Below are 57671 nucleotides of genomic sequence, written 5' to 3'. Positions count from 1 at the left end.
ACGAACTCCTTCGTACCGGCGACCTTGAAGTCCATGTCACCGAAGGCGTCCTCGGCACCGAGGATGTCCGTCAGCGTCACATAGTGCGTCTCGCCCTCGATCTCCTGGGAGATGAGGCCCATGGCGATACCGGCGACGGGGGCCTTCAGCGGCACACCGGCGTTCAGCAGCGACATGGTGGAGGCGCAGACCGAGCCCATCGACGTCGAGCCGTTGGAGCTGAGGGCCTCGGACACCTGACGGATCGCGTACGGGAACTCCTCGCGTGTCGGCAGCACCGGCACGAGCGCGCGCTCGGCGAGGGCGCCGTGGCCGATCTCGCGGCGCTTCGGGGAGCCGACGCGGCCGGTCTCACCGGTGGAGTACGGCGGGAAGTTGTAGTTGTGCATGTAGCGCTTGCGGGTCACCGGGGAGAGGGTGTCCAGCTGCTGCTCCATGCGGAGCATGTTGAGGGTGGTGACGCCCAGGATCTGCGTCTCGCCACGCTCGAACAGCGCGCTGCCGTGCACGCGCGGGATCGCCTCGACCTCGGCGGCGAGCGTGCGGATGTCCGTGACGCCGCGGCCGTCGATGCGCTTCTTCTCCTTGATGACGCGCTCACGGACCAGGGACTTGGTCAGCGAGCGGTACGCGGCGGAGATCTCCTTCTCGCGGCCCTCGAACTGCGGAAGCAGCTTCTCGGCGGCGAGCGCCTTCACGCGGTCCAGCTCGGTCTCGCGCTCCTGCTTGCCCCCGATGGTGAGGGCCTGCGAGAGCTCGTCCTTGACGGCGGCGGTGAGCGCCTCCAGGACGTCGTCCTGGTAGTCGAGGAAGATCGGGAACTCGCCGGTCGGCTTGGCGGCCTTCGCGGCGAGGTCGGCCTGGGCCTTGCAGAGCACCTTGATGAAGGGCTTCGCGGCGTCCAGACCGGCGGCGACGATCTCCTCGGTCGGCGCCTCGGCACCGCCCTTGACCAGCTGGATGGTCTTTTCGGTGGCCTCGGCCTCGACCATCATGATCGCGACGTCGCCGTCCTCCAGGGTGCGGCCAGCGACGACCATGTCGAAGACGGCGTCCTCGAGCTCGGTGTGCGTCGGGAAGGCCACCCACTGACCGCGGATCAGCGCGACGCGGACGCCGCCGATCGGGCCGGAGAAGGGCAGACCGGCCAACTGCGTGGACGCGGACGCGGCGTTGATCGCCACGACGTCGTACAGATGGTCGGGGTTGAGCGCCATGATCGTGGCGACGACCTGGATCTCGTTGCGCAGGCCCTTCTTGAAGGACGGGCGCAGCGGGCGGTCGATGAGACGGCAGGTGAGGATCGCGTCCTCGGAGGGGCGGCCCTCACGGCGGAAGAAGCTGCCGGGGATCTTGCCGGCGGCGTACATCCGCTCCTCGACGTCCACCGTCAGGGGGAAGAAGTCGAGCTGGTCCTTGGGGTTCTTGGAGGCCGTGGTGGCCGACAGAACCATGGTGTCGTCGTCGAGATAGGCCACGGCGGAGCCGGCGGCCTGGCGGGCCAGACGGCCCGTCTCGAAACGAATGGTGCGGGTGCCGAAGGAACCGTTGTCGATCACGGCTTCGGCGTAGTGGGTCTCGTTCTCCACTAGCGATTTCTCCGATACTTTTCGTCTTTCGTCCCGTCCCGCCCGTGTGGCGGGTGGACGTCGGAGAAGCGCTCCGTCTGGTGCGGGCCGGTCTTCGATCGAAGCACCCGGGGTTCGCATTCCCCCGGGGGCCACTACCGAGGACCGGCGGCGGCGAGGTGCGCTTCTCCTCGTTCAGTTGTGGTGTCCGCGCCGTCGCTGTGCGCTGTCGCGGGACCACGTCGTGTCGTACGTCTTGCGTTGTGCTACCCACACTACAAAGGGGCAGTGACACTCCGCACGTACAGCAAAGGGAGCGGCCCCCTCAGTGTGGGAACCGCTCCCTTCACGGCGTCTTACCGGGCGCCCGCCGCGCCACGGCGGATGCCGAGGCGGTCGACCAGCGCACGGAAGCGCTGGATGTCCTTCTTCGCCAGGTACTGCAGCAGGCGGCGACGCTGACCGACGAGGATCAGCAGACCACGGCGGGAGTGGTGGTCGTGCTTGTGCGTCTTGAGGTGCTCGGTCAGGTCCGAGATACGGCGGGACAGCAGAGCGACCTGGACCTCGGGGGAGCCGGTGTCGCCCTCCTTGGTACCGAACTCGGACATGATCTGCTTCTTCGTAGCGGCGTCGAGCGACACGCGTACTCCTCGTAGTCTTCTGTGAGAGCCACCGAGTGCCCCTGGTCCACTTCTCAGGGGAGCTTCCGTTACTCGGGAGGCGGGGATCCGCTGGGCGCGTCCTCCAGGGCCCTGAGGGGGCGGTCCGGGGGCGCGTACACATACGGCCGTTACACAGGGTACCAGGAGGTTGCGGGCCTCCTGACCGGGGTTCCGGGAGTCCTGAGAGGCCGGGTCCCGTCCCAGTAAGGTGACGCGACAGGTCGCTCGTAAGTCGGGAATCGTAGGTCGGGAAGGGGTCGCTTCGCCATGGCCGAGGCAGAGGACAAGGACGTCAAGGCGCGCAAGGAGCGGGAGAAGAACGAGCTCTACGCCCTCGACATCTCCGGGGTCGAATGGCACAGCGCACCGGGTACGGAGGAGCACGAGGAGCGGGTCGAGATCGCCTATCTTCCCAACGGCGCGGTGGCCATGAGGTCGTCTCTCGACCCGGACACGGTTCTGCGTTACACGGAGGCGGAATGGCAGGCGTTCGTACTGGGCGCCCGGGACGGGGAGTTCGACCTGGAGCCGGCTCCGCACAACGGAGGGCTCGCGGCGGAGTAACGCCCGGGATACGACGAGAACTCGCGGCCGCGGTGGCCGCTCGGGGCTGACGGGACTCGCGTCTCGTCGGCCCCGCGTAGGGCACTCACGGCGAGGTCAGCTCGTCATCGACCGAGCCGTCGAGTACACGTCGAAGACGGCCAGTGCCAGCGGCACCAGGGTCAGCAGCACGAAGCCCTCGGCGATCTCCAGGAAGCGTCCCCAGAACGGGGTGAGGCCGCCGCGCGAGACGATCAGGCCGATCGCCGTGACGAGCGCGGCCACCGCCGCGATCGCCGCGACGAGCCAGATCGTCCGGATGTCGAGGTCGGCACGGTCACCGGTGAGGGCCTCGCGGATCACCGCGTGGGGCGGGTTGAGCGCCAGGCCCAGGCCGAGCAGCATGAGCGAGGCGAGGCCGCCGGCCAGGACGGGGGCGACCTGGGCGGTGTAGCGGAAGAGGTGGGCGCGCATCAGCAGGGCCACGCCGGTGGCGAGGGCGAGGAGTTGGGCCCACACGTTCGAGGAGAAGCCGAGGACGGCCGAGGAACCGACGGCGATCAGTGCGCAGCCGCCCACCAGGCCGACCAGGAGTTCGTGTCCGCGTCGCGCCTTGGCGGCCACCCGCTCGGCGTCGACCGGCTCGCGAGGGATGGGGTCGGTGTCGTACGCGCTGCGCGGGGCGGTGTCCGGGGTGTCGAAGCCGATCGGGAGCCGGGCGAAGCGCATCGACAGGCCGGGCAGGAACGCCAGGCCTCCGACGGCGACCGGGGCGCACAGGGCGCCGATCTCGGAGGGCGTCCAGTCTGCGAGGGTCGCCGCGAACATGGCCAGCAGGCCGACGGCGGAGGCGAAGACGAAGGCGACGAACGGGCCGTCCCCACTCGGCGAGCACAGGGTGAGCAGGACCGAAGCCAGCAGCACCGCCGCGCAGGCGAGGAGGAACTGGAGCTTGCCGATGCCCTGTCCGTCGGCGAGCGGCAGGAGACCCGAGCCGCCCACGCCGACGTTGGGAAGGGCGCCGAGTCCCAGGGCGATGGCCGAGGCCCGGTCGTCGTAGACCCGGGCGCGTACGCACGCGAGGACGACCAGGAGGACACCGGCGACCCCGGCGAGAATGCCGGGCAGGCTGTGCATGTCGTGGAGCGGATGGCCCATCCAGGCCACGAAGGCGAGCAGGACCGCGAGTACGCCTCCTCCGACGAGGCCCGCGGCACGCGTCAAGTCGCCGTTCCACAAGGTGCGTTCGCTGGTCACGGCGGAGGCGACCGCTTCGGAGACGTCGTCGAAGACGGCGGGGGGCAGCGACTCGGAGAAGGGGCGCAGCGTGAGGAGTTCGCCGTCGAGGATGCGCTGGGCGGCGAAGGAACGGGCACTGTCGAGGACGGTGCCGTCCCGGCGGACCAGGTGGTAGCCGACGGGTGCACTCTGGGCCGGGCTCTGCTGGGAGAGCCTGAGGATCTCCGGATAGATGTCGGCGACCGGGATGTCGTCGGGCAGTGCCACGTCGATCCGGCTGTCGGGCGCGACGATGGTGACCCGGCAGAAGCCGAGACCCGTGCCCGCCCCGGCAGGAGTTCCCGTACCGGGTCCTCCTCCGGTGGCTGCCGCGGAGGCCGTCATGCTCACCTGCTGCTCCCCCTCAGTGATGATTCTGTATCTGCGGTCTGGATGTCCTGGGCGAATTTCCCCGCCCCTTTGTGACCGACGATGCGGCGGGGCGGCAGGAACGGTGCTTTCGTGCCGTCACCGGGCTCGGGCATCTCCCCGGATCGCACGTGAATGCCCCAACTGCTCAAGCCCAACTCCCGTGTGCTGACGCGAACATGCGGCACCCTACCGTCCCTCGGTCTCCACTGAAGTCAGTAGGATCGCGCGGCGGCCTGCGTCCGCCCGACACGGGGAGGCGGACGGACTCCCGGCCGACAAGAGAATGGGTGACAGTGAGCCACATCGTCGTGAAGCGCCCGCCTCGGGCGCTGCCGTCCGAAGTGTCCACGCGGGAGATCGTCCTGCAGCCTCCGCCCGAACTGCCGCGGGGGCAGCAGGAAGGCGTGCTGATGCAACTGCTGCCGATGCTGGGCATGGGCGGCTCCGTGGTGTTCTTCTTCATGCCCAACGCACATCCCTTCATGAGGATCATGGGCATGATCATGATCGCTTCGACGATCGCCATGGGCGTCGCGATGGCGATCCGCTTCCGCCGCGGCAACCAGGGGCAGCTGGCGGACATGCGCCGCGACTACCTGAGCTACCTGGCGCAGACCCGGCGCGCGGCTGTCGACACGGCGAAGGCACAGCGCGACGCGCAGTACTTCCTCCACCCCTCCCCCGAGCAGCTGTGGGCCCTGGTCGCCGAGGGCAGCCGCATCTGGGAACGCCGCCCCGGCGACGAGGACTTCGCCCAGGTCCGCATCGGCCTCGGCTCGCAGTCACTCGCCAGCACCCTGGTCGCCCCCGAGACCGCCCCCGTCGAGCAGCTGGAGCCGCTGACCGCGGGCGCGATGCAGCGCTTCCTCGCCGTGCACAGCACCCTGGACGACCTGCCGATGGCGGTCTCGCTGCGCGCGTTCTACCACGTGACGATCAGCGGCGAGCCACAGTCCGTACGGTCCTCCGCGCGGGCCATGGTCGGTTCGCTGGCCGCGCTGCACTCCCCCGAGGACCTGCTCATCGTGGTCGCGGCGGGCCGCGAGGACCTGCCCCATTGGGAGTGGGCCAAGTGGCTGCCGCACGTCCAGGCCCCCGGTGCCGTGGACGGCGCGGGCAGCCGCAGGCTGATAGACAGCGACATCCGCGAGCTGGAGAACCTGCTCTCCACCCGGCTGACCGGCCGTCCGCGCTTCCACCCGAACGCGGCGCCCCTGCCGGAGGAGCCCCACATCGTCGTCGTACTCGACGGTCGCTCCCTGCCCCCCGACTCGGTCCTGGCCAACCCCGAAGGACTGCAGGGCGTCACCGTCCTCGAGGTCATTCCCGGCGAACTGACCACGGGCGGCGGCGAACTCTCCATCGTCGTACGGCCCGAGGCACTGCACCTGGAGTCGGTGCACGGTGTCGCCTATGAAGGGACTCCCGACGCCCTCTCGTACGAATCCGCCGAGGCCCTCGCCCGGCAACTGGCCCCGCTGCGGATGGCCTCCGGCGGCGACGACGACGAACCGCTGCTCGCCAACCTGGAGTTCACCGACCTGCTGAACCTCGGTGACGCGGCGTCCGTCGACACCCAGCGCACCTGGCGGCCGCGTTCGCTGGCCGAGCGGCTGCGCGTGCCGATCGGTGTCGGCGAGGACGGACGCCCCGTGATGCTGGACCTCAAGGAGGCCGCGCAGGAGGGCATGGGCCCGCACGGCCTGTGCGTGGGCGCCACCGGTTCCGGCAAGTCGGAGCTGCTGCGCACGCTGGTGCTGGGCCTGGCGGTCACCCATTCGTCCGAGACGCTGAACTTCGTCCTGGCGGACTTCAAGGGCGGCGCGACCTTCGCCGGTATGGCGCAGATGCCGCACGTGGCGGCCGTCATCACCAACCTCGCGGACGACCTCACCCTGGTCGACCGCATGGGCGACTCCATCCGCGGCGAACTCAACCGCCGCCAGGAGATGCTGCGCGACGCGGGCAACTACGCCAACATCCACGACTACGAGAAGGCGCGCGCGGCGGGTGCGGCGCTGCAGCCCATTCCGTCTTTGGTGCTGGTGATCGACGAGTTCAGTGAGCTGTTGACGGCGAAGCCGGACTTCATCGAGATGTTCGTGCAGATCGGCCGCATCGGCCGTTCGCTGGGCGTGCACCTGCTGCTGGCGTCGCAGCGCCTGGAGGAGGGCCGTCTGCGCGGCCTGGAGACCTACCTGTCATACCGGGTCGGTCTGCGGACGTTCTCCGCCGCGGAGTCCCGGGCGGCGATCGGCGTACCGGACGCCTATGAGCTGCCGAACGTCCCCGGCTCCGGCCTCCTGAAGTTCGGCACGGGCGAGATGGTGCGCTTCAAGGCGGCGTACGTCTCCGGGGTCTACCGCTCGGGCACGCAGCGGGCGTCGCTGGGCGGCGGCCCGCTGCCGGTGGACCGGCGGCCGGTGCTGTTCACGGCGGCCGAGGTGCCGGTGCAGTACGTGCCGGTGCCGCAGCAGCGCCCTTCGGCTTCGGACGGACCGGAAGTCGACGAAGCGCTCGCCGACACTGTGCTGGACGTGATCGTGCGCCGGCTGGAGGCGCAGGGCCCGGCGGCCCACCAGGTGTGGCTGCCGCCGCTGGACAGCCCGCCGTCGCTGGACGGGCTCCTGCCCGGCCTCACTGCGGTGCAGGACCGCGGGCTCACCCAGCCGGGATACGAGGGCGCCGGCCGCCTGGTCGTACCGGCGGGCCTGGTGGACAAGCCGTACGAGCAGCGCCGCGACCCGCTCTGGGTCGACTTCTCCGGCGCGGCAGGCCATATGCAGATCCTCGGCGGCCCGCAGTCCGGCAAGTCGACTCTTGTACGCACCCTGATCTCGGCGTTCGCGCTCACGCACACGCCGCACGAAGTCCAGTTCTACGGCCTCGACTTCGGCGGTGGCGGGATGGCGGCCGTGGCCGGACTCCCGCACGTGGGCGGAGTCGCCTCGCGTCTGGATCCGGAGCGGGTGCGGCGGACGGTGGCCGAGGTGTACGGCGTGCTGACCCGCCGCGAGGAGTACTTCCGTTCGTCGGGCATCACGTCGATCGCGGAGTTCCGGGCGCGGCGGGCCCGAGGCGACATCTCGGTCACGGATCAGCCGTGGGGCGACGTCTTCCTGGTCATCGACGGCTGGGGCAACTTCCGTGCGGACTACGAGGCGATGGACCAGGTGATCCTCGACATCGCGTCGCGTGGTCTCGGTTACGGCGTCCACCTGATCCTGACCGCCTCACGCTCGATGGAAGTCAGGGCCAACCTCAAGGACCACCTGATGAACCGCCTGGAGCTACGGCTCGGCGACACGATGGACTCCGAGCTGGACCGCAAGGTGGCCGCCAATGTGCCGGCGGGCGTACCCGGCCGCGGACAGGCCCCGCAGAAGCTGCACTTCATGGCGGCGGTGCCGCGCATCGACGGTCTGACGTCCGACACGGATCTGGCGGACGCCACGGCGGCGCTGGCCACCGAGGTCTCACGGCACTGGCAGGCGCCCGGCGCGCCCGAAGTCCGGTTGCTGCCCCGCGAGTTCCCTGCCGAGCAACTGCCTCCCGGCGACCGCTTCCCGCGCCGCGGCGTCGCCTTCGCCCTCGACGAGGACAACCTCGAACCGGTCTTCGTCGACTTCGAACAGGACCCGTTCTTCCTCGTCTTCGGCGAGAGCGAGTCGGGCAAGTCGAACCTGCTGCGCCTGCTGATCAAGCAGGTGACGGAACGGTACTCGGGCGACGAGGCCAAGCTGTTCGTCATCGACAACCGCCGCGCCCTGCTGGACGTGACCCCGTCCTCCCACCTGGCCGAGTACATCCCCATGTCCAACGCCATGGACCACCACGTGGCCGCCCTGGCCGGCCTGATGAAGCGCCGCACACCGACGGCCGACGTGACGGCACAGCAGCTACGGGACCGGAGTTGGTGGAGCGGGCCGACGGTTTATGTCGTTGTCGATGACTACGACCTGGTGGCGACGTCGAGCGGGAATCCGCTGGCCGGATTGACGGAGCTGTTGCCGTTCGCCCGGGATGTGGGAGTGCGATTCATCATCGCGCGGTCGACTGCGGGCGCCGGGCGCGCGTCGTACGAAGCGTTCATGCAGCGAGTCAAGGAGCTGGGGGCGCAGGGGGTCGTCCTGGCGGGTGATCCGGGCGAGGGTGACCTGCTGGGTGGGGTTCGGCCGCGGCCTATGCCTGCGGGGCGGGGGGTCTTTGTGTCTCGGCGGCGGGGGAAGCCGTTGGTGCAGACGGGTTTGGTGCAGGTGGACTACTGAGTCTGGGGCGGCGGGGATGGTCCCTGTCACCCATAGGAGGTGGGCAAGTTGCTAGCCTGGCGGGTGCACGCCAATCGAGCGCACGGGGGCAAGGAATCATGACGGAACCTGTCGCAGAGCAGTACGGCGTCGGCCGCGCAGCTGCACATGGCGTCGGCATGCGACTGAACCAGTACCCTGCTGATTCGGGCCCCTCGATGGGTTCCTGGGGCGGTCAGAAGGACCTGGCGTCAAGTCCCTCGGAGAAGAAGGCCGCTGCACGGGCCATCGAGGAGAACATCGAGCCCGACACCCGGAAATCAGGTGACTGGGCGGATGACGAGACCAACGCTGCCGTCAAGGCGTTCGCCGCGAAGGACGGTCATGGATGGGTCACGTCGGGAGCCTTCAAGAAGGCACACAAGACATGGGGCGAGCAGGTTCAGAATCTGATGAAGCGTCTCGCATCGGAAAAGGAAGCTCTGCGGAGCACCAACATCGTGCTGCAGAACACTGACCTGGGAGTCGGTGCCGGAGTGCGTAAGTCGTCGAGCCTTGACGGGTACTGACCCGCCTTGCCGCCCGCTCTCGCCACCGATCGCTTCACTCACGTGCACAACGGGGACCCATGCCGACGTACCACGAGATCATGACGACCGATCTGTCCACGCTCACCACGGCTGCCGACAGCTGGGACAAAATGGCGGGGGAATTTCACAAACAGGAGAAGGCCTACAAACGCGATGTGCACGGCATCTCCATGGGCCAGACCTGGATGGGTTTGAGCGCGGAAGCCGCCAACCGCCGCTTCGACATCACGCTGAAAGAACTCCAGAACGCCCAGACCGAGGCCAAGGCGGTCGCCTCACTCCTGCGCGACGCGCACACCCAGTTCGTGGACTTGCGCGGCAAGCTCAGGACGGCCCGTCAGGAGGCCACCGACGCCGGCATGAGGGTGTCGGACCAGGGAGTGGTCTCCTTCGACACCGAAAGACTCAGCCAGGGCACGCGCACCGCCTACCACCACGACCCCGACTATCAGGACAGCGTGCGCAAGGCCGTCAGGTCCTGGCAGGACCGCATCGACCAGCTCGTGAAGGACATGGGCGACGCCGACAAGGGCGTCGAGATCGCCTTCGAGGCCGTCGTGATCGACTCGGACACCATGGACGGCACGACCAGCGGCTTCAACGGCAAAGCCCAGGGCGACATCGAGAAGTACGAGGCGCAAAACGCCGACGACATCGCGAACCGCGTCGCCAACGGCGAAAAGGTGTCCGCTGCTGAGCTGGCCGAGCTGCGACGCGCCTTCCGGGACAACTCCGACGACAAGGCGTTCAGCCGGACCTTCCTGAACGGGCTGGGCCCCGACGGCACGATCAAGTTCACCAACGAGCTGAACCACCTCGCCTACGACTCCGACAAAAGCCATAAGGCTGTGTACATGGACCTCCAGGGCGGGCTGGCCGACACCGTCGCGAAGGCCACCCAGGTGCCCGGCTCGGTAGCCGACGCGCCTCCGGGGTCCCAGAAGTTCAAGGACTGGCTCGCGAGCGACGACGGCAGGTTCTACCGGCAGTGGACGGAGAGCCTCGACAAGTACGGCACCAAGAACTACGGGTCGAACACCCAGCCGCTCTACGGCTATCAGTCCTTCGTCAGCCTGATGCAGCACAGCGACGCCAAGTACGACGACCAGTTCCTCTACGAGCTGGGCGACGACCTGATAGCGGCTGAGAAAAACAAGCCCGGCATCTTCACCGAGTGGGGAGCCGGCCACGACGGGATCCGGGCGGACGCCCTCGACGGGCTCCTCGGCGTCATGAGCAAGAACCCCGACGCGTCCACCGCCTTCTTCGACCCCGCGGGCAACGGCTCAGGGCCCGACCATGTCGGCAACGACCACCTGAAGTACTTGCTCAACGAGCGTGAGTGGCCACAGCACAGCACGGTCGCCGGTACGACGATCGTCACCATGGACGACCCCCTCAACCGCACCGGACTCGGCGCGGCGCTGGAGGCGGCAACCACCGGGCGGGAGCCCAACTCCGCCGGGGCGGCCTTCGATCACCACACGGAGGCCCAGGCGCGGGTGATGCAGGAGACCATCACCCAGCTGGACAAGGACGGCAAGGGCGACACGATCCCGGAGAACCTGAAGGTCCCCCTCGGACGTGCCCTCGCCGACTACACGGTCGACACCCACGCGATCCTCAGCGGTACCGAGCCGAGCAGCCCCGGGGGGCTCTCCAGCATCAATGCGAACGGCGACGAGTCGAGCATCACCAACAGCAAGCACGGCCTGCTCCGTGTGATGCGCGGGGTGTCCGACGCGGCGTACGGGACGACTCCCGATGGCGAGCCCGTCCTCGTCTACGATCTCCTGTACGAGAACGAGAAGCTCTACTCGGCCGAGTACTTGGACACGACCAGGGACGCCTCTGGCGGCCAGCAGAACAACGTCGTCGGCGACTGGGACAACAAGGCCCGCCATGTCGGCGAGGTGTACGGCTCAATGACCGCCATCGGGTCCGACATGATCCTCGATGACCGGGACACCAAGATCGGTAATCTCAACGACGACATGCGCTACGCGTACCACGGGGTGGGCGGCCTCTTCACCCAGATTCCCGTGGTGGGCGACCCGATTCAGCGCATGGTCGACGCGACCACCTACGAGTACTCCAAGGACGTGGCGGCCGCTGCCGAGGATGTGGCCAGGTCCGAGGACAGCACCACCACGTCCGCGGGCATCGGCGGCACGAACGCGCTCCTTGACTCTTGGGGGAGCGAGCACGGCATCAGCGGTACCGAGGCGCACGACCATGCCAAGGGTGAGGCCAAGCAGAGCTTCATTACTGGGCGCGAGGATGCTTACTCGGCTCTGCGTACGAGGAAGTGAGATGACGGATACGAGCGGCTGGGCAAGTCTCGGACGAAAGATCATTGCTCCCGTCCTAGCGGTCGCTGTGCTGGTGGTGGGTGCGCATCTGTGGTTGAACACCAACCTTTTCGGCGGCAAGGACGTGTGCGGAGGGCTGGTGTCAACCGACTCAGTCGACGCCGTCTTCTCCAAGTCCGGACGCGTCTCCGACCGGGACGGTCTGGACGACCGGCCGGGCGACCGGCTCGCCTTCACCTGCACAGTGGAGAACTCATCCTTCCTCCCGGGGTCGGACACCAAGTACCTGAGGATCTCGGGGAGCCGCGAGCGCGGTGACTTCCCATTTACCGACAACGGCCGTTGGCCGAGCCCGGCCACGATGTCTTTCTTCTCCGGCGGCGCCATCGGCGCGGTGGGCTCGGACCACGGCTGGGTCTTGCTGCCCGACGCCTGCACGACGGCTGACGGACCCGCCATCATTGAGGGATACGCCCCCGAAGGCTCGGCCCCGGTGAAATTCACCCAGCTCCTGACCGAGTTCGCCAACAGCGCGGCAGAGCGGGCGGGCTGCGCGGCCGAGGAGCCCCTCACCGCCCCCGATGCCCTCGCTGCTGCCCCAGAGGCGCGCCAGGTCAAGGACGGCGTGGTGTGCGGCCTCGCCGGCCTGGAGTTCCCAGGGCCGAAAGGGCAGACCAAAGTGAGGGAGATGGTCCTGGACCGAACCAGCTCCACCTGGTCGTGCGAGGTCACGGGCCACGCCACCTACGCCGTGACCCAGGAGTCGCACATTGTCGCGGGCATCCGCTCCTCGCCCGGATACAAGGAGCAGTCGCGGGTAGCGGGCCACCAGGTGTCGGGCTTCGACGCCCGGCACGTGGTCGCCGACTGCGCGGGCACTCCGACGTACTTCTCCATGGAGCTTGGGCAGGACTACACCTCGGCCATCGGGGAGTCCGGCGCCCCGCGCACGAAGGACCTGTTCGAGAACTTCGTCGACGTCGCTGGTAAACGGTTCGGCTGCAACGCGCACTGACCTAAGAGCACTGAGGACACGAGACGTGAAATACCCACGACACCGGCTGACGGTCGCAGCCGCTCTGACTGCGGCGGCCCTGATGACCGGCTGCCAGAGCGACGACGGCGACAGCAGCAGTGGTACGGCACCGCTGAGCCTGAGCGGCCTGACCGAAACCGCCGACGGTATACCGGACGACGGGACGAGCACCTGCCCACTCCCCTACGACATGGCCAAGGCTGCGAAGGTCGCGAGCCTGGACGCGGAAGCCGGCCCCGGACCGGTGCAGGACGGTGACGCACCCGTCGCCACGGCCGAGGGCGGAAAGCGTGCCAAGCCCGGGGAACCGTTGGCCGAAAACCCGGGCGCCCTGGTGAGTTGCACGTTCCACATCGGGCAGGAGAGCGTGCAGGTGCACACCCTCGCCACGCGTGAGCCGAGCGGGATCGCCCCGTTGGCGCCGGTGGTCTCGTCGCTGGCCGCAGTAACCGCCGACGACCTGACCAGTTACGTCGACAAGGTCGGGAAAGCCGAAGCCGGAGAGGTGGTCATCACCGACAGCGGCAATGTCGCCGCCGTACGCCTGAAGCTCGACGGCGACGGAGACGCCTCCCTCCTCGTCGGGGCCGGGGAGGCGGGGACCGCTTCCCTAAACCGGAAGCAGGTCGGCGACCTCACCAAAGCCCTCGCGGACCAGGTTCAGTAGGGCGCGGCCAGAAGCCTGCTGTTGGCCGCCCTCGATCCTGATGCAGTCCCACATTCGAGGCGCAGACGGCGCCCTGCGCACCGAGAACCGCAAGGTCCTCGATCGGTCGCTGTCGATCATCGCGGACGCTGGTGATGAGTTCACCCCCGAGATGCGCGACGACATGGCCAAGGTGCTGGTGAACTACGGCGACGAGGTGCACCACACGGCCAGCTCGCTCGCAGACGACCCGAGCGACCCCAGACAACTCGACCGGCATCAGCTGCTCGAAGTGACAAAGCAGGTGTCACGGGACCAGAACGCCTACGGCGTCCTGAACGACGGCCTGAACAGGGAAACGGTCCGCGACATCTACGGCGAGCACCCCAGCGACCCGAAAGAGACCCTTCTCTGAGCTGGGCACACCGCTGGGTTCCTCGAAGAGGCCCGTTATCAGGCCGTGCAGACCGACAAGGAGGACCCGTCGTGGGATGCCAAGTGGCTCTACCACGGCTTCGGCGGTGCGGCGAACTTCATCCCGGTCGTCGGCGATGCGGCACAGCGAGGCGTCGACGCCCTCGCGTATCAATGGCAGCTGGACGAACAAGCCCGCATCAGCGACGAGAACGCCCAGCAGAACGGCGAAGTGTTCACGGCACGCGAGAACCAGTTGCAAAAGCTTGCTGAGCTGTGGATGGATGCAAACCCGAACCACGGAGACAACAACAGGTACACACTCACTTCCGAGATCAACGGCGCTGCGTTCGACGGCAACGCTCGGGCCCAAGGATTGGCAGGCGATCAGTGACCATCGACGACGGTTCCTGGCCTTCGATTCGGCACGCCAGGCAGGCACGGACCCCCCGTCGCCACGTGGCACGCGCGGCTATCGGGGCAGCCGTAATCCTTCTGACAGCTACGGCCTGTACGGAATCGCGTGACTACACGGTTCCAGATGCGGCATGCGGTGTGACCGTTGGTGCAGATGTCCTGTCACCCTTCCTGCCGCGAGGTGAGAATCTCACGCAGCGCACGTACGACGCCGGACCGGAGAGCCCCCGTTGCCGCTTGTCCGTGGACAACAAGCTGATCGTCTACATCTCCGGCGATGTCGTTCCCGAAGACACCGACCCCATCAAGGTCCAGGACCGGGCTTTGGTGCGCCTGGGAAGTCCCGCCACTGTCGACATCGGTGATGACGCCCGAGTCGCGGACAACGGAGCCATGGCAGTGGCCGCGTGCACCTACGAAGGAGACCAGCGCAAGTTCGTGGTCCTGATTCAACTCGAGAGAGAAATACCTGAGAAGACCTCCGAGCGGCGCGACGCCTTGCAGTCCGTCCTTCGCTCTTACTTCCCCAAAGCCATGGAGAAGCAAGGATGCGAGTAGTACGGCATTACATCTAGAGCGCTGCAACGGTGGCGTTGAGTGTCCTGACCTCCTGGTGACGTGGTGAAGCGGGGCTCCGGAATCCAAACCGAGCCCTCGCTGCCCCTGCTCGACGGCGTCTCGCTGCCCGGGGCGAGTCGCCCGCACACCAGCTGTTCGAGCTCGGATGGTCGGCTCGCGCTGTGTGCGGAGCCGGGTATGAAGCGGTGGGCTGACGTGGGATTAGGTAACAGCCCGCTGGGCACGCAGTGCCCGCGTCGGCGAACCCGTCTGCCGCAGACTCTGGCCCCTCTGTACCACTAGCGTATGTGGGGACGACGCGCGAGCAGCCCCGGGATCCGTCTGCGCGCGCCGCCGGGCAGGGGCATTCAGGACGCAGGCCGCCTCCCGGCTCCGTGCCGGACAAAGTCCGCCTCCCGAGAACACCTGTCCCGACCGCGCGGCCACTGGGGCCGACGAGCATCCCGGGAGCCCGGCCGGCCAGCCTCTGTCAGCTCCGTTGTTCAGCCCTAACCATCCCCGTGCCTAATCACCGGATGACTTCTCACGACAGCGCGTCACCTCATGTCGAGAACCTCAGTTATTGAAGCGACGGTCAGGTCCCCCAGACTCGCTTGTCGTCGATCTCACGGATCTGGCCCGTTGGTCTCGTAAGGGGAGCCCCTGTTCCCACTCAATAAGGCGGGCTTCACGGGGGACACGAGGAAGGGGTCCGCGCGATGGCGTGGGATGAGTGGGAGCAGCTCAAGACCGCAGCGGCCGAGCGGCAGTCCGCGCAGATGCAGCTCAACCAGATGCCGGCTGATCAAGGAGCCTCCAGTTCGGGTGGCAGCGACAGTGGTGACCCTCAGTGGGGCGGCGGTGATGGTGGCTCCAGCAGGCTGAAGTCCTCGAAGGCCGCGTGGGCCAAAGCAGGGCATGACGTCGGCTTGCTGCGGGAGAGCATCACCAAGGCGCTGACGAGGCTGGCAGACGGGCAGACGGGTCTCGGTGACACGGCCGGGTGCCAGGCGGCGGTGGCACAGCAGGAGTTGTACGAGTCCTGGAAGAGGTACGTCGGCGACGTAAGCGGCCGTTGCGGTGACTTGGGCGGATTACTGGAGCAGTCGGGGCACGATCTGGCGAAGCCCGACTCGGCGCTCAAGGAGGATCTGGACAGGATCCGGACGAGGTACCAGGACACCGAAGCTGTCGGCGGCCAGGCGAAGGAGAAGTGATCCACGGCCATGGATCTTGCGACGCTGAAGGCCTTCAAGCCCACCGAGTACGAGGACGCCGCGGACGGGTACCGGACGACGGGTGACATGGCCGCCACGGCCCAGGACACGATCGACAACCAGATCTGTGCAGGGATCCGCAACAACCTCGAGGGCGAGACAGCGAAGGCCGCACTACGGGAGCTGCAGGAGCTGTCGAAGAACTTCCACTACGTGCAGACCGAATGCGGCCTGGTGAGCACTGCTCTGAATGGTCTCGCTTTCGACATGGCGGCGGCCAAATGCAAGCTGGAAGCGACACTCGAGGACGCGCGTGCCAACAACTGCACAGTGGGCGCGGATGGTTCGGTCAGCTATCCGGCCGACGGCACGGAAGTCGACGGCAAGGTCCCGCAGGGCGGCACCATCACGGGCACGGGGGGCCCCACGGATCCGACAGCGGCGGCGGTGGAGCGCCAGGCGGCCAACATCCACCCGAACCCGAACTACGGCAAGGCGCAGCAGTACGCGAACCGGATCGCCGACGCCTTGCAGGAGGCCACCGACGCGGACGCGAAGTGGGCACCGAAGCTGCGCGCACTCAAGGCCGACGACGACCTCACCGTCTCCAAGCGGGACTGGGCCGACGCGCACTCGGACATGGGCGGTGTGCGCGAGGCGGGCAAGAATTATCTCGACTCCCTGCCGGAGCCGCCCAGAGACGGCAGCCCGAAGGACAACGCGGCCTGGTGGAAGGGACTCAGCCCGGAGGAGCAGGCGGCCTGGATGTCCGCCCACCCCGAGATCGTAGGAAAGCTCGACGGGCTGCCGTCCACGATCCGGGACGAGGCCAATCGCATCGTGTTCGACGAGACGCGGGGCCGCCTCCAGATGGAACTGGACTCGATGCCGAAGCCGCCCCTCAACGAGTGGACGTGGATCACCTCGGGTCCGTACCCGTCCAAGGTGCACACGGACGAGTGGATGGCGTGGCACAACAAGTACGGGGACCGGTACACGCAGCTCAACAAGTCCCTCAAGGGCATGGAGAGCATCCAGAAACGCTTCGGCCAGACCGGCGTCAAAGGCCTGCCCGAGGCATACCTCCTGGGATTCAGCGCGGAGGGCAACGGCCGTGCGATCGTCGCCAACGGGAACCCGGACACGGCTGATCACCAGGCGGTCTATGTGCCGGGTACGACGTCGAGTCTGGGTGGCATCGAGGGGGACATCAACCGGATGGTCAACGTTTACCGTGAGGCCGCAGCGGCTCCTGGTCAGTCGGTCTCCACGATCACTTGGCTCGGGTACGACGCCCCACAGAACATCGTCAAGGACTCGCCATTTAGCCATTACGCAAATGACGGCGCCCCTGCCTTCAATCAGTTCATGGATGGACTTGACGCGTCGCACACCGGCGACTCGGACCCGCACCGTACGGCGATCGGCCACTCGTACGGCACGACCCTTATCGGCTCCGCTGCCCGGCAGGGCGACCTGAACGCGGACGACGTGATCCTCGCGGGCAGCCCGGGCGTCCAGGTAAGCAAGGCCGATCAGCTTGATGTGCCTGCGGGACACGTCTGGAACCAGGAGGCTGACGCGGACCCCGTCCCGGACATCGGCCGCTACGGACACGGCGGAACCGACTGGGACGGCCCCTGGACCATTCCCAGCGACGAACGCTTCGGTGCTAACCAGATGGCCACGGACACGGAAGGTCACAGCGACTACTGGAGAGAAGACACACTCAGTCTGCGGAATCAGGGAATGGTTGTGGCAGGGATGGAAGAAGAGGTGAGGCTGAAGCCAACGCCGGACCGCTGGTCGCATGTGAAGTAGGGGCGTCGATGCCCACGGGATCAACCCTCACCAGCCTGAGGCCCATCCACACAATGCCCGACGGAATGACCGGCCCGTGTCCCGGTCCGATCAAGCGAGGCCCTTCGACTTGAAGATCAAACTGGGCGCATCCGCGCTCCTCGTGTCCATCGCTCTCACGCCCCTCACTGGATGCAGCATGACTGACACCAGCAAGTCCGACGACATCCCGTCCGCAGGCACCAGCACCTCGCTCGCCGCTGCCGATGAGACGGAGGAGGTCTCAAGCGAGATCTACGACCTGATCGGCATCGAAGGGAAGGCGTCAGAGACCGGTGCTGGAGTCACCGAGTGCAGCGGCAAGGAAAGGGAGAAGTACTTCCAGATCTTTCACCCATGGAGCTTCACTCCCGCCTCGGCCGGGCAGCTCGACGGCGTGATGGAACGGCTCAAGGATGAGCTACCCAAGCATGGATGGAAGGTCGTCGAGTACGGGCCGGACACCAGCAAGAACAAGAACATCAACCTCACGGCCGACAACGACAAGAAGAAGGCCAGCGTCAACATCACCTACCTGTCGAAGCAGAACCCGCCGCGTCTTAGGCTGACCGTCGTCTCGGGCTGCTACAAGATCCCGGACGGCGAGGAGATCGAGCGGTTCTGAGCCATTTCTCATGGGAGAAACGGCTCAAGAGTTATCGGGGAAGCGGTGGTGGCAGCCGGATCATCCGCGTCTCCGTCGACGGCATCGAAGCTGGATCGACTCGATCCCGAGGACACCGAGGCGGGGGGTACGTGTCCTGCGTTCCTCCCGTAGTCCCTTCCTACAACGCCTCTGCGGCCTATGCGGTCATCACCGAGGTGAGTATCGGCGGAGATGCAAAGGCCACTGGCGCGACACTGCGACAGACTCTGACCGACGTCGCCTACCGCCTCACTGAGCACGCCTACAAGCTGGCCGAGTGTAAGGCGCCCCGCGACTTTCCGAGGAGCTGCCCCGCTTCGAGGACGGCTGATGACGGACGAGGAGATAGTCAGGTACTTCGACGGACGCGGCCGCGTGCAGCTGAGCCCGGATCCACCGGCTTGATTCCGGAATGATCATTTCGGGGTCACTAGCCCTTTGAGCAGCCCCTCAGTTCACTCCCTCAACCCCGAGTTGCTCATCACAGCGCTCGACGGGGCGATCGCCGCGCTTCGTCCAGGGCGAAGGTGCACCAAACCTGCTTCTCGTCGAACCCCGTACGGTGCCATCCCCACCGGTGCGACAGAGCCGCGACCAGGTGCAGCCCCCTGCCGCACTCACTGAACGGGTCGTAGTCGCCGGTCAGTTCGGGTACCAGCTCCGGAGCGTGGTCGATGACCATCACGCGCAGCACAGGCGGTGCGTACTCTCGGCACGCCGCCAGGATCAGTTCCAATCCCGTGAGCCCACCACCGTGTCGTACGGCATTGGTGCACAGCTCCCCGACGGCGAGCTCTACCGAGTCGGCCAACTTCGGGAGTTTCCAGTGCTGTTGGACCCATACGCGAGTGCGGTGCCGGGCTTCCGCAACGGGGCGGTGAGGGTCGAGAGCCGAGACGTCCCAGCCGACACGAGTGGGAGTCGCGTCGAAGGGAGCGGGCAGGGCCAGTGCATCCATCGTTCACCTCGCGAGGGAGTGGAGGGTGTCCAGAATCAGACGCTAACGGCAAAACTAAAACGCGTGCTACTCGCTTCACTCAAACGGGTATTCTCTGCGATCCCGATGGACACCCCACTCCAGAGATCGGCAAACTGTGCGCGCGAACGAGGAGTTGACCCATGGCACCACGGCAGGCCCCCACCATCCGCCAGCGTCGGTTCGGCGCTGAGCTCCGCAGGCTGCGCGACGCGATCGGCATGTCCGCACCGGTCGCGGCCGAGCGGCTCGGAGCGGACCGCACGATGATCTCCAACATCGAGTCGGGCAGATTCGGCATCAGCGAGGAACGGCTCCGCCGACTGGCGAGCATCTACGAGTGCGACGACTCCGAACTGATCGACGCGCTGGCCGCGATGACTGGCGGTCGCTCAAGGGGCTGGTGGGACGAGTACCGAGGCAAGATCCCATCGGACTTCCTTGACGTGGCAGAGCTGGAGCACCACGCCACAAGCCTGCGCACCCTCCAGACAGCGCACATCCCCGGTCTCTTCCAGACCGAGGACCACGCCCGGGCGCTCTTCGACCTCTTCGTACCGGCCTTGCCCCGCCTGGAAGTTGAGCTGAGGATCGCTCACCGTCTGGCCCGTCACGCCGTGGTCGCGAACGAGCCGGGCCTGCCGTACGTCGGCCTGGTTCACGAAGCGGCCCTCCGCATGCGTATCGGAGGCCGCAAAGTGGCCAGAGCTCAGCTGGACCGTCTTCTGGAGGAGAGCGAGCGCCCCAACGTCCGTCTGCTCGTCATCCCCTTCACCGCCGAAGGCTTCCCCATGGCCGGCGACACGATGATGTACGTCTCCGCCGCCAGCCCTCACCTGGACGCGGTTGAGGTGGACTCTCCGCTTGGTGCCGTCTTCTTCGACGCGCCGGCCCAACTGGCCAACTTCCGCAGGCGACTGGACTTGGTCGAACAGGTGGCGTTGAATCCGAACGAGTCGAGGGATCTGATCCTCGGAATCGCCGGAGAGCTGTAAGAGGTGCCGCCTTGCCCCAGTTGAAATGGCTCAAGTCCTCGTACTCGGAGGCGTCAGGCAACGCCTGCGTCGAGGTCGCCGAGAACGGCTCCCTCATCGCTGTACGCGACTCCAAGCGCCCTGAGTTGCCGTGGGCCACGGTGGGGCGTGAGGCGTGGGGGCGGTTCACTGGTGCGCTGGTCGACGGGCCATTGCGCTGAGTCCTGTCGAGACGGAGTCTCACTGCCGAAACAACGCGCCGGGGTGGGCACCTCCCGTGCATGCCCACCCCGGTTCCGCAAACTGGGCGCTCCCTACTGGAAGTAGCTCGCACCCTTCAGGTCGCCGCCCCGGTAGTCGCCGCCGGCCGTCTGGACCCGCTGCGAGATGTTGACCAGGGCCTGGTGGATGCCCCGCGCGTGCGTGTCCCACTCCTTGGACTTCTTCTGGAACTCCTGGTACGCCTCGCCGCCCCAGCCCGAGGACACGTTGAGAACGGCCTGCTTCAGGGCCTCGAGGTCCTCCTCGAGCTTCTTGGCCTGATTACCCAGCTCGGTGGCAAGCGCATCCATGGTGCCGTACGTAACGGCAAGTTCGTCGTAGTGGGCTCCGGACATGTTTCCCTCGCTTCTGTGAAGATTTCAGCCGGACTGCGCAGCCCGGACAACGGTGCGGTTCAATGCCGCCGATGGCTCCTCAGTAGCTGTTGAGCGCCGAGGTCTTTCCACCGAGATCGTCTACCGAGATCCGCCTGAGGTCGGCCTCGACCTGGGCTTCGAGGTTGCGCTTGTCGGTCTTGTTCAGGTTGATGCCCTCGAGGAAGTCGTCGAGCATCTTGCCGATCGCGACCATGTGCTGGTTGATTTCCGTCTGCTTCATGTTGAACGCCTGGGCACCCTGTCCCCTCCAGGCCTTCTCGATCATGTCGATCGTGCCCTGCAGCTTCGCGAGGGACGCCCTGATGTTGTCGTATCGATCGACGACCTCGGTCTGAAGCCTCTGTACATCGCTGTCATTAAGAACGCGGTCCGCCATTTAGGCACTCCCTTTCCTGAGAGCTGTGGTTCATGTCTGCGCGCGTCACCGAGTGGTGGTGCGCTGGTCGTCGCACTTCCGCGCAGTTGTGGTTGGCTGCGCCGGAACCGTTGTGTGCGACGGGATCAATACCGCGTGATTCGTCATGCGCCACGCCTTGAACGAACCACAGCGAAGGCGCCGCCTCCGATCACCGCCAGAGCCCCGGCGGCTCCAAGGGCTACCCACAGCACGGTGTTGTCGGACGTCTCCGAGCTCGCGCTTGCATCTGAAGTCCCGCCGCCTGAAGGGTTCTTCGGTGCTTTTGACGGGGCTGACGTGGAAGGTGTGGGAGAGGGCGAGTCCGAGGGGAACGCTACCTCGAGGCCAATGCTGTTCTCGAAGTTAAGGGGGTCCTTGTTGGCCGGGCCCGGGTCAATACTGCTGTTTTCCAGCACCTTGCGGGGGCGCGCCAGACCATAGCCGAGGTAGTTACTCCGCTCGCCCTTCGGCCAGGTTCGGCCTGCGGTGTCGATCAGACTGCGGAGGACCTGGTTGGCTGTCCAGTCCGGGTGGGCGGACCAGATGAGGGCGGCAGAGGCCGAGGCGATGGCGGTCGACATACTTGTGCCCCCGCCGCCGTCACAGTACGAGCGGAAAGTTGCGTCGCACCACACAGGCAGATTCAGGCCGGGAGCCGCCAGATCAACATCGTGACCGTGCTCCGAGAACTTTGTGACGTTTCCCTTCTCGTCTGCGGCAGCAACCCCCACGACATAAGGATAGGCGGCCGGATAATCTATGAGATTCTTGGATTCAGCGTCGTTGCCAGTACTGGCGAACATCAACTTGCCTTTGGATTGGGCATACTTGATGGCCTTCACCTCATCCAAGTCGAAGCCCACACCACCGATGGACATGCTGATGATCTGAGCATCGCTGTCAGCGGCCGCCAAAATCGCATCCTCAAACGAAGGGGTCTTCTTTCTGTCGGTGGGGTTCTTCACGCCCTTGATGAGCACCCGGTAGGGGACGATCTTTGCGCCGGGTGCCAGGCCCTGCAAGCCGCCTCCTGCGCCAGTACCGGCAATCAACTCCGCCATAGTGGTGCCGTGGCCGTCGTAGTCCTTGGCGGCGTTATGCGAGACCGATCGCGGCACTTCCCCCTCCAGTACTTGGCCCTTCAGTGAGGAGGTGTCGGGATTCACGCCGGTGTCCAATACGGCGACCTTGACACCTTTGCCCGTGCTGGTCTTCCACATGCCTTCGGCGTCCATCGCGTCCAAATGCCACTGTCGTGATTGGACGTCGGCTGCAACCACGCTCGGAGCCAGCCCGGACGACGCGATGGCGAAAGCACCGAGCGCGGCGCACACGACGGACACCCGTCTTCCGGCACGTCCTGCGAAAGGCGCAGTCAATCTGCCACGAGGGCTGGTCCCTGTCATGCCTCTGTAGATCCTCGCTCGTGTTTTCAGTCAGTCGCTGGCGGCGTGTTGCGTCGCTGGGTCTCGGGCTGACGTTGGTCCTGGCGGTCCTCGCGGTTGGTATTGCGTCGACTCGCCCTCGGGCCTTGCGTGACTCCAGCCCTGGCTCCGGCGGACCCGCCGTTCATGCCTTCCCGCACTCGCCCCTTGGGTGCACCAACGACGCCGTCAGGATTGCTGGCAGCGGGGCGGGCAGGCTGCACCGGACGAGCCCCGGGAGCGGCCTGCGGCGCCCCGATGACCCCTCGCTGCTCGATCTTGCCGACAGGTGAACGGGAACCTCTACTGCCCTCGGCACCGACGACCGTCCCTCGGGGAACCCTGGAACTGGTTGCCCCCGGAGCAGCCCCACTGATCGGCCTTCCTCCGACGACGCCGTTGCCGTGCGCCGCCCCCGTCGGGCCCATGCCACCAGCACGGCCACTCGCCGTTCCCTCTATGGGGCGAGGTGTTCCGCCGGAAATGCCTCGGCCCACGGGAGAGTTGCCCGCCGCCGTGCCACCGGCGCGGACCCCCGACGGTCCTGTAGCTGCGGCACGCCCCATTGGACCCGTAGCGCCGCCCCCTCCGGCGGCGCCGCCGGGAGCGCCTGCGCGGCCCTGTGCCGAGATCGGCCCCGTGGTGCCGCGCCCGCCAACAGCGCCGCCGGGAGCGCCCGCACGACCCTGAGCCGAGATCGGGGGCCTGTTTCCGGTCGTTCCACCGAAGCCCGAGGTTCGGCCGCTCTGCCCGCCGCGGGCAAGAGGAACCGGTCCCGAAGCGAACGGAAGAGGCGCCCCTCCGCTGGAACTGCCTGAACTGGTAACCGGCTGCGGCGAATTGGGCGTTGACCTTGCAGCTTCCTGAGGGGGCTGCAGAGTGCCTACGCTGTCGATCTCCGTACCGACGGTCCCATCCGAGGAAATAGACGAGCCGTCCACATGCTTGAGTGGCGGGGAGGTGTCTCCCGAACGGGATTGGCCTGCCACCATGCCCGACGAGTCCTGTCCCGCCACCGCTGGCTCGCGAAGAGCCCCAAGCCCCTCAGTGCCTTGCACTTCAGCGCCTGGAGTGGGGGGCGTGATCCTTTTGTCATGGGTCGGCTCAGGCACCCCCACATCCGGCATAGCCTCAAAAACAGGAGGTTCCTGCTGCGCCAGCATCGTCTCCGACACCTCGTAAAAGGACGACAGCCGGTTCATCTGGTTGATCGCCTCTTGGCGGTCCTTCTCGGCCTTGATCGCCGCTGCGTACTCTTCGTTGCCTTCAACTCGCGCGGGCGTCGAAATGTCCGCAACCGTCTTGGGGTCCTGCCGGGTGTCGCGGGGCGGCATGGCGCTGCGTACGGAGGCGAGGCCCGTGGCTGATGCCGTCATCTGGGTCCCGGCGGCCTCTGCGAAGTCGGCGAGTTTGCGGGCGTGGATGACGAGATTGGCGCCCCACTTACGGAAGGCCTCGCCGGACTCGCCTTCCCAGTCGACCCTGCCGATGTGGCCCTCGAGCTCCCCAGCGGCGTCCTCGATGGCGGTCTGGGCGTTCAAGAGAGCAGTGGCCGCGGTCTCCAAGTCCTCCGGTTTCGCGGACTCGACCATGTCGATCATGGCGTTCAGGTCGTGGCTCTCGAAGTTCGTCTTGCCGAAGAGGCGAGGGAGCTTTCCACCGAAGGGGAGGACCATCCTCGTCACGCTGTTCGCCAAGTCGACGGCACTGACCTGCGCCGCGGCTTGCTCTCTCTCTGCCTGATGCGGGCCCTGGTTCTGCTGCTCGTCGCTCATCAGTACGCGCCCCCTGCCGCCTCGTTGTTGTCCTTCGGCGCGGCCTGGCCATCCTTCGAAGCCCCCTGCCGCTCCGCAGCCTCCGCCGCGGCCCTCTCCTCCCGCGCCGCTTCCAACTGCTGTTTCCGCTCCGCTTCCTCCTGCTGGCGGCGGATTTCGGCCCCGATCTCGTAGAACCGCCGCCGCTGCTCCTCTTCGACGTTGCTGAAGTTGCCGTCCGCGCCCATGACGGCGATCTGCATGGCCTCGATCTGAAGCCCCAGGTGCTTGGAGAGTGTGGTGAGGCGTTCGTGGACGCGCTCGTACTGGCTGTGGAGGCCCTTTGCCTCGGCGAAGCCCCCCGCACCGCTGAACGAGGCCTCCGAGAGAGCGTGCGCCGCGATCTTCTGAGGGCTGCCCGGCGAGCCCTCAAAGGTGGAAAGCACCGCATCCACACGCTTCTTGAAGGTTCCGAGCGCCTCCAGGCCGACCTTGAGGCCCTCCGCAGGCAGCATGCCTTCCCTCCCCGTTCCCCGTTTGTAAACTGACGTGCGCCGTGCAGGCGTGGCCTGATCGACACACTCGATGACCACTGTAGTCATTGTGTAAATCGAGCCCAACTGGGTCCGGTGTTAGATCAGTTACGAAGTTGTCGAAGCAGCGTCAATCAGCCACGCTCCGAACTACCGTGAAGCGCCCGAACATTGGGCACAGCGACCTCACTCGGCCTCCTCACGCCCCATGGCAGATTCCCTCCAAGGTGTGGGATGCCTCGCGCGCCGCAATCTTTGCGATGCCAACGCACTTCAGTCGTGGGATCCTCGCGAAACGCCCGCCGAGTCCCCACCTCGCTGGGTAACTCCCGCACTTGGGGCCAGCCCCCTGCGCCCAGGCCCACGCGGTGCGCACCGTAGACCGACTCAATGGGACTCTTCGACAAGCTGGCCGGAATCAAGCGCCCCGACGACAGTGCCGCAGCCACGCTCAGCCGAGGAGGTGCGGACAGCCCAGCTCCGCCAAGCACCCCAGCCGCCTACTCCGCCCCCACAACCCGTCGCGCCCGCCTCCGCGCATCCCGGATCGCCACAGCCGTGCCGCCCAGGCCCGCGACGAGGACCACCGCCCCCACAGCCACATACGTAGCAAGCCGAGCGTTGCGTTCCTCGGCCGTTTCGCCTACCTGGAACTTGGCCGCGGCCGGGGCTTCCGGTTTGCCCAGGCCTTGCTGAGGGTTGGGGGACTCCAGGGGCTGTTCGTCCTCCGTCAGGGCCCGGACAGGGTCCACCACTCCCCAGCCGACCAAGCGGTCGTGGCCCCTGATCGTGCGCTCCGCCGTCTGTTCGATCTGGGCGACGATCTGCTGGGCCGTCCACGTCGGGTGCTTCGCCTTGATCAAGGCCGCGACGCCGGCGACGTACGGCGCCGAGAAGCTCGTACCGTTGTCGGAGCAGTGGCCGCCCTTGGGGACCGTGGAGATCATGTCGACGCCGGGGGCCGCCACACCGACGAACTCGCCGGCCTGGGAGAAGGAGGCGCGTTCGTTGTTGCGGTCCGAGGACGCGACCGCGAGGACGCCCTTGTAGGACGCGGGGTAGGTCTCCTTGACGTTGCCGCCGAGGCCGTCGTTGCCCGCCGAGGCCACGACGACGATGTCCTGGTCCAGGGCCTCGTTGATCGCCAGTTCCAGGTCGAGCGTCGGCTTCACCGCGTTCGACGTGTCCTGGGAGATGTTGATGACGCCGGCCCCGGCCTGGATGGCGTGGCGGATCGCCTGCGTAAGGGTGGCGACGTCGCCGTGGCCCTCCGCGTCGTTCTGCTGGATCGGGATGATCGTCGCCTCGGGGGCCAGGCCCACGAAGCCGGTGCCGGCAGCGGGGCGGGCCGCGATGATGCCGGCGACCTTGGTGCCGTGGCCGACGGTGTCCGTGGTGCCGTTCTCCTTGCCCCGCTCGACCGGGTCGCCGTTGTCGTCCTTGAGGTTCTTCGGCAGGAAGTTGCGGCCGCTCTTCGCGTCGACCGCGTCGGTGAGCTGGGGATTCGTCGGGTCCACGCCGGTGTCGATCACCGCCACCCGTACGCCTTTGCCCTTGGACTGGCTCCACAGCTCGTCGAGGAGGACGCGCTGGAGGGACCAGGGACGGCCCGGGTACTTGCCGTTGGGGAACTGGCACTGGTCCGAGTACGGGAGGTCGGCCGCCGCCGCGGGGGGCGCGAGGACGACGGGGGCGGTCGTGAGCAGGGTCGCGGCCACCGCGGTCGTCATACGGAGGAAGGAGGGCACGTGTCGCATGTCCGCCCCCTCAGGACCCCTGCGGCTGGCGTGCCGCCGTCGTCGACAGGCGTGGGCCCGTGGGCAGGAACTCCGACCAGGCGGCGGGGATCGGCGCCGGGTCGACATCCTTGTAACCCAGCCGGGTCTGGGCCTGTTCGGCCTCCTGCTGGGCCTGTTCGCGGTCCTTGGCCGTCGTACCGATGCCGGCGTCGTCCGTGCCGCTGTCGGCGTTGGACTGCAGTACGTAGCGCAGGCCCGTGTCGGTGACGAGGAAGACGGGGCCGGCCTTGGTCTGCTCGCCCTGGAACTGGCGGTAGAGCTGGCCGGAACCAGGCGTGACGTACGCGCTGGAGGAGCCTGTGGGCAGCTTGGCCGGGAAGTCCGTGCCCGCCCAGGTGCTCAGGGTCGTGGCGCCCGAGCCGGCCTTTACGTCGCGCAGGACGTTGCAGACGGTGCTGCGGCTGCCTGCCGCTCCGGAGGCCTCGTTGACGGGCTGGGGGTCCTCGGCCGGCCAGGTGTACTCCGTGCCGAACGGCTCGCCCGGGACGATCGCGCCGGGGCCCATCTCCTTGGCCTGACCGGCCTGTCCGAGGGAGGCCAGGTCCTCGCTGAACAGGAGGAGCTGGGCGACGAAGGCCGAGACGGGGGCGACCCGGCCGGGCAGCACCACGTAGTACTGGTCCGTGTTGTTGTCGGGCGCCTTGAGCACCATGCCGACCCTGTTGGTCGTCTCGTCCAGCTGACCGGGGGCGTCGGCCGCGGCGCCCACCTGGTCGGTGATCTCGGGGAAGGAGATCCGGTCGCCCCGGTGCAGGGTCTCCAGCCACTCCTTGGACACCTTCTGCGGCTGCCGGCCGGAGCCGACGACGGCGCGCAGCAGCAGTTCGTCGCTCTTGCCGATGGGGTACGACCGTCCGCTCGCGTCCACTACATAGCGGTTCCCGTCCGGGCCTGTGACGTAGAGGAGTTGACCTCCCGCCAGCTTCTCTCCCTTGCCCTCGGTCGCCTTCATGTCGCGGGAGGCGAGGACCAGGGCCGCCTTCTGGATCTCGCCGCCCGCGCTGGGGCGTTCACAGACCGCCCAGCGTTTGTCGCTGCCCGCTTCGGACGCCGGGGGAAGGCGGTCGGGCGCGTACGGGATGCCGATGGTGACGCCGTGCGGGATCTTGCCTTTGTCGAGGACGGACTCCTCGACGGTCACCACGTCGCCCTGGCCCTCGTCGAGGAGCAGCTTGGCGGAGGCCATGTTGAGGACCGGGTGCAGTTGGATCTCCCCGTCGGTCTTCAGGACGACGTAGCGCGTGGTCGAGTCGCTGGCGACGATCACCTTGGCGTTGGGGTCGTTCCACCCCTTGGGCGCGGTGGGCTTGAACATGCCCCATGCCCCGAAGACGGCGATGACGATCACGCCCACGATGATGCCGGGAATGATCGCGCGCAGCGGTCGGGGCGCCCCCTCCTCCGAGCCGTCGGGCGACGGCTGCAGGAAGGCCGCGAGCATGCGGCGCTTCGCGAAGGTGTAGGCATTGAGCTGGTCGCGCCGAGATGCCATCTGTGCCTGTCTCTCCCCGTGTTCACATGGGCCGCGCTCGCCGGGGTGACCTGGTCCCCCGCCTCCGATGTCAGAGCGGCCCCCTACTATGCCTGGTATCCGCGGGGACTTGTGGAGCGGGTAGGGTACCCGGGCCTCAAGGGCCTTGTGCGGAGCTGAAATACCAGCGAGTTGTGAGGGAAAACGGGGGGATGGAGTGATGGCATCCGGAACGCGCGTCCGGTCTCGTGACCGATCGCGGACACGGGGCTCCTCGGCGCCCCGGCAGACACCGGTGCAGCGGCCGGCCTCGCCGGGCGCGCTTCACTTCAGGGTGCGTTCAGGTCAGGTCGGGGCATTCCGGTTGCAACGCTTCGTCCTGTTTGAGATCGCGGCCGCCATCCTCCTTGTCGGATGGGTGATCGATCCTGTGGCCCTGGTGCCTGCGGCCGTCGTCGCCGTCTGCCTGGTGCTGCTCTCCTTCGTCCGTCGCCGCGGCCGTTCCCTGCCCGAATGGCTGGCCACGGCACGGGCGTTGAAAGCACGGCGGCGCCGGGCAGCGAGTACGCCGATACCGGAGGGCACGGAGCCGGGGCTCGCGCCGGCCGTGGAGTGCGATCCGAGTCTGCGGACGTACACGTACGCCGGCCGTGACCGCCGGCCCGTCGGAATCATCGGGGACGGCACGTTCGTCACCGCGGTCCTGCAGGTCGAGGCCGACGCCACCGCGGTACGGGCCGAGCGGAACCGGCAGCCGCTGCCGGTCTCCCTGGTCCACGACGCCCTGGAGGTGGACGGGATCCGGCTGGAGTCGGCGCAGGTCGTGCTGCACACCCAGCCCGCGCCCGCGATTCATCTGCCCCAGCAGTCCGTGGCCGTCGCCAACTACGCGCCCCTGCAGGAGCAGACGGGTGCGCCGGCCGTGCGGATCACGTGGATAGCGTTGAAGCTCGACCCGGAACTGTGCCCGGAGGCCGTGGCCGCGCGCGGGGGCGGTCTCGTCGGGGCGCAGAAGTGCGTCGTACGTGCCGCCGATCACCTCGCGAGCCGGCTGACCGGTGCCGGGTTCCGGGCGAGGCTCCTCGACGAGGAGGAGCTGACCTCCGCCATCGCCACCTCTGCCTGCGCAAACCCGCTGGTGACGGCGGAGGCCGGTCGCGCGGAGACGCGGGAGCGGCGGACCGAGGAGACGGGCCGGAGCTGGCGCTGCGACAACCGCAGACACACCACGTACTGGATCCGCAGGTGGCCCACGCTGGGCGGCGAACGAGCGCCGTCGCTGCCGCAGCTCCTCGCACTCGTGACGGCCGTCCCCGCGCTCGCCACCACCTTCAGCCTCACGCTGACGCGTGGGGAGCGGCAGGAGGTGTCCATGAGCGGGCACCTGCGGGTGACCGGGCGCAGTGACGACGAACTCGTCGCCGCCCGGCGCGCGTTGCAGGGAGCGGCCCGGCACACGGGCACGGGGCTCGCCCGTCTCGACCGGGAGCAAGTACCCGGCATGCTCGCCACTCTGCCCCTCGGAGGTGCCCGGTGACGGCGACGACCCCACGTGTGGGACAGGCGGCCACCGGTCGCGTCCAGCCGCAGCCCTCCGTCCCCGAGCGGGCGCGCGAACTCCTGCGCAGCGGCCTTGGGTTGATCGGCCCGCGGCACGCTCGCCACTCCCTGTCCGTCGACCAGTTGGACGCCCTGGCCCTCCCCATCGGTGACGACGGTGTCGTCATCGGTGTGGACGCGGAGGGGCGCCCCGCGGTGTTGGGGCTCAATCGGCCGACTCCGTACGACGTCGTCCTCATCGGTGGGCTGTGGACCGTGCAGGTCATCGCGCTCAGGGCGGCGGCGACGGGCGCGCGGGTGGCCGTGGAGACGGGGCGGCCGCAGGCCTGGATACAGATGGTGCACGCCATGGGCGGCGGGCAGAACGGGCTGGCCGTGTACGACGTCGGGCGGGTGCCGCCGCAGGGCACCTCAGCTGGTACGCCCGTGCTGGTGGTCCGGGACTGCGGTATGCGGCCGCCGCGCGGCCGGGTCGTCTCCGGGCCCTGGCAGTCGGTGCTGACCTTGCTGCCGTACCTCAGCCCGGTGGCTCCGCGGCTCGTGCGGCAGGCGCACCTCGTCGGCGTGCAGAGGGTCTCGCCGGACGAGGCGGCGGAGCTGGGCCGCACGATGGCGCTGCCGCGAGCCGAGGTGGAGTCCTTGCCCGGTCTCTCCGACGGCCTCACCCTCTGGTGCAGCGATCGTGACCGGCAGTACGTGATGACGCAGCCGACGGACGCCGAGACCGGATTGTTGGGTACGCCACGAAGGATGGACTGAGGGTTTGGATTTGCGAACCTTTGAACGGACTCGGGGGGTTTGAACGCGGGTCACGGCCAGTTCGATGTTCGCCTTTTGCGCGGTTGTTCGCCAATTCGTTGATCGCGTATGTCACTTCTGGGGCGGAGTGTGACGTAGTGGGTAGGTGCTGAGGGTGGGCGGGCCTGCCGTGGGGGGTTGTTGTGGTGATTAGGCTGGGTGGGGTGCGGCAGGAGAACCCGTGGGCGGGTCGGCCGCGTCACAGGGGGAGAGCCGGGTGGATCAGACGGCCTCGGTCGACTAGAACGGTCGCCCCAGCACGGCATGACGGTGCTCGACCACACCAGGAGGAATTGTGAACAGCGATCGGGACGGGATCCGCGGGGGCTGGGCCACACCCGGCGATGACCAGTCCGACGCCGAGTCCGCCGTCGAGACGACGGGCGAGTTCACCATCGATTACGCGCCGCCTGCCTGGTATACGCAGAATGCGTCGGGTGGTTCGGACGAGGCATCTTCGTCTCCAGTTTCTCCAGCTCCTCCAGTTTCGTCGACCTATCCGGTTTCGGCCGCTTCTCCTGATTCCGGCGATCCCCTCGGGTTCCCCGCCTCCCCCGCCTCCCCCGTTTCTCCGGTGGCGGCGGGAGCGGGTACGGCTGAGGAGGCTGCGGCTGACGACAGTTCGGCAGCTGCGGAGAGGGCTTCTGCTGCCGAGGGTTCGTCGGCTGTTGGTGGTGGTCCGGGGGCTGTGCCCAAGTTGCCGGTGGGGGGCGGGTTCGAGCCGGGGTGGCGTACGTCCGATGCGTCGGCCGGGGCGCCTGCCGCTGACGCCGGTAGCCCTACCGCTCTGCCCAATCTGCCTGTAGGGGGCGGTTTTCAGGCTCCGTGGGCTGCGCCTGTGCATCCGGCTCCCGTTGCCGATGCTCAGGGCGAGGGCGAGGCGGAGGACGCCGAGAATGGCGATCTGGAGAGTGGCGCCACCATGCGGATTTCCGCTGTCGCTCTTAAGAGGGAGATTCAGGAGCGGGCTGCGGAGGCCGAGGGCTCGCAGACCGGCGGCGGTTCGGCGGCTGTCGAGGAATCGGCGGCTGTCGATGAGTCTGTCGTCGAGGAGCCTGTCGTCGAGGAGTCGGCCGGCGATGGCTCCGTCGACTCGGCTGAGGAGAGCACTGGGCTTGAGGACGGAGGCGACTCCCTCGGCTCCGATGAGGTCGAGGACGTCGCTGACGCCGATTCACCTGTTGGTGACGACTCGGATGCTGTTGAGGTGTCGGCGTTCGGCAGTGGGTCGAGCGACGGTGGCGTCGATGGCGTAGACGCAGAGGAAGAGGTTGAGGGCGCGTCCTCGGAGGATTTGGTCGAGGGTGCCGGCGAGGCGGAGGGCGGCGAAGGCGACGTTGGCGACGTCGCGGAAGAGTCCGCTGACGTTGGCGACCTCCCTCAGGTTGAGGTCGTTTCCGAGGGTTCCGGTGAGGATGCAGAGGCCGACGAGGTCAACGATGCTGTTCCGGCGGGGGACTTGGAGTCCCAGGACGCGGAACCCGAGGATGCCCTGCCAGGTGACGATGCCGAGCCGGAGGACGCTCAGCCGGGGCAGGGCGAGCCTGCGGACGCGGAACCTCACGATGGGGGACCCCAGGATGCAGAGCCTCAGGATGCGGCACCTCGGGACGCGGGGCGTCAGGACGCCGAACCTCAGGACGTAGTGCCGGGGCTTGGTTCGGGGGTCGGCGACGCGGTGCAGGACGCGCCTCCCGCGTGGGCTCCGCCGCCGTTGCCGCAGGGTGGGCTTCCGCCGTTGCCGCCCGCGTATCAGCCTGCATCGCCTGCTACGGCGCCACAGTGGCCCACGTCCGCGGAGAGCGACAGCCAGGGCGCCGACGGACAGGCGGGAGAACCGGCGCAGGGGCAGCAGCCGTTCCAGCCGCAGGCACCTCAGCCTGCGCCTCCGGCCTGGCCTGCTGCTCCGGGGACTCCTGCCGTGCCGGGTCAGCGTGCGGATGGGGGGTCGGGGCCCGCTCCGGCTGCCGACGCCGCGCCTTCGGCGCCTGCGGCAGGCGGTTCCGGGGCTGGTTCGCCTCCTGGGCATCCGGGGGGCCCTGGCTTCCCGCAGTTCGGTACGCCGCCTGGTATCGCACCGAGTCCACAGGGCGGCAACCCGGGCACGCCACCGGCGCCGCAGGGCAGCCCCGACTTCCCACAGGCCGGGAGCCCGGCTGCGCCTCCGGTCGCCCCAGGTGGTTACGGATTCCCGCAGCCGGGTGCCCCGACGACGGCTCCGCAGGACAGCCCCGCCCAGCCGCAGGCTCAGGGCGGCTACGGATTCCCGCGGCCGGGTAACGGCCCCGCTCCCCAGACGCCGAACCTTCCGGCGCAAGGCGCGCCCAACACGCCCGGGCAGGGCGCGGGTTACGGATTCCCGCAGCCTGGAGCGCCCGCGGACGCCGCCACCAACTCCGGCGTGCCCCAGGCACCCGGTCAACACGCCGGCTACGGATTCCCCCAGCCGGGGAGCCCTGCGCCGGAAACGCCCAACACCGGCCGGGCCGTCGGCGGCTTCCCGCAGCCGCCCGCGCCTGGACAGCAGGCGCAGGGTGCCGGACAGCCCCCGGCGTCGGCACCAGGGCAGCCCACTGCTCAGCCCCCCGCCGCCGCGCAAGCGCAACCGCAGCCGCCACAGGCGCCCAGCCCTCAGGCCGGTTACGGATTCCCGCAACCAGGGAACGCCGCTCCGGACACGCCCAACAAGCCCGGCCAGTCCACCGGCGGGCTTCCGCAGCCGGGCACGCCCGCAGGCGCCGCAGACTCGGCCCAGCCCAACTCGCCTGCACAGCAGGGAGGTTACGGCTTCCCGCAGCCGCCCGCGCCTGGACACCAGGCGCAGGGTGCCGGACAGCCCCCGGCGTCAGCACCAGGGCAGCCCACTGCTCAGCCCCCCGCCGCCGCGCAAGCGCAACCGCAGCCGCCACAGGCGCCCAGCCCTCAGGCCGGTTACGGATTCCCGCAGCCCGGCACGCCCGCAGCCAGCAACCCCGCTGCACCCAACTCGCCAGCGCCGCAAGGCGGTTACGGGTTCCCGCAGGCGCCCGCCCCCGGGCAGCAGGCGCAGGGGGCCGGTCAGCCCGGGCCCGGAGCTTCGGCGCCGACGCAGCAGGGCGCGCCACAGCCGCCCCACGCTCAGCCCCACCCCGGCCAGCCGTACCCACCGCAGGGCGGCCAGCCCCTCCCGCACCAGCCGAACCCCCGGGCCGGTGCCGACCAGCACCAGCCCGGCGTACCGCATCCGCACCCGCAGGCTCAGCAGCCGCCCATGCCCCAGCCGGGGCAGCAGGGTCATCCGGGCGGGCAGCCGCCCGTCGACCCCCGTGCCGGTGCCGCCTGGCCGCAGGCCGTTCAGCATGATCAGCGGCAGCCCACCAACCCGGGGGCGCCGCTCGGGTACACGGCGGCCGTCGAGCTGTCGTCGGACCGGCTGCTCAACAACAAGAAGCAGAAGGCGAAGAGCGGGCGCACGGCGGCCGCATCCTCACGCTTCAAGATCGGGGGCAAGAAGGAGGAGGCCGAGCGGCAGCGGAAGCTCGAGCTCATCCGGACGCCGGTGCTGTCCTGCTACCGCATCGCCGTCATCAGCCTCAAGGGCGGCGTCGGCAAGACGACCACGACCACCGCGCTGGGCTCCACGCTCGCCAGCGAACGGCAGGACAAGATCCTCGCGATCGACGCCAACCCGGACGCCGGTACGCTCGGCCGCCGCGTGCGCCGCGAGACCGGGGCCACCATCCGTGACCTCGTCCAGGCGATCCCGTACCTCAACTCGTACATGGACATCCGGCGGTTCACTTCGCAGGCGTCCTCGGGGCTCGAGATCATCGCCAACGACGTCGACCCGGCGGTCTCGACGACGTTCAACGACGAGGACTACCGACGCGCGATCGACGTGCTCGGCAAGCAGTACCCGATCATCCTGACCGACTCCGGTACGGGCCTTCTCTACAGCGCCATGCGCGGCGTACTCGACCTCGCCGACCAGCTCATCATCATCTCGACGCCCTCCGTGGACGGTGCGAGCAGCGCCAGTACGACGTTGGACTGGCTGTCCGCGCACGGGTACGCCGACCTGGTGTCGCGGTCCATCACCGTCATCTCCGGAGTGCGCGAGACCGGCAAGATGATCAAGGTGGACGACATCGTCAGCCACTTCGAGACCCGGTGCCGTGGCGTGATCGTCGTGCCGTTCGACGAGCATCTGGCGGCGGGTGCCGAGGTCGACCTCGACATGATGCGGCCGAAGGTGCGCGAGGCGTACTTCAACCTCTCGGCGCTGGTCGCCGAGGACATCGCGCGGCACCAGCAGTCGCAGGGCCTGTGGACGTCGGACGGCAACCCGCCGCCGGTCGCCGCGCCGCCCCTGCCGGGGCAGCACGTCCCCGGCCAGGTCCCGGCGCAGGGCCAGCAGCAGCCCCTGCCCCAGCCGGGCCAGGCATACCCCCAGCACCCGGGTCAGCCAGGCGGCCACCCGTACCCGCAACAGCCAGGCGCGCAGCCCCAGCCCGGCCCACACCCTGGTGCCCAGCCTCAGCCTGGAGCCCAGCCCGGCGGTCACCCACAGCCGCCCGCGCAGCCAGGCCACCCGGGCGCACCCGCACCCCAGGGTTGGCAGCCCCACCCGGGCGGACCCACACCGCCCCAGCCCGGCGGTTACGGATTCCCGCAGCCCGGCCAGGCTGCCCTACCCCAGCCAGGACAACCGCAGCCGCCTCAGCAGCCACAGCCCGGCGGCCCGGCACCCACACTGGCACCCGCACCCGCACCGGCACCGGCACCGGCACCGGCACAACCTCAGCCCGGCCACCCCGGACATCCCGCGCACCCCCAACCGGGCGCCCCGTTCCAACCGCCCGCCCCGGGCCAGCAGTTCCAGCCGGGTCAGCCCTTCCAGCCGAACCAGCCACCGCAGGCAGACCAAGGCCAGAACCAGGGCCAAGGGCAGAACCAGGGCCACGGTCAGGGCCAAGACCAAGGCCAGAACCAGAACCAGAACCAAATCCCGCCACCCCAACCACAACCCCCGCAGTAACCCAACCGGCCGAATCCCACCCACCGGTTCCACGCGAAGGGCCCGCCCCGTTCCCAACGGCGGCGGGCCCTTCGCGTACGCCCGCACAGACCCCCGTACGAGACCGGACACGCACCCCACCCACCACCCCAGAAACACCCTCACACCAGCCCCGATCCCCAGGCCCAGGCCCACCCCACGCCCACCGCCAGGCCCCTACCAGGCCCCCTTCACCGGTCTGAACCAATGGTCGCCAAATACACGTCAACTCGTTATTTCCGCAGGCCACATGGGGTGTATCCGCCGTTGACGCGTGGCTGGCGTCGCTGATAAACACGCACACCAACTCCCGGTGATGACGCGAGGTCAGCGAGGTCTGCGAGCCATGGACACATACGACCAGTACGACAGAACCAAGCGCACCCCCCACCACACCCGCCGCTTTCTCCGCCCTCACCACCTCCTCGCAGCCGCAGCCACCGCCGTCCTCACTCTCATCCTCACAGCCGGCCTCACCACCCCCCTGAGCCCGGCACCCCAGCGCGCCCAGGCGGCGGCCGGCGACGACGGCAAAGACGTACTCACCGTCGCCGTGGCGCAGAGCGTCGACTCGCTGAGCCCGTTCCTGGCGACGCGGCTGGTCAGTACGAGCATTCACCGGCTCATGTACGAGTACCTGACCAACTACGATCCGAAGGACGACCACGCGGTCCCGGGCCTGGCCACCAAGTGGGAGCCGTCCGCCGACAAGCTCACCTGGACGTACACGATCCGGGACAACTCCAAGTGGTCGGACGGCAAGCAGGCAACCGCCGAGGACGCGGCGTGGACGTTCAACAAGATGATGACCGACGACGGCGCGGCCACCGCGAACGGCAGCTTCGTCGCGAACTTCCGCAAGGTCACCGCCCCGAGCCCCACCAAGCTCGTCATCGAACTGAAGAAGCCGCAGGCCACGATGGCCGCGCTGGACGTGCCGATCGTGCCGAAGCATGTGTGGGAGAACGTCGGCGACTTCTCGAAGTACAACAACGACAAGACGTACCCCATCGTCGGCAACGGACCGTTCGTCGTCACCGACTACGCCGCCGACAGCTTCGTACGGCTGAAGGCCAACACGTCCTTCTGGCGGGGGGCTCCGAAGTTCGACGAGCTGGTCTTCCGTTACTACAAGGACCAGGACGCCGCCGTCGCCGCCCTGCGCAAGGGCGAGGTCTCCTTCGTCGCGGGCGCCCCCGCCCTGACTCCGGCGCAGGCCGCGTCCCTCGAGAGCGAGGAGAACATCAAGGTCAACGACGCGCCCGGCCGCCGTTTCTACGCACTCGCGACCAACCCGGGCGCGCGGGCCAAGAACGGTGAGAAGTTCGGCGACGGCCATGCGTCGCTGCTCGATCAGAAGGTCCGTCAGGCCCTGTTCATGGCCGTGGACCGCAAGACCATCATCGACAAGGTCTTCCAGGGCCACGCGGTCGAGGGCGAGGGCTATATCCCGCCGCGCTTCTCGACGTACCACTGGAAGCCGACGGACGGTCAGAGACTGTCGTACGCCCCGGACAAGGCGAATCAGCTCCTCGACCAGGCGGGCTACAAGAAGAACGGCGACGGCAAGCGCGTGGGCAAGGACGGCAAGCCGATCAACTACCGCGTCCTGTGTCATGCGACGGACCCTCAGGACAAGGCGGTCGGCAAGTATCTCCAGGAGTGGTGGGGCGAACTCGGCATCGGCGTCACCCTCAACTGCCTGGACAACGTGACCGATCCATGGCTCGCCGGCGAGTACGACCTCGCCTTCGACGGCTGGTCGGTCAACCCCGACCCCGACTTCGTCCTGTCCATCCACACCTGCGCCGCGCTCCCGGCGACCCCCAAGGACACCGGCGCGACGGACAACTTCATCTGCGACAAGCGGTACGACGAGCTGTACGGGAAGCAGCTCACCGAGTACGACGCCGCCAAGCGGGCCGACCTCGTCAAGCAGTTGCAGTCGCGGCTGTACGAGACCGGATACATGAACGTCATGGCGTACCCGAACGCGGTCGAGGCCTATCGCACCGACCAGATCGAGTCGATCACGACGATGCCTCAGGACGCTGGGAACATCTACGGCCAGGACGGCTACTGGGGCTGGTGGTCGGCGACTCCGGCCGTCGTCGGCGAGGCCTCCGAGGAGTCGAGCTCCGCGGGCGTCATCATCGGCATCGTCGCGGGTGTCGTGTTCCTGGCGGGCGTCGGTTCGTTTTTCGGCATGCGTCGCCGCGCGAGTGCCGAAGACCGCGAATAGCCACCGCCGAAAGCCCTGATCAGCCCACGCCCCCCCACCGATGGCTCCCGTCGAGTGGCCCCCACCGACGAGCCGAGTGAGAGTTCATGACCGTATGACCGCTGAAGCGACACCCTCGCTGGTCGAGAAGGCCGAGAAGACCGACGGCCCCGTCGGGACCGGGCCGTCGGTCCGCGGGCCGCGGGCGCGCACGAGAACCGCGTATCTGCGGTATGTGGCGGGCAAGGTGGGCGGCGCGGCCGTCTCGCTGCTCGCCGTCCTCGTCACCAGTTTCTTCCTCTTCCGGCTGATCCCCGGCGACCCGGTGAAGTACATGACGGGCGGGCGCCAGGTCTCGGCCGAGCAACTCGCCACCTACCGACGGGAGTTCGGACTGGATCTGCCGCTCTGGCAGCAGTTCACGGAGTACTGCGGCAAGGCGCTGACCGGCGATCTCGGAACGTCGTACCAGTTCAACGCACCCGTCATCGACAAGATCACCGAGGCGCTGCCGAACACACTGCTGCTCACCGGCACGGCGTTCGTCTTGTACACGGCGCTCGGCGTCTTCCTCGGTACGCGTGCCGCCTGGCGTCACGGCGGCGTCGGCGACCGGCTCAACACCGGTCTGGCGCTGACCCTTTACTCGATTCCGTCATTCTGGTTGGGGCTGCTGCTCATTATCGTCTTCGCGGTGGGCATCGGCCCGATTCCCGGTCTCTTCCCGACCGGCGGCATGGAGTCGGGCGGCGAGGAGGGATTCGCGTACGTCCTCGATGTCGCCCATCACCTGATCCTGCCCGTGATCACGCTGGTCGCGGTGGAGTACGGGCAGACCCTGCTCGTCACGCGGTCCGCGCTGCTGGACGAGATGGGCAGCGACTATCTGACCACCGCGCGGGCCAAGGGACTTCGGGACGATCTCGTACGCCGTCGCCATGCCGTGCCGAACGCGCTGCTGCCGACCGTGACGCTGATCTTCGTCAATCTCGGGCGGACCGTCGCGGGTGTGATCCTCGTCGAGACCGTCTTCTCCTGGCCGGGCCTCGGCGGGCTCTTCTACCAGGCGCTGAGCGTGCCCGATCTGCCGCTGGTCCAGGGGCTGTTCTTCGTCTTCGCGGCGGCGGTGATCGTGATGAACACGCTGGCCGATCTGATCTATCCGCTGCTCGACCCTCGGGTGGGCCGATGAGGACCGAAGCAACTATCACCGAAGCAACTACCCATGTCACCCAAGCGAGTCCACGCACACTCGCCCGGCAGCGGCGCCGTCACTCCGCGGCCCGCTTCTGGAAGCAGTACCGCTCGCATCGCGCCGGTCTCTTCGGCCTCGCCGCCCTGCTGCTCTTCGCGCTGGTCGCGCTGACAGCGCCGCTGACCGTCGGCTCCGATGTGCAGAGCGTGACGGATGCGCCGGGCGGGCCGCTGGAGAGTCCGAGTGCCGAATTCCCGCTGGGCACGGACCAGTTCGGGCGCAGTCTGCTCGGTCTGGTGGTCTGGGGCTCGCGGGTCTCGCTGCTCGTGGGGCTGCTCGCGGCGGTGTTGTCCGTGGCGATCGGGGCACTGATCGGGATCACCGCCGGGCACTTCCGGGGCTGGTACGCGACCGTGATGATGCGGATCACGGACTGGTTCCTGGTCATGCCGACACTGGTGCTCGCGATCGCGCTCGCCACCGTGATGTCCCGCTCGCTCGGCACGATCATCCTGGCGATCGGCGTCACGACCTGGCCGACCACGGCCCGGCTGGTGCGCGCCCAGACCCTCGCCGTGGAGTCGCGGCCGTACATCGAACGCGCCAGGGCGCTCGGCGGCGGACACGGGCACATCATGTCCCGCCATGTCCTGCCGAACGTCATGCCGCTGGTGCTGGCCCAGACGACACTGATCATCTCCTCCGCGATCCTCGCCGAGGCGACGCTGGCGTTCCTCGGGCTCGGTGATCCCACGGTGGTCTCCTGGGGCGGGCTGCTGCAGGACGCGCGGGAGGCGGGCGCGGTCAGTTCGGGGAAATGGTGGTATCTGGTGCCGCCGGGTATCGCGATCGCTTTGGTCGCCCTCGCGTTCACGCTGTGCGGGCGCGCGGTCGAGTCCGTTCTCAACCCCAGGCTGGGGGTGGCCCGTTGAGGCTCCTGGAGGTACGCGACCTCGAAGTGACGTACGCGGGTGGGGCCGCCGCCGTGCGCGGGGTGAACCTCACCGTGGACGCGGGCCAGAAGCTGGGCCTGGCGGGTGAGTCGGGCTGCGGCAAGTCGACGCTGGCGCTCGCGCTGCTCAGGCTGCTGCCGTCGGGGACTCGGGTGTCCGGGGAGATTCTCCTGGACGGCGAGGATGTGCTGGGCATGAGGTGGGGGCGGGTACGGGCGGTTCGGTGGGCCGGCGCCTCGATCGTGTTCCAGGGCGCGATGCACTCCCTCAACGCGGTACACCGCGTCGGCGACCAGATCGCCGAGCCCATCCTGCTGCACAGGAAGGCGACGCCCGAGGGCGCCCGTAAGAAGACCGGCGAACTCCTGGAGCACGTGGGCCTTCCGGCGGCGCGCGCGTCCGCGTACCCGCACGAGCTGTCGGGCGGGCAACGGCAGCGCGTCATGATCGCCATGGCTCTGGCCTGCGACCCCCGCCTGATCATTGCCGACGAGCCGACCACGGCCCTCGACGTAATGATCCAGGCGCAGATCCTCCGCCTGATCGAGCAGCTCGTCGCCGAACAGGACCTGGGCCTCATCATGATCAGCCACGACCTCGCGGTCCTGTCCGACACCTGCGACCGGCTCGCGGTGATGTACGCGGGCCGGGTGGTCGAGGAGGGCCCGGCGCGGTCGGTCCACGAGAACGCCCACCATCCGTACGCCCGGGCTCTGTCAGCGGCATTCCCCCGCATCGGCGACCCTGCCTCACGTTTCGCGCCACGCGGGTTGCCGGGCGACCCCCCGGATCCGGCCGCCCTGCCCGGCGGCTGCACGTTCCATCCGCGCTGCTCGGCGGCCCTGGACGCGTGTGCCACGGAGGACCAGCCGCTGCGCGACGCAGGCCCGGCACGCAGGGCGGCGTGCGTCCACGTGGGGTTGCCGGGACCGGCTGGGACCGCCGCGGATTCCGACGCGGCGTTGGCCACGACTGAGGCCGAGGCCGACAGCGCATCAGCCGCAGGCGAAGCCGTCGGAGACGTCGTCGGAGATGCCGTCGGAGAAGCGAGGAGCAGTACGCCATGACGAGCACCGCTCCTCCCCCGCCCTCCGGGGCGGCGCCCCTCCTGAGCGCCGAAGGTCTGCATGTCACCTTCCCCGGTCGCCACGACGCGGCCCAGGCCCGTGCTGTCGACGGGGTCGACCTCGATATCCGGCCCGGGGAGATCGTCGCGCTGGTCGGGGAATCGGGCTGTGGCAAGACGACGCTGGCGCGCTCGTTGCTGGGGCTCGTCCGGCCGACCGCGGGTCGCGTGACCTTCGGGGGCGAGCCCCTCGGCTACTCCTCGCGGGCCCTCAAGGCGTACCGCAGACGCGTTCAGCTGGTGCTTCAGGATCCGAGCGGCTCGCTCAATCCGCGGCACACGGTGTACGACGCGGTGGCGGAAGGGCTGCGTATCCACGGATACGCGGGTGACGAGCGGGCGGCGGTCGCCGAGGCCCTCTCCCGGGCCGGGCTGCGTCCCCCGGAGCGCTTCTTCCTCCGTTACCCGCACGAACTGTCCGGCGGACAGCGGCAGCGCGTCGTCATCGCGGGCGCACTCGTCCTGGAGCCCGAACTCATCGTCGCCGATGAGCCGGTGGCCTCCCTCGACGCCTCCGTACGCGGCGAGATCCTGGCCCTCCTGCTGCGCCTGCGCACCGAACTCGGCCTGTCCGCCCTCGTGGTGACGCACGACCTCGGCCTCGCATGGAACATCGCCGACCGGGTCGCGGTGATGTACCTGGGCCGGATCGTGGAGACAGGAGCGGTGGAGCAGGTCCTGACGGCACCCCAACACCCGTACACCCGAGCTCTGTTGTCAGTCCTGCCGGAGGCACCCGGCGATCCGGTGGTCCTCACCGGCGAACCCCCGGACCCCTCCCGCATCCCCTCCGGCTGCCGTTTCCACGCCCGCTGCCAGATCCTCGCGAGCGGCGAGGCCGAACGCGCTGCGGTGGCGGACGCCTGCCGCGGACAGGAGCTGCCGGTACTGGCCGGGGACGGCCGGACCCAAGTGGCCTGCCACTGGGCAGATGCCGTCGGGGCGGCGACCGTGGAGAAGGTGCGGCAGTAGCAGTCGGCTTTGCCGATACGCAAATGGGGGCGCCCGGCGCTGTGATGGCACCGGGCTCCCCCAGCCGCGTACAACCGCCGCCTACTCCCCCTCGTACGCCTCCACCAGCTCCCGGCAGCGCTTCACGTCCTGCGCCATCGTCTCCATCAGGCCCTCGATGGAGTCGAACTTGGCCTGTCCGCGGACGAAGGCCAGGAAGTCGACCGCGACATGCAGGCCGTACAGGTCGAGGCCGACGCGATCGATGGCGTACGCCTCGACGGTCCGCTCCGTCCCCTCGAACTGCGGGTTCGTGCCGACGGAGATCGCGGCGGGCATGGCCTCGCCCTGGGCGTGCAGCCAGCCGGCGTAGACACCGTCGGCGGGAATCGCGGTGTGCGGCAGCGTCTCGACGTTGGCGGTCGGAAAGCCCAGCTCACGGCCACGCTGAGCGCCGCGTACGACGACGCCCTCGACGCGGTGCGGGCGGCCGAGGATCTCGCGCGCGCCCTCGACGTCGCCCTCGGCGACGAGCCTCCGGGTGAGCGTGGAGGAGAAGGGTTCGCCGCCGCCGGCCGCGCCGGTCACGTACAGGTCGACGACCTCGACTTCAAAGTCGTACGTCTTGCCCTGCTCGACCAGGAACGCCACGTTCCCGGCGGCCTTGTGGCCGAAGCGGAAGTTCGGGCCCTCGACGACGGCCTTGGCGTGCAGCTTGTCGACGAGGACCTTGACGACGAAGTCGGCGGGCGAGAGCTTCGAGAACTCGGTCGTGAACGGCAGGATGAGCACGGCGTCGACACCCAGCTCAGCCATCAGTTCGGCGCGGCGGTGGTGCGGGGCGAGCAGGGGCGGATGGCTGCCGGGGCGCACGACCTCGCTCGGGTGCGGGTCGAACGTGACGACGACGGACGGAACGCCCAGCTCACGCGCCCGCTCCACGGCATGCCGGATGATCAGCTGGTGCCCGCGGTGGACGCCGTCGTACGAGCCGATGGTGACGACGCTGCGCCCCCAGTCCTGGGGGATGTCCTCCAAGCCACGCCAGCGCTGCACTGTGACCGCTCCTCGTAGAACCCGTGTCCGTATTGGCTGCGTACCGATCGCCTCATACGCAGGTCTCTCATACGCAGGTCCAAGGGTGCCATGCCGCACACCCTCGCCCCGCATCGGCATGGGCCCTGTGACGGGCCGCACCCGGTCGGTCGGTCCCGGTCAGCCGAAGACGGCCAGGCTCTTCGCCTTGCCCTTCTGCTCCTCCACCAGCGCGAGGAATCGCCCCTCGGGATCGAAAACCCCGACGGCACCGCCCCCCGCGTACGCCTCGGGCATCTCGAGGCGGACCCCGTTCGTCAGCAGTCGCGCCCTCTTCGCGTCCACGTCCCACCGCGGGAACGCGGCCGCGGCCGCCTCAGCCAGAGGCATCACCGTCAGCTCCTCCTGGAGCTGGTCGAGCGTGCGCGCGGAGTCCAGCTTGTAGGGGCCGACACGGGTGCGGCGCAGCGCCGTCAGATGGCCGCCGACACCCAGGCCCGCGCCGAGGTCGCGGGCCAGCGCACGGATGTACGTCCCCGAAGAACAGACCACCGAGACGACCAGGTCCAGAACGGGCGTACCGTCGTCGGCGACGCCGCCCCGGACGTCGTACACGGAGAAGGAGGAGACCGTGACCGGCCGGGCCGGGATCTCGAAGTCCTCGCCCTCGCGGGCCCGCTTGTACGAGCGCACGCCGTCGATCTTGATGGCGCTGACCTTGGACGGCACCTGCATGATGTCGCCGGTGAGCTTGGCGATCCCGGCGTCGATGGCGTCCCGGGTGATCCCCGAGGCGTCGGCGGAGGCCGTGATGTCCCCTTCGGCGTCATCGGTGACGGATGTCTGCCCGAGCCGGATCGTCCCCAGGTACTCCTTCTCGGTGAGCGCGAGATGACCGAGGAGCTTGGTCGCCTTCTCGACGCCGAGGACGAGCACGCCCGTCGCCATCGGGTCGAGGGTGCCCGCGTGTCCGACGCGGCGGGTCTTCGCGATCCCGCGCATCTTGGCGACCACGTCGTGCGAAGTGAAGCCCGACGGCTTGTCGACGATGACCAGGCCGTCGGGCGTGCGGTTCTTCTGGGTCATGCCGGGGCGTCGCCGTCCGTCTCTGGCGTCTCGTCCTCTTCGCCCGGCTTCTTGTACGGGTCCGCGTCACCCGCGAAGCTGGCGCCCGCCGAGACCTCGCGTACCTTCGCGTCCGAGGCCCGTGCCTTGTCGAGCAGGTCCTCGATGGTCTTGGCGGTGTCCGGCAGGGCGTCCGCCACGAAGCTGAGGGTCGGGGTGAACTTCACACCCGCCGCCGCGCCGACCGCCGAGCGGAGCACGCCCTTGGCGCTCTCCAGGCCGGCTGCCGCGGCTGCCCGGTCCTCGTCGTCCCCGTACACCGTGTAGAAGACGGTCGCCTCCCGCAGATCCCCGGTGACCCGGGTGTCCGTGATGGTGACTTGCGAACCGAGCCGCGGGTCCTTGATCCCGCGCTGCAGCTTCTGGGCCACCACCTCTCGGATGAGGTCCGCCAGCCTCTTCGCCCGCGCGTTGTCGGCCACTGGTCCGTCTCCCTCTTTCTTGCCTGTTCCGCGTTGTCCGCGTGTTCCGCGTGCACAGTCCATCGTCGTGCACGGTCAGTCGTCGTCGCCGTGCAGCCGCCGTCGTACGGACAGCAGCTCCACCTCCGGCCGGCCGGCGACCATGCGCTCGCACCGGTCCAGTACGTCCGTCAGATGCCCCGCGTCCCCCGAGACCACCGCCAGCCCGATCTCGGCCCGTCGGTACAGGTCCTGACCGCCCACTTCCGCCGCGCTCACCGCGAACTTGCGCTGGAGGTCCGCCACGATCGGGCGGACGACGGAACGCTTCTCCTTCAGCGACCGTACGTCGCCGAGGAGCAGATCGAAGGACAGAGTCCCCACGTACATGTGTGTCCGGATGTCCCGCCGGTACGGGGTAGATGACCCGCCAAGCTCTTGGCAGGGACGTCAAGAACGGTACAACGGAGGGCCGGTGCGGCTCGACGGGGTTTTCGCCCCCGCCGCCCCTACCCGTCCCATCCCGCGAGGCTTCGCCCCGGACCCCGTTTCGGGGGCCGGCCCCCGAACCCCCGCTCCTCAATCGCCGGAGGGGCTGATTTTGAGCGGCCGAACGTTGTCAGCGCAGGCCCGCATCAACCAGCCCGTCCGGCGCTTGAGGACCAGGCCGTTCAGGCCGATGGGGGTCTGGGGCGCAGCCCCAGCGGGGTCCAGGGACCGGCCCCGGGATGGGACGGGTAGGGGCGGCGGGGGCGAAAATCCACCCGCTCCCCCAGGAACGGAAAGGTTGGCCGGCGGGAACCCCGCCGGCCAACCTCAGGCACCCGTGTTACCCGCGGGGCTTCTCACGCATCTCGTACGTCGCGATGACGTCGTCGACCTTGATGTCGTTGAAGTTGCCGAGGTTGATACCGCCCTCGAACCCTTCGCGGATCTCGGTGACGTCGTCCTTGAAGCGACGCAGACCGGAGATGGTGAGGTTCTCCGCGATGACCTTGCCATCGCGCAGCAACCGCGCCTTGGTGTTGCGCTTGACCTCGCCGGAGCGGACCAGCACACCGGCGATGTTGCCCAGCTTGGACGAGCGGAAGACCTCGCGGATCTCCGCCGTACCGAGCTCGACCTCTTCGTACTCCGGCTTGAGCATGCCCTTGAGGGCCGCCTCGATCTCCTCGATGGCCTGGTAGATCACCGAGTAGTAACGGACGTCGACGCCCTCGCGCTCCGCCATCTGCGAGGCACGGCCGGCCGCGCGGACGTTGAAGCCGATGACGATGGCGTCAGAGCCGGTCGCCAGGTCGATGTCCGACTCGGTGACCGCACCCACACCACGGTGCAGGATGCGGATGTCGACCTCTTCGCCGACGTCGAGCTGGAGCAGCGAGGACTCGAGAGCCTCCACCGAACCGGACGCGTCGCCCTTGATGATGAGGTTGAGTTCCTGCACCAGACCGGCCTTGAGGGCCTCGTCCAGGTTCTCCAGGGAGAACCGGACACCCCGGCGGGCGAAGTTGGCGTTCCGCTCACGAGCGGCACGCTTCTCTGCGATCTGACGGGCCGTACGGTCCTCGTCGACGACGAGGAAGTTGTCGCCGGCGCCGGGGACGTTGGTGAGACCGAGGACGAGGACCGGGGTCGAGGGACCCGCCTCTTCCACGTTCTCGCCCTTGTCGTCGAGCATCGCGCGGACACGGCCGTACGCGTCGCCGACCACCATGGTGTCGCCGACCCGCAGGGTGCCTCGCTGGACCAGGACGGTCGCGACGGCGCCGCGGCCACGGTCCAGGTGTGACTCGATCGCGATGCCCTGCGCGTCCTGCTCCGGATTGGCCCGCAGGTCGAGCGAGGCGTCCGCGGTGAGGACCACGGCCTCCAGCAGGCTCTCGATGTTGAGGCCCTGCTTGGCGGAGATGTCGACGAACATCGTGTCGCCGCCGTACTCCTCGGCCACCAGACCGAACTCGGTGAGCTGACCGCGCACCTTGGTCGGGTCGGCACCCTCGACGTCGATCTTGTTGACCGCGACCACGATCGGCACACCGGCCGCCTTGGCGTGGTTCAACGCCTCGATCGTCTGGGGCATCACACCGTCGTTGGCCGCCACCACGAGGATCGCGATGTCGGTCGACTTGGCACCTCGTGCACGCATGGCGGTGAACGCCTCGTGACCCGGGGTGTCGATGAAGGTGATCCGTCGCTGTTCCTCGTTGACCTGGGTGGCGACCTGGTACGCACCGATGTGCTGCGTGATACCGCCGGCCTCGCCCGCGACGACGTTCGTCTTGCGGATGGTGTCCAGCAGTCGGGTCTTACCGTGGTCGACGTGACCCATGACGGTCACGACCGGCGGACGCGGCGCGAGGAACTCCTCGCCGCCCTCGTCCTCGCCGAACTCGATGTCGAAGGACTCGAGCAGCTCGCGGTCCTCCTCCTCGGGGCTGACGATCTCGAGGACGTAGTTCATCTCGTCCGCGAGGAGCTTCAGCGTCTCGTCGGAGACGGACTGCGTGGCAGTGACCATCTCGCCGAGGTTCATCATCACAGCGACGAGCGACGCCGGGTTGGCGTTGATCTTCTCCGCGAAGTCGGTGAGGGACGCACCGCGCGACAGGCGGACGGACTGTCCGTTGCCGCGAGGCAGCATCACGCCGCCGACCGACGGGGCCTGCATGGCCTCGTACTCCTGGCGCCTCTGCCGCTTCGACTTGCGACCACGACGCGCCGGACCGCCGGGACGACCGAAGGCGCCCTGCGTGCCACCACGGCCACCGGGACCACCCGGACGACCGCCGAAACCGGGACGGCCACCGCCGCCACCAGGACCACCGGGACGACCGGCGAAACCGCCGCCACCGCCACCGGGACCACCGGGACGACCGGCGAAACCGCCACCGCCGCCACCACCGGGACGACCGGCGAAGCCGCCGCCACCGGGACGACCGCCGCCACCGCCACCGGGACGACCGCCGCCACCAGGACCGCGGCCACCTGGGCCACCGCCGCCGGGACGCGGGCTACCGGCAGCCGGACGCTGCGGCATCATGCCGGGGTTCGGACGGTTGCCGCCGGGGCCGCCGCCGGGACGCGGAGCGCCACCGGGACCACCCTGCGGACGAGGCATGCCGCCCGGAGTCGGACGGTTGCCGCCGGGGCCGCCACCGGGACGCGGAGCGCCACCGGGACCACCCTGCGGACGGGGACCACGGTCCTGGCCCGCACCCTGCGGACGCGGGCCGCCGCCGGGGGCACCAGCACCACCGGGGCGCGGGGCACCGCCCGGACGGGGCGCCTGCGGGCGCGCCATACCGGTGGAACCACCAGAGGTGAACGGGTTGTTGCCCGGACGTGGGCCGGCCGGACGGCCGCCCGGACGCGAGCCCTGACCACCCGGACGCGGCGCGCCCTGACGGTCACCGCGGTCGCCACGACCCTGGCCGCCGCCCTGAGCGGGACCCGGACGGGCACCCGGCCTCGGGGCACCGGGACGGGCGCCACCCGGACGCGGACCCGAGGGAGCCGCGGGACCCGACGATGCCGCAGGACCCGAAGGCGCCGCAGGACCCGAAGGCGCCGCAGGAGCCGACGGAGGCGCCGTGAACTCGGGCGCCGCCGGAGCCGGAGATGCCGGAGCGGGCTTCGCCGCGGGCGGCTTGGGACCCGGAGTCGGACGCGGCCCCGGAGTCACAGGCCCACCGGCCGGAGCCGCGGGCTTCTCCGCGGCAGCAGGCTTCGGGGCCGGCGGGCGCGGGGCAGCCGGACGGGCGGCCTGCGCCGGAGAGGGGGTGGCCGGCCTGGCAGGCGCGGCCTTGCGCGGGGCGGGCTTGCCGCCGCCGTTGCCCTGCTGGAGGGCGTCAGTCAGTTTGCGTACAACGGGCGCCTCGATGGTCGAGGACGCAGATCGGACAAATTCACCGAGTTCCTGGAGCTTGGCCATGACGACCTTGCTCTCAACCCCGAACTCCTTGGCGAGTTCGTATACCCGGACCTTAGCCACTTCGCTCCTTTTAGGTCCGGGTTGCGTCCGGACCGTCGCTACTTCATGGGCGTACTCATCGCGTACTCATCGAGTGCTCATCGCAATCTCGACCTGCTTTCGACTCGCGAGGTACCAGGGCCGCAACGGGGTTCCGTGCGACACGTCTTACGGTGTTGCCTTCTCGGCAACGGTCTTCTCGACAGCTTGGCGCAATGCCTCCGTGTCGAGCGGTCCCTGGGCACGCAGCGCCCGGGGGAACGCCCGGCGGCGGACCGCCAGATCAAGACAGACCAGGGCGGGGTGAACATAGGCACCCCGGCCGGGCAGCGTACCGCGATGATCGGGGACACACTCGCCCTCGACCGCCACGATGCGCAGCAGATCGTCCTTGGCCGCTCGCTCCCGGCACCCCACACACGTGCGCTCAGGGCATGCTCGGGCTGGCGTCCGGCCAGACACAATCAAGTCTACCTCCCCGCACCGACCTCACCCCTTTGGGGCATGAATCGAACGGTTGCCGCGTATAAAACTGTCGTGATCTCAGCGACCAGACGGCGCGATCTATTCCCCGCCCTGGTCGTCGGCCTGCTGACTGGCCTGCTGACCGGTCCGCTCACCGGTCCGCTCACCGGTCTGTTCCGTGTCCGGACGGATGTCGATCCGCCAGCCGGTGAGCCGGGCGGCGAGCCGGGCATTCTGCCCTTCTTTGCCGATCGCCAGGGAGAGTTGGTAGTCCGGCACGGTCACGCGCGCGGAGCGGGCCGCGAGGTCCACGACCTCGACCTTGGAGACCCGGGCCGGGGAGAGCGCGTTGGCTACCATCTCGGCGGGGTCGTCGGACCAGTCGACGATGTCGATCTTCTCACCGTTCAGCTCGCCCATGACATTGCGCACACGGCCGCCCATGGGCCCGATGCAGGCACCCTTGGCGTTCAGACCCGAACGGGTGGACCGGACGGCGATCTTCGTACGGTGCCCCGCCTCCCGGGCGATGGCGGCGATCTCGACGGATCCGTCGGCGATCTCCGGCACTTCGAGAGCGAAGAGCTTCTTCACCAGATTGGGATGCGTCCGGGACAGCGTCACGGAGGGCCCACGCACACCCTTCGCCACCCGGACCACGTATGACCTCAGCCGCATCCCATGCTGGTACGTCTCGCCGGGAACCTGCTCCTGCACCGGCAGGATGGCCTCCAGCTTGCCGATGTCCACGAGTACGTTCTTGGGATCCCGCCCTTGCTGCACCACACCGGTGACGATGTCGCCCTCGCGGCCCGCGTACTCGCCGAGCGTCGCGTCGTCCTCGGCGTCGCGCAGACGCTGCAGGATGACCTGCTTGGCGGTGGTGGCGGCGATACGGCCGAAGCCGGTCGGGGTGTCGTCGAACTCGCGGGGCTCCTGGCCCTCTTCGAGGTCCTCGGGGTCCTCCTTCGCCCACACGGTCACGTGGCCGCTCTCGCGGTTGAGCTCCACGCGCGCGTGGCGACGGCTTCCCTCGGTGCGGTGATAGGCGATGAGGAGGGCCGATTCGATCGCTTCTACCAGCAGGTCGAAGGAGATCTCCTTCTCCCGTACCAAGCCCCGCAGGGCACTCATGTCGATGTCCACGGCTACGCCTCCTCCTCTTCCTTCATGTCCTTCTTGTCCTTGCGGCTGAACTCGACCTGGACGCGCGCCTTGGCGATCTCCTCGAAAGCGAGCCTTCTGGCGGTGGCCTTGCGCCCCTTCACACCGGGTACTTCGAGGTCCACACCCTCGTCGTCCACCTCGAGGATCCGAGCGACCACCTCGCCGTCCTCGGCCAGCTGGAACTTCACGAGCCGGCCGGCGGCACGTACGTAGTGACGGTGTTCTCTGAGCTCGCGCTCCGCACCGGGCGTTCCCACCTCGAGGGTGTACTCACCCGCGCCCATCGCGTCCGTCTCGTCGAGCTTCGCCGAGAGCGCGCGGCTCACATCGGCGATCTGGTCGAGGTCGGCACCTTCGTCGGAATCGACGACGACGCGCAGCACACGCTTACGTCCGACCGAGTCCACTTCGATCTCCTCGAGATCGAGTCCCTGGGAGCTGACGAGCGGTTCCAGCAGTCCTCGCAGCCTCTCGCTCTGGGTGGTGCTCATCCGGGTGACTCCTCGGCCGCGTGTGCTGTTGTGGGTAGGTCGCGTGTCAGGTCAAAGGGTATCGGGTCCAGGAGGGTGTTGCCGTCCACCGGCATCACCGCGGGTTACCTTGATCCGGGGCAGGCGCCTCCCGGAGCTCCGGTCGCCGCCCTTCCTTTCGTACGAGCCTGCCGAGGACGTCTGCCTTGTCGTTCACCCTGCCGTCGCGCTCGCCCTCGGGGCCGCGCCGAAGGAGCCTGCTCGCCTCAGCCGCCGGTGCGGGCGCCGCACTGCTCACGGGCTGCTCCGCCTCCGACTCCTCCTCCGGGACCACCAAGGAGGCCACTTCCGCCGCCGATCGGGCACGCGCGCGTGCGGCACGCGACAGCGAAGGGCTCGCGGCGCGCTACGCGGCCGTGCTCGCCGCGCATCCTGCGCTGGCGCCGGCCCTGACACCGCTGCGTGCGGAGGTCGTACGGCACGCGGAGGCGTTCGGGGGCGGGAAGCGGGCGTCTGCCACTCCCAGTGCCTCAGCGTCTTCGGCGTCTTCGGCTTCTTCGTCTCCCGCTGCTTCCGCGAGTGCTCCGGCCGCAGGCGTGCCGGCCCGCGAGGAGGACGCCCTCGCCGAGCTGGCCTCGGCCGAGCGGGCGCTGGCGGACCGGCGTACGAAGGCGCTCGAGGAACTGCCGGGAGAGCTGGCGCGGCTGCTGGCCTCGGTGGCGGCGGCCGGTGCGGTGCACGTGTACTTGTTGACGGAGGGCGGGAAGTGAGCGGGTCCGGGAGTTCCGAGGTTTCCGGGAAGGCGGAGGCGTCGGGCGAGCTGAAGGCCGTGCAGGCCGCGCTGCGAGCCGAGCACGCCGCGGTGTACGGGTACGGGATCGTCGGCGGAAAGGCAGGCGAGGAGCGGCAGGCCGAGGCGCAGGCGGCGTACGACGCGCATCGGGCCCGGCGCGATGCGCTCACGCGGGCCGTGCGGGATCTGGAGGGGAAGCCCGAACCGGCGGCGGCCGCTTACGCGCTGCCGTTCCCGGTGACCGACGTGGACGCGGCCGTGCGGCTCGCCGTCGAACTCGAGGAGCGGGTGGCCGGTGTGTACTCGGATGTCGTACGGGCCGCCGGGGGCGAGCGGCGGCGCGATGCCGCTCAGGCCTTGCGGGAGGCGGCGGTCCGGGCGGCACGCTGGCGTGGCGGGAGCGTAGCCTTCCCTGGTCTCACCGAGCGGACAGCGCCGGCCGGGCCACGGTCGACACCCCGCACGTAACGCATGTAACGCACTTCGGGCACGTAGTGCACACAGAACACGTCGAGCACGTGGGAAGGGAACACTCGCGTATGGCTTTCGAACCGCCGCAGCGGCTCGTCAGGGCGCTCGGCGAGACGGTGCCGGCCGGTGACGACTGGCTGGAGAAGCTGCCCGAGACAGCTCAACAGGCTGTCTCCGTACGCGAGTTGACAGTAGAGCGGGTGCAGGTGCCCGGCGGTCGCAGCAGTCTCGTGGTGCTGGTGCGGCTGCCCGACGGGACACCCGCCGTCCTCAAGCTCGCGCCACCGCGCGCGCGGCCGGAGGGCGAGCGGGCCGCGCTCGCGCACTGGGACGGACGGGGCACGGTGCGGCTTCTCGAGTCCTCGGGTCATGCCAGTCCCTCCGGGACCGGTGGTGTGCTGCTCCTGGAGCGGTTGCATCCCGATGTGTCCGTGCGGTCGTTGCCCGAGGCGAAGTCGATGCTGGAGGCGGCCGGGACGTTGCGGCGGCTGTGGGTCGAGCCGCCTGCCGGGCACACCTTCGAGACCGTGGCCGAGCGGACGGGGCGGCAGGCCGAGGTGATGCGGGCGGGCGCCGACGCGGAGACGCTGCCGCTGGTGGACGCGGCGCTCGCGGTCCGCGAGCAGCTGCTCGCGGCTCCGCCGGAGTCGCGGCTGCTGCACGGCACGTTCCGCCAGAGCAAGGTCCTCGCCGGCGAACGCAGCCCCTGGCTGGCCGTTGGGCCGGATCCCGTCGTCGGCGAGTGCGCCTTCGATCTGGCGCGCCTGGTCCGGGACCGTGTCGAGGACCTGATCGCCTCGCCGTCCGGCCCGGCGACAACCCGTCGCCGGGTCAAGCGCCTGGCCGAGTCGCTGGACGTGGACCAGGAGCGGTTGCGGGGGTGGACGCTGTTCCGGGCGGTCGAGTCGGGGGTGCGGGCTCGGCGGGTGGGGCGGGGCCAGCATGCGGAGCTGTTGCTGGAGTTCGCGGGGTGGTTGTAGGGGGTGCTGGGTGGCCGTGGGGTGGGTCGCCCCCGCCGCCCCTACCCGTCCCATCCCGGGGCCGGCCCCGAACCCCACCAGGGGCTCCGCCCCCAGACCCCCATCGGCCTGAACGGCCTCGTCCTCAAACTCCCCCAGCTACCGCTGGGAGGTGCCCCCAGACGGGCTGATTGATGCCGGTCTCGGCTGCAAAGGTTCAGCCCAGCAGTGCAGCCCAGTCCGCGCAAAATCAGCTCCTCCGGCGTTTGAGGAGCGGGGGTTCGGGGGCTGGCCCCCGAAACGTCCGGGGCGGAGCCCCCTCGGGGCGCCTGGGGGCGCAGCCCCAGCGGGGTCCAGGGGCGGAGCCACTGGCGGGGGGCCCGGGGGCCGGCCCCCGGGATGGGACGGGTAAGGGCGGCGGGGGCGAACCCAACCCGTCGCGGCGACGGCCCCGTTATGCCGTCAGGCGGGCGATGGCCTCGGCCGCCGTCAGCTCCTCGCGTTCACCGGTGCGGCGGTCCTTGAGCTCTAGGACGCCCTCGGCCGAGCGGCGGCCGGCCACCAGGATCTGGGGGACACCGATCAGTTCGGCATCCGTGAACTTGACGCCCGGCGAGACGCCGGCGCGGTCGTCCACCAGGACGCGCACACCCGCCGCACCCAGCTTCTCCGAGACGTCGAGCGCGAGTTCGGTCTGCAGGGCCTTGCCGGCGGCGACGACGTGCACGTCGGCGGGGGCGACCTCGCGAGGCCAGCACAGGCCCTGCGAGTCCGCCGACTGCTCGGCCAGCGCGGCCACCGCACGCGAGACACCGATGCCGTACGAGCCCATCGTCACGCGAACCGGCTTGCCGTTCTGGCCGAGGACATCGAGCTTGAAGGTGTCGGCGTACTTGCGGCCCAGCTGGAAGATGTGACCGATCTCGATGGCGCGGTCCAGCTGGAGGCCGGTGCCACAGGCGGGGCAGGGGTCGCCCTCCTCGACGACGACCACGTCGAGGTAGTCGTCGACCTCGAAGTCCCGGCCGCAGACGACGTTGCGCGCATGCTTGTCCGGCTTGTTGGCACCCGTGATCCAGGCCGTACCGGGCGCCACGCGCGGATCGGCGATGTAGCGGACCTTGTCCAGACCCTGCGGGCCCACATAACCGCGTACGAGATCCTCACGGCCCACGAAGTCCTCGGCCGTCACCAACTCCACCTCCGCCGGAGCCAGATGCTCGCCCAGCTTGCCGAGGTCGACCTCGCGGTCACCGGGGACACCGACGGCGACGATCTCGCCGTCGACCTTGACGAGGAGGTTCTTGAGGGTGGCGGAGGCCGGCACGCCCAGGTGCTCGGCGAGGGTCTCGATGGTCGGGGTGTCGGGGGTGTCCAGCTCCTCGACCGGACCGTGCTCGACGCCCTCGACCGGTGTGAGTGCGAAGGTGACGGCCTCCGTGTTCGCGGCGTAGTCGCAGGCCGGACAGTCCACGAAGGTGTCCTCACCGGCCGCGGCGGGCGCGAGGAACTCCTCCGACGCCGAGCCGCCCATCGCGCCGGAGACGGCGAAGACGATGCGGTAGTCAAGGCCCAGACGCGCGAAGATCTTCTGGTACGCCTCGCGGTGCAGCCCGTACGCCTCCACCAGGCCCTCGTCCGTGGTGTCGAAGGAGTACGAGTCCTTCATCTGGAACTCACGGCCGCGCAGCACACCGGAGCGGGGGCGGGCCTCATCCCGGTACTTGGTCTGGATCTGGTAGAGGATCACCGGCAGATCCTTGTAGGACGAGCACTGGTCCTTGACGATCTGGGTGAAGATCTCCTCGTGCGTGGGCCCCAGCAGATAGTCGGCGCCCTTGCGGTCCTTGATGCGGAAGAGGAGATCGCCGTACTCGTCCCAGCGACCCGACGCGTCGTACGGCTCGCGCGGCAGCAGGGCGGGCAGCAGAACCTCCTGACCGCCGATGGCGTCCATCTCCTCACGCACCACGCGCGCGACGTTCTCGAGGACCTTCTTGCCGAGCGGCAGCCAGCTCCAGATACCGGCCGACGTGCGGCGCACATAACCGGCGCGGACGAGCAGCTTGTGGCTGAGCGTCTCGGCGTCCGCCGGGTCGTCGCGCAGTGTCTTGATCATCAACCGGGACATGCGCTGGACCTGGGCCATGATTCTTAACTCCTGCCGGATAAGGGTGATGGCTAGGAGGTTAGCCGGGCGGTACCGGGCGGCGGAAATCGATTCGCGCCCCGGCGGCTAGCGCCTGCGAAGGGGAAGGTGGGCGCCCATCACCGCGTACGGCTTCGGGGCGCTGGGGAACAGGACGTTGCGGGCCAGGTCCTCGTAGCCGAGTGAGTGGTAGAGGCCACGGGCCGGGCTGTCCTTGTCGATGGCCGAGAGGATCGAGCGGGGCTGGGTGGCGCTGTCCGTGATGGTGGTGATCAGGGCGCGGCCGATGCCGCGGTTCTGGTAGTGCGGGTGGACGTGCAGCTCGGTGATCACGAAGGAGTCGTCGAGCCAGGCCTCGTGGCCCTGGCTGCGCAGATAGGGCTCGACGACGGTGGACCACCAGTGCACACGGTCGTTGGGCATGCCGTAGACGAAGCCGACGAGCCGGCCGTCGGGAGTGGTGGCGCCGAATGCGCGGGCGCCGGGATAGGTGAGATGCCGCAGCACGATCTGCCGCCGTACGGCGATCTCGTCCGCACCGAGCCCGAAGGCCACGGCCTGCACGGCGAGCGCCTCGTCGATCCGCGCGGCCAGATCCAACGGGCCGATGACGACGTCGTCGGGCGTACGGGGGCCCTGACCGGGGATGCGCAGCATGCCCGGAGACTACCTTTGCGCTCCGCTGGGTTGCGCCGGATACCACGGTTGTCTGTTGGCTGCGGGTTCGTCGTGGCTGGTCGCGCAGTTCCCCGCGCCCCAAAAGGGGCTGCGCCCCTAAAGGGCTCGGCCCCAGAACAGCGCGCCTCGGAAACAGGACGATTCAGAACAGCACGCTCATGAACGCGCCGATCTCCTGGAAGCCCACCCTCTGGTACGTGCGTCGAGCCGCGGTGTTGAAGTCGTTGACGTAGAGGCTGACGACGGGGGCCACGTCTGCGAGGGCGTAGCGCAGGACGGCTGCCATGCCAGGGGCCGCCAGGCCCTGGCCGCGGTACTCGGGGGCCACCCAGACGCCCTGGATCTGGCAGGCCTGGGGGGTCGCGGCGCCGATCTCCGCCTTGAAGATCACCCGGCCGTCTCGGCCGAGGCGGGCGAACGAGCGCCCGGAGCCGACGAGTTCGGCGACCCGGGCCTGGTAGAGGAGCCCGCCGTCACCGGCCAGCGGCGAGATGCCGACCTCCTCCGTGAACATCGCCACGCAGGCGGGCATGATCGTCTCCATCTCGTCCTTGCGGATCCGGCGGACGTACGGATCCGGGACGATGTCGGACGGAACCCGGTCGGTGACCATCAAGGGCTGGCGGGGGCGGACCTCGCGGGCGGGACCCCAGTTCGGCTCGAGCAGCCGCCACAGCTGGGCGGTGGCCTCGGCCGGGCCGACTATGGAGGAGCAGCGCCGGCCCGCGCGACGGGCCCGGTCCGCGAAGGCGCGTACGGCACGGGGGGTGGCGCCGATCGGGACCAGGTTGGCGCCTGCGTAGCAGAGGGACGTCAGCATGCCGTCCTCGTACCAGCCCCACATCTCGCCGCCGAGCCGCCACGGGTCGAGGCCCGCGATCTGCACCCGGGAGGTCACGAAGGCGTTCACGACAGGCTCGCGGTCGAGGACGGCGAGCGCGGCGTCCAGGTCACTCGGTTCGAGGACCCTGGTGGTGGTCTGCGTCAACACGTACGGGGGCCTCACCCTGGGATCTGCTGATTCCCCGCACTGTACCTGGCGAAAATAGGCGCCGCCGCCCGATACCGGAGCCCTCCTGACGGCGCTGGGGACGCGGGGGTCAACCGCGACTTCTGGGGTGGGCGCGGCGGTGGCAGGTCAAACCCTCCGTCGGCTCCGCCTCCCGTCAGTCCGCCACCGAAACCGAAGGCTCCCCGGAGGCGATTCCGTCCGCCTCCATCTGTTCGGCGATCTTCATCGCCTCCTCGATCAGGGTCTCCACGATCTTCGACTCGGGCACCGTCTTGATGACCTCGCCCTTCACGAAGATCTGCCCCTTGCCGTTGCCGGAGGCGACGCCCAGGTCCGCCTCCCTCGCCTCGCCCGGCCCGTTCACGACACAGCCCATGACCGCGACCCGCAGAGGGACCTCCATGCCCTCCAGACCGGCCGTGACCTCGTCGGCCAGCTTGTAGACGTCCACCTGGGCACGGCCACACGACGGGCAGGACACGATCTCCAGGCGTCGCTCCCGCAGCCCCAGCGACTCCAGGATCTGGATGCCGACCTTGCACTCCTCCGCGGGCGGGGCGCTCAACGACACCCGGATGGTGTCGCCGATGCCCTCGCTCAGCAGCGCGCCGAAGGCGACCGCCGACTTGATGGTGCCCTGGAAGGCGGGGCCGGCCTCCGTCACACCGAGGTGCAGCGGGTAGTCGCACTGGGCGGCCAGCTGCCGGTAGGCGTTGACCATCACCACCGGGTCGTTGTGCTTGACCGAGATCTTGATGTCCCGGAAGTCGTGCTCCTCGAACAGCGAGGCCTCCCACAA

50 protein-coding genes and 1 pseudogene (1 of these 51 running past the window's edge) are annotated in these 57671 nt (G+C 68.9%); 26 read left to right on the top strand and 25 right to left on the bottom strand.

The genetic code is table 11. From position 1 onward, the window contains the following. Nucleotides 1-1589, bottom strand: the 5' portion of a protein-coding gene (locus ABD357_RS34720) for a polyribonucleotide nucleotidyltransferase (protein WP_344395212.1). The gene continues 628 nt to the left of window position 1, outside the view; only the first 1589 of its 2217 coding nucleotides appear in the window; it begins with the start codon at nucleotides 1587-1589; its stop codon lies off the left edge, out of view. Nucleotides 1590-1924: 335 nt separating this feature from the next. Next, nucleotides 1925-2212 (bottom strand): 30S ribosomal protein S15, encoded by a 288-nt coding sequence (gene rpsO, locus ABD357_RS34715; RefSeq protein ID WP_344395211.1) that lies wholly within the window; start codon nucleotides 2210-2212, stop codon nucleotides 1925-1927. Nucleotides 2213-2500: 288 nt separating this feature from the next. Between rpsO and ABD357_RS34710 the strand changes: the two genes are divergently transcribed. Continuing rightward, on the top strand, nucleotides 2501-2797 hold the full coding sequence (locus ABD357_RS34710; protein WP_344395210.1) for a DUF397 domain-containing protein: 297 nt from the start codon (nucleotides 2501-2503) through the stop codon (nucleotides 2795-2797). A gap of 96 nt (nucleotides 2798-2893) precedes the next feature. Here the strand turns inward: ABD357_RS34710 and eccD are convergent, their stop codons facing one another. Next, complete coding sequence (eccD, locus tag ABD357_RS34705; protein WP_344395209.1) at nucleotides 2894-4405, bottom strand: type VII secretion integral membrane protein EccD; 1512 nt, start codon at nucleotides 4403-4405, stop codon at nucleotides 2894-2896. A 314-nt stretch (nucleotides 4406-4719) separates the two neighbouring features. Between eccD and eccCa the strand changes: the two genes are divergently transcribed. The 11 genes from eccCa to ABD357_RS34650 all read left to right on the top strand — a co-directional run bounded on the left by eccCa (nucleotide 4720) and on the right by ABD357_RS34650 (nucleotide 18327). Beyond that, a complete protein-coding gene (eccCa, locus tag ABD357_RS34700) occupies nucleotides 4720-8694 on the top strand; it encodes a type VII secretion protein EccCa (protein WP_344395208.1) in 3975 nt (1324 codons plus the stop codon). Nucleotides 8695-8792: 98 nt separating this feature from the next. Beyond that, on the top strand, nucleotides 8793-9242 hold the full coding sequence (locus ABD357_RS34695; protein ID WP_344395207.1) for a hypothetical protein: 450 nt from the start codon (nucleotides 8793-8795) through the stop codon (nucleotides 9240-9242). An 80-nt stretch (nucleotides 9243-9322) separates the two neighbouring features. Next, on the top strand, nucleotides 9323-11575 hold the full coding sequence (locus tag ABD357_RS34690; RefSeq protein ID WP_344395206.1) for a hypothetical protein: 2253 nt from the start codon (nucleotides 9323-9325) through the stop codon (nucleotides 11573-11575). Nucleotide 11576: 1 nt separating this feature from the next. Then, the gene (locus ABD357_RS34685; protein WP_344395205.1) at nucleotides 11577-12590 is read left to right on the top strand and encodes a hypothetical protein; all 1014 of its coding nucleotides are present in this window, start codon (nucleotides 11577-11579) and stop codon (nucleotides 12588-12590) included. Nucleotides 12591-12615: 25 nt separating this feature from the next. Further along, nucleotides 12616-13278 (top strand): hypothetical protein, encoded by a 663-nt coding sequence (locus ABD357_RS34680; RefSeq protein ID WP_344395204.1) that lies wholly within the window; start codon nucleotides 12616-12618, stop codon nucleotides 13276-13278. Nucleotides 13279-13318: 40 nt separating this feature from the next. Next, complete coding sequence (locus ABD357_RS34675) at nucleotides 13319-13672, top strand: hypothetical protein (RefSeq protein ID WP_344395203.1); 354 nt, start codon at nucleotides 13319-13321, stop codon at nucleotides 13670-13672. A gap of 45 nt (nucleotides 13673-13717) precedes the next feature. Next, entirely contained in the window at nucleotides 13718-14065 is a 348-nt protein-coding gene (locus ABD357_RS34670; protein ID WP_344395202.1) for a hypothetical protein, read from the top strand. A gap of 266 nt (nucleotides 14066-14331) precedes the next feature. After that, the gene (locus ABD357_RS34665) at nucleotides 14332-14646 is read left to right on the top strand and encodes a hypothetical protein (RefSeq protein ID WP_344395201.1); all 315 of its coding nucleotides are present in this window, start codon (nucleotides 14332-14334) and stop codon (nucleotides 14644-14646) included. 719 nt (nucleotides 14647-15365) lie between these two features. Then, nucleotides 15366-15863 carry a hypothetical protein gene (locus ABD357_RS34660; RefSeq protein WP_344395200.1) on the top strand — a complete coding sequence of 166 codons (498 nt, stop codon included), beginning with the start codon at nucleotides 15366-15368 and terminating at the stop codon, nucleotides 15861-15863. A gap of 9 nt (nucleotides 15864-15872) precedes the next feature. After that, entirely contained in the window at nucleotides 15873-17684 is a 1812-nt protein-coding gene (locus tag ABD357_RS34655; RefSeq protein WP_344395199.1) for an alpha/beta hydrolase, read from the top strand. Between the two features lie 178 nt (nucleotides 17685-17862). Continuing rightward, nucleotides 17863-18327, top strand: coding sequence for a hypothetical protein (locus ABD357_RS34650; RefSeq protein ID WP_344395198.1), 465 nt, complete (start codon nucleotides 17863-17865; stop codon nucleotides 18325-18327). 502 nt (nucleotides 18328-18829) lie between these two features. Here the strand turns inward: ABD357_RS34650 and ABD357_RS34645 are convergent. After that, nucleotides 18830-19306 (bottom strand): ATP-binding protein, encoded by a 477-nt coding sequence (locus ABD357_RS34645; protein WP_344395197.1) that lies wholly within the window; start codon nucleotides 19304-19306, stop codon nucleotides 18830-18832. A 161-nt stretch (nucleotides 19307-19467) separates the two neighbouring features. On the opposite strand from ABD357_RS34645, the gene ABD357_RS34640 reads away from it, so the two are divergent. Beyond that, nucleotides 19468-20319 carry a helix-turn-helix domain-containing protein gene (locus tag ABD357_RS34640; protein ID WP_344395196.1) on the top strand — a complete coding sequence of 284 codons (852 nt, stop codon included), beginning with the start codon at nucleotides 19468-19470 and terminating at the stop codon, nucleotides 20317-20319. A gap of 11 nt (nucleotides 20320-20330) precedes the next feature. Beyond that, on the top strand, nucleotides 20331-20519 hold the full coding sequence (locus ABD357_RS34635; protein WP_344395195.1) for a DUF397 domain-containing protein: 189 nt from the start codon (nucleotides 20331-20333) through the stop codon (nucleotides 20517-20519). Between the two features lie 93 nt (nucleotides 20520-20612). Here the strand turns inward: ABD357_RS34635 and ABD357_RS34630 are convergent, their stop codons facing one another. The 7 genes from ABD357_RS34630 to eccB all read right to left on the bottom strand — a co-directional run bounded on the left by ABD357_RS34630 (nucleotide 20613) and on the right by eccB (nucleotide 28356). Continuing rightward, nucleotides 20613-20915, bottom strand: coding sequence for a WXG100 family type VII secretion target (locus tag ABD357_RS34630; RefSeq protein WP_344395194.1), 303 nt, complete (start codon nucleotides 20913-20915; stop codon nucleotides 20613-20615). A 79-nt stretch (nucleotides 20916-20994) separates the two neighbouring features. Further along, nucleotides 20995-21333 (bottom strand): WXG100 family type VII secretion target, encoded by a 339-nt coding sequence (locus tag ABD357_RS34625; protein WP_344395193.1) that lies wholly within the window; start codon nucleotides 21331-21333, stop codon nucleotides 20995-20997. 143 nt (nucleotides 21334-21476) lie between these two features. Then, complete coding sequence (locus tag ABD357_RS34620; protein WP_425585134.1) at nucleotides 21477-22697, bottom strand: S8 family serine peptidase; 1221 nt, start codon at nucleotides 22695-22697, stop codon at nucleotides 21477-21479. A gap of 89 nt (nucleotides 22698-22786) precedes the next feature. Next, nucleotides 22787-24553, bottom strand: coding sequence for a hypothetical protein (locus ABD357_RS34615; protein WP_344395189.1), 1767 nt, complete (start codon nucleotides 24551-24553; stop codon nucleotides 22787-22789). Next, nucleotides 24553-25047 (bottom strand): hypothetical protein, encoded by a 495-nt coding sequence (locus ABD357_RS34610; RefSeq protein ID WP_344395188.1) that lies wholly within the window; start codon nucleotides 25045-25047, stop codon nucleotides 24553-24555. Before ABD357_RS34610 ends, ABD357_RS34615 begins: the two co-directional genes overlap by 1 nt. Before the next feature lie 518 nt (nucleotides 25048-25565). Further along, nucleotides 25566-26822: a type VII secretion-associated serine protease mycosin gene (mycP, locus tag ABD357_RS34605; RefSeq protein ID WP_344395187.1), complete on the bottom strand. Its 1257-nt coding sequence runs from the start codon at nucleotides 26820-26822 to the stop codon at nucleotides 25566-25568. A gap of 10 nt (nucleotides 26823-26832) precedes the next feature. Further along, nucleotides 26833-28356, bottom strand: a complete 1524-nt coding sequence (eccB, locus tag ABD357_RS34600) for a type VII secretion protein EccB (RefSeq protein WP_344395186.1) — start codon at nucleotides 28354-28356, stop codon at nucleotides 26833-26835. Nucleotides 28357-28555: 199 nt separating this feature from the next. On the opposite strand from eccB, the gene eccE reads away from it, so the two are divergent. From eccE to ABD357_RS44920, 3 genes and pseudogenes are all read left to right on the top strand, one after another. After that, the gene (eccE, locus tag ABD357_RS34595; RefSeq protein ID WP_344395185.1) at nucleotides 28556-29872 is read left to right on the top strand and encodes a type VII secretion protein EccE; all 1317 of its coding nucleotides are present in this window, start codon (nucleotides 28556-28558) and stop codon (nucleotides 29870-29872) included. Further along, entirely contained in the window at nucleotides 29869-30654 is a 786-nt protein-coding gene (locus ABD357_RS34590; RefSeq protein ID WP_425585133.1) for a hypothetical protein, read from the top strand. The genes eccE and ABD357_RS34590 overlap by 4 nt, the downstream gene beginning before the upstream one ends. 334 nt (nucleotides 30655-30988) lie before the next feature. Then, nucleotides 30989-31069 (top strand): annotated as a pseudogene (locus ABD357_RS44920) (SCO5717 family growth-regulating ATPase); the annotation flags it as partial. Between the two features lie 798 nt (nucleotides 31070-31867). Here ABD357_RS44920 and ABD357_RS34580 read toward each other — a convergent pair. Further along, nucleotides 31868-32257: a hypothetical protein gene (locus ABD357_RS34580; protein WP_344395225.1), complete on the bottom strand. Its 390-nt coding sequence runs from the start codon at nucleotides 32255-32257 to the stop codon at nucleotides 31868-31870. 1281 nt (nucleotides 32258-33538) lie between these two features. Then, nucleotides 33539-33970: a hypothetical protein gene (locus tag ABD357_RS44915; RefSeq protein WP_425585137.1), complete on the bottom strand. Its 432-nt coding sequence runs from the start codon at nucleotides 33968-33970 to the stop codon at nucleotides 33539-33541. On the opposite strand from ABD357_RS44915, the gene ABD357_RS44910 reads away from it, so the two are divergent. The 6 genes from ABD357_RS44910 (at nucleotide 33944) to ABD357_RS34550 (ending at nucleotide 42195) form a co-directional block, all read left to right on the top strand. Continuing rightward, complete coding sequence (locus ABD357_RS44910) at nucleotides 33944-35710, top strand: MinD/ParA family ATP-binding protein (protein WP_425585136.1); 1767 nt, start codon at nucleotides 33944-33946, stop codon at nucleotides 35708-35710. The genes ABD357_RS44915 and ABD357_RS44910 overlap by 27 nt on opposite strands. 364 nt (nucleotides 35711-36074) lie before the next feature. Continuing rightward, the gene (locus ABD357_RS34570) at nucleotides 36075-37970 is read left to right on the top strand and encodes an ABC transporter substrate-binding protein (RefSeq protein WP_344395184.1); all 1896 of its coding nucleotides are present in this window, start codon (nucleotides 36075-36077) and stop codon (nucleotides 37968-37970) included. A 94-nt stretch (nucleotides 37971-38064) separates the two neighbouring features. Further along, nucleotides 38065-39141, top strand: coding sequence for an ABC transporter permease (locus tag ABD357_RS34565; RefSeq protein ID WP_344395183.1), 1077 nt, complete (start codon nucleotides 38065-38067; stop codon nucleotides 39139-39141). Then, on the top strand, nucleotides 39138-40076 hold the full coding sequence (locus ABD357_RS34560) for an ABC transporter permease (protein WP_344395182.1): 939 nt from the start codon (nucleotides 39138-39140) through the stop codon (nucleotides 40074-40076). The genes ABD357_RS34565 and ABD357_RS34560 overlap by 4 nt, the downstream gene beginning before the upstream one ends. Continuing rightward, the gene (locus tag ABD357_RS34555) at nucleotides 40073-41164 is read left to right on the top strand and encodes an ABC transporter ATP-binding protein (protein ID WP_344395181.1); all 1092 of its coding nucleotides are present in this window, start codon (nucleotides 40073-40075) and stop codon (nucleotides 41162-41164) included. Before ABD357_RS34560 ends, ABD357_RS34555 begins: the two co-directional genes overlap by 4 nt. After that, entirely contained in the window at nucleotides 41161-42195 is a 1035-nt protein-coding gene (locus tag ABD357_RS34550; protein ID WP_344395180.1) for an ABC transporter ATP-binding protein, read from the top strand. Before ABD357_RS34555 ends, ABD357_RS34550 begins: the two co-directional genes overlap by 4 nt. 81 nt (nucleotides 42196-42276) lie before the next feature. Here ABD357_RS34550 and ABD357_RS34545 read toward each other — a convergent pair whose 3' ends face one another. From ABD357_RS34545 to rimP, 8 genes are all read right to left on the bottom strand, one after another. Next, entirely contained in the window at nucleotides 42277-43230 is a 954-nt protein-coding gene (locus ABD357_RS34545) for a bifunctional riboflavin kinase/FAD synthetase (RefSeq protein ID WP_344395179.1), read from the bottom strand. A 159-nt stretch (nucleotides 43231-43389) separates the two neighbouring features. Continuing rightward, the gene (truB, locus tag ABD357_RS34540; RefSeq protein WP_344395178.1) at nucleotides 43390-44295 is read right to left on the bottom strand and encodes a tRNA pseudouridine(55) synthase TruB; all 906 of its coding nucleotides are present in this window, start codon (nucleotides 44293-44295) and stop codon (nucleotides 43390-43392) included. Next, nucleotides 44292-44756 carry a 30S ribosome-binding factor RbfA gene (rbfA, locus tag ABD357_RS34535; RefSeq protein ID WP_344395177.1) on the bottom strand — a complete coding sequence of 155 codons (465 nt, stop codon included), beginning with the start codon at nucleotides 44754-44756 and terminating at the stop codon, nucleotides 44292-44294. The genes truB and rbfA overlap by 4 nt, the downstream gene beginning before the upstream one ends. A gap of 75 nt (nucleotides 44757-44831) precedes the next feature. Next, the gene (locus tag ABD357_RS34530; RefSeq protein ID WP_344395176.1) at nucleotides 44832-45125 is read right to left on the bottom strand and encodes a DUF503 domain-containing protein; all 294 of its coding nucleotides are present in this window, start codon (nucleotides 45123-45125) and stop codon (nucleotides 44832-44834) included. A gap of 439 nt (nucleotides 45126-45564) precedes the next feature. Beyond that, nucleotides 45565-48729 (bottom strand): translation initiation factor IF-2, encoded by a 3165-nt coding sequence (gene infB, locus ABD357_RS34525; protein ID WP_344395175.1) that lies wholly within the window; start codon nucleotides 48727-48729, stop codon nucleotides 45565-45567. 147 nt (nucleotides 48730-48876) lie between these two features. Further along, entirely contained in the window at nucleotides 48877-49170 is a 294-nt protein-coding gene (locus ABD357_RS34520) for a YlxR family protein (protein ID WP_344395222.1), read from the bottom strand. Between the two features lie 102 nt (nucleotides 49171-49272). Further along, nucleotides 49273-50319 carry a transcription termination factor NusA gene (nusA, locus tag ABD357_RS34515; protein ID WP_344395174.1) on the bottom strand — a complete coding sequence of 349 codons (1047 nt, stop codon included), beginning with the start codon at nucleotides 50317-50319 and terminating at the stop codon, nucleotides 49273-49275. 2 nt (nucleotides 50320-50321) lie between these two features. After that, nucleotides 50322-50831 carry a ribosome maturation factor RimP gene (rimP, locus tag ABD357_RS34510; protein WP_344395173.1) on the bottom strand — a complete coding sequence of 170 codons (510 nt, stop codon included), beginning with the start codon at nucleotides 50829-50831 and terminating at the stop codon, nucleotides 50322-50324. 185 nt (nucleotides 50832-51016) lie between these two features. On the opposite strand from rimP, the gene ABD357_RS34505 reads away from it, so the two are divergent. The 3 genes from ABD357_RS34505 (at nucleotide 51017) to ABD357_RS34495 (ending at nucleotide 53054) form a co-directional block, all read left to right on the top strand. Further along, nucleotides 51017-51580 (top strand): hypothetical protein, encoded by a 564-nt coding sequence (locus tag ABD357_RS34505; RefSeq protein WP_344395172.1) that lies wholly within the window; start codon nucleotides 51017-51019, stop codon nucleotides 51578-51580. Further along, nucleotides 51577-52071 carry a ferritin-like domain-containing protein gene (locus ABD357_RS34500; protein WP_344395171.1) on the top strand — a complete coding sequence of 165 codons (495 nt, stop codon included), beginning with the start codon at nucleotides 51577-51579 and terminating at the stop codon, nucleotides 52069-52071. Before ABD357_RS34505 ends, ABD357_RS34500 begins: the two co-directional genes overlap by 4 nt. Nucleotides 52072-52142: 71 nt before the next feature. Continuing rightward, entirely contained in the window at nucleotides 52143-53054 is a 912-nt protein-coding gene (locus ABD357_RS34495; protein WP_344395170.1) for an aminoglycoside phosphotransferase family protein, read from the top strand. Between the two features lie 433 nt (nucleotides 53055-53487). Here ABD357_RS34495 and ABD357_RS34490 read toward each other — a convergent pair whose 3' ends face one another. The 4 genes from ABD357_RS34490 to ABD357_RS34475 form a co-directional block, all read right to left on the bottom strand. Then, a complete protein-coding gene (locus ABD357_RS34490) occupies nucleotides 53488-55182 on the bottom strand; it encodes a proline--tRNA ligase (protein WP_344395169.1) in 1695 nt (564 codons plus the stop codon). Between the two features lie 87 nt (nucleotides 55183-55269). Then, complete coding sequence (locus ABD357_RS34485) at nucleotides 55270-55839, bottom strand: GNAT family N-acetyltransferase (RefSeq protein WP_344395168.1); 570 nt, start codon at nucleotides 55837-55839, stop codon at nucleotides 55270-55272. Between the two features lie 163 nt (nucleotides 55840-56002). Further along, nucleotides 56003-56851 (bottom strand): GNAT family N-acetyltransferase, encoded by an 849-nt coding sequence (locus tag ABD357_RS34480; protein ID WP_344395166.1) that lies wholly within the window; start codon nucleotides 56849-56851, stop codon nucleotides 56003-56005. 175 nt (nucleotides 56852-57026) lie between these two features. Further along, a partial coding sequence (locus ABD357_RS34475) for a flavodoxin-dependent (E)-4-hydroxy-3-methylbut-2-enyl-diphosphate synthase (protein WP_344395165.1) occupies nucleotides 57027-57671 on the bottom strand: 645 nt, incomplete at its 5' end.

Source organism: Streptomyces vastus, from assembly GCF_039532825.1.
Lineage (GTDB): Bacteria > Actinomycetota > Actinomycetes > Streptomycetales > Streptomycetaceae > Streptomyces > Streptomyces vastus.
The sequence above is the reverse complement of the archived record's forward strand: the minus strand, read 5'-3'. Positions and strand labels throughout refer to the sequence as shown.

Coding starts and splice junctions, on each gene's coding strand:
- ABD357_RS34710 (WP_344395210.1), top strand. CDS start 2,501: ATGGCCGAGGCAGAGGACAAGGACGTCAAGGCGCGCAAGGAGCGGGAG.
- ABD357_RS34695 (WP_344395207.1), top strand. CDS start 8,793: ATGACGGAACCTGTCGCAGAGCAGTACGGCGTCGGCCGCGCAGCTGCA.
- ABD357_RS34690 (WP_344395206.1), top strand. CDS start 9,323: ATGACGACCGATCTGTCCACGCTCACCACGGCTGCCGACAGCTGGGAC.
- ABD357_RS34685 (WP_344395205.1), top strand. CDS start 11,577: ATGACGGATACGAGCGGCTGGGCAAGTCTCGGACGAAAGATCATTGCT.
- ABD357_RS34675 (WP_344395203.1), top strand. CDS start 13,319: ATGCAGTCCCACATTCGAGGCGCAGACGGCGCCCTGCGCACCGAGAAC.
- ABD357_RS34660 (WP_344395200.1), top strand. CDS start 15,366: ATGGCGTGGGATGAGTGGGAGCAGCTCAAGACCGCAGCGGCCGAGCGG.
- ABD357_RS34655 (WP_344395199.1), top strand. CDS start 15,873: ATGGATCTTGCGACGCTGAAGGCCTTCAAGCCCACCGAGTACGAGGAC.
- ABD357_RS34650 (WP_344395198.1), top strand. CDS start 17,863: ATGACTGACACCAGCAAGTCCGACGACATCCCGTCCGCAGGCACCAGC.
- ABD357_RS34645 (WP_344395197.1), bottom strand. CDS start 19,306: ATGGATGCACTGGCCCTGCCCGCTCCCTTCGACGCGACTCCCACTCGT.
- ABD357_RS34640 (WP_344395196.1), top strand. CDS start 19,468: ATGGCACCACGGCAGGCCCCCACCATCCGCCAGCGTCGGTTCGGCGCT.
- ABD357_RS34630 (WP_344395194.1), bottom strand. CDS start 20,915: ATGTCCGGAGCCCACTACGACGAACTTGCCGTTACGTACGGCACCATG.
- ABD357_RS34625 (WP_344395193.1), bottom strand. CDS start 21,333: ATGGCGGACCGCGTTCTTAATGACAGCGATGTACAGAGGCTTCAGACC.
- ABD357_RS34615 (WP_344395189.1), bottom strand. CDS start 24,553: ATGAGCGACGAGCAGCAGAACCAGGGCCCGCATCAGGCAGAGAGAGAG.
- ABD357_RS34610 (WP_344395188.1), bottom strand. CDS start 25,047: ATGCTGCCTGCGGAGGGCCTCAAGGTCGGCCTGGAGGCGCTCGGAACC.
- mycP (WP_344395187.1), bottom strand. CDS start 26,822: ATGCGACACGTGCCCTCCTTCCTCCGTATGACGACCGCGGTGGCCGCG.
- eccB (WP_344395186.1), bottom strand. CDS start 28,356: ATGGCATCTCGGCGCGACCAGCTCAATGCCTACACCTTCGCGAAGCGC.
- eccE (WP_344395185.1), top strand. CDS start 28,556: ATGGCATCCGGAACGCGCGTCCGGTCTCGTGACCGATCGCGGACACGG.
- ABD357_RS44910 (WP_425585136.1), top strand. CDS start 33,944: ATGCCCCAGCCGGGGCAGCAGGGTCATCCGGGCGGGCAGCCGCCCGTC.
- ABD357_RS44915 (WP_425585137.1), bottom strand. CDS start 33,970: ATGACCCTGCTGCCCCGGCTGGGGCATGGGCGGCTGCTGAGCCTGCGG.
- ABD357_RS34570 (WP_344395184.1), top strand. CDS start 36,075: ATGGACACATACGACCAGTACGACAGAACCAAGCGCACCCCCCACCAC.
- ABD357_RS34565 (WP_344395183.1), top strand. CDS start 38,065: ATGACCGCTGAAGCGACACCCTCGCTGGTCGAGAAGGCCGAGAAGACC.
- ABD357_RS34560 (WP_344395182.1), top strand. CDS start 39,138: ATGAGGACCGAAGCAACTATCACCGAAGCAACTACCCATGTCACCCAA.
- ABD357_RS34550 (WP_344395180.1), top strand. CDS start 41,161: ATGACGAGCACCGCTCCTCCCCCGCCCTCCGGGGCGGCGCCCCTCCTG.
- truB (WP_344395178.1), bottom strand. CDS start 44,295: ATGACCCAGAAGAACCGCACGCCCGACGGCCTGGTCATCGTCGACAAG.
- ABD357_RS34530 (WP_344395176.1), bottom strand. CDS start 45,125: ATGTACGTGGGGACTCTGTCCTTCGATCTGCTCCTCGGCGACGTACGG.
- rimP (WP_344395173.1), bottom strand. CDS start 50,831: ATGAGCACCACCCAGAGCGAGAGGCTGCGAGGACTGCTGGAACCGCTC.
- ABD357_RS34495 (WP_344395170.1), top strand. CDS start 52,143: ATGGCTTTCGAACCGCCGCAGCGGCTCGTCAGGGCGCTCGGCGAGACG.
- ABD357_RS34490 (WP_344395169.1), bottom strand. CDS start 55,182: ATGGCCCAGGTCCAGCGCATGTCCCGGTTGATGATCAAGACACTGCGC.
- ABD357_RS34485 (WP_344395168.1), bottom strand. CDS start 55,839: ATGCTGCGCATCCCCGGTCAGGGCCCCCGTACGCCCGACGACGTCGTC.